The sequence below is a fragment of the Rhodospirillum sp. A1_3_36 genome (genome assembly GCF_047263945.1).
Taxonomy (GTDB): domain Bacteria; phylum Pseudomonadota; class Alphaproteobacteria; order Rhodospirillales; family Rhodospirillaceae; genus Rhodospirillum.
Genome location: NZ_JBLAVB010000008.1, coordinates 1 through 56,202 on the forward strand (window position 1 = coordinate 1; position 56,202 = coordinate 56,202).

Annotated in this window: 49 protein-coding genes, 1 tRNA gene, 1 other RNA gene, 4 pseudogenes and 1 riboswitch (1 of these 56 only partly in view); of the genes and pseudogenes, 17 read left to right on the forward strand and 38 right to left on the reverse strand. The window is 60.9% G+C overall.

Annotated elements, in window-relative coordinates; all coding sequences use genetic code 11:
- Positions 1 to 236 (forward strand): annotated as a pseudogene (locus ACLIRY_RS16485) (1-deoxy-D-xylulose-5-phosphate synthase); the annotation flags it as partial.
- 18 nt (positions 237 to 254) lie between these two features.
- Here the strand turns inward: ACLIRY_RS16485 and ACLIRY_RS16490 are convergent.
- From ACLIRY_RS16490 to ACLIRY_RS16520, 7 genes are all read right to left on the reverse strand, one after another.
- Positions 255 to 815 (reverse strand): sugar O-acetyltransferase, encoded by a 561-nt coding sequence (locus ACLIRY_RS16490; protein WP_413206516.1) that lies wholly within the window; start codon positions 813 to 815, stop codon positions 255 to 257.
- Positions 816 to 984: 169 nt separating this feature from the next.
- Complete coding sequence (gene ahcY, locus ACLIRY_RS16495; protein ID WP_413206517.1) at positions 985 to 2,388, reverse strand: adenosylhomocysteinase; 1,404 nt, start codon at positions 2,386 to 2,388, stop codon at positions 985 to 987.
- Positions 2,389 to 2,524: 136 nt separating this feature from the next.
- Positions 2,525 to 4,333, reverse strand: coding sequence for a phosphoenolpyruvate--protein phosphotransferase (gene ptsP / locus ACLIRY_RS16500; RefSeq protein ID WP_413206518.1), 1,809 nt, complete (start codon positions 4,331 to 4,333; stop codon positions 2,525 to 2,527).
- Positions 4,323 to 4,616: an HPr family phosphocarrier protein gene (locus tag ACLIRY_RS16505; protein ID WP_413206519.1), complete on the reverse strand. Its 294-nt coding sequence runs from the start codon at positions 4,614 to 4,616 to the stop codon at positions 4,323 to 4,325. The genes ptsP and ACLIRY_RS16505 overlap by 11 nt, the downstream gene beginning before the upstream one ends.
- Positions 4,617 to 4,826: 210 nt before the next feature.
- Positions 4,827 to 5,231 (reverse strand): PTS sugar transporter subunit IIA, encoded by a 405-nt coding sequence (locus ACLIRY_RS16510; protein ID WP_413206520.1) that lies wholly within the window; start codon positions 5,229 to 5,231, stop codon positions 4,827 to 4,829.
- 238 nt (positions 5,232 to 5,469) lie between these two features.
- Positions 5,470 to 6,390: an RNase adapter RapZ gene (gene rapZ / locus ACLIRY_RS16515; RefSeq protein ID WP_413206521.1), complete on the reverse strand. Its 921-nt coding sequence runs from the start codon at positions 6,388 to 6,390 to the stop codon at positions 5,470 to 5,472.
- Between the two features lie 16 nt (positions 6,391 to 6,406).
- On the reverse strand, positions 6,407 to 7,048 hold the full coding sequence (locus tag ACLIRY_RS16520; RefSeq protein ID WP_413206522.1) for an HPr kinase/phosphorylase: 642 nt from the start codon (positions 7,046 to 7,048) through the stop codon (positions 6,407 to 6,409).
- A 112-nt stretch (positions 7,049 to 7,160) separates the two neighbouring features.
- Between ACLIRY_RS16520 and ACLIRY_RS16525 the strand changes: the two genes are divergently transcribed.
- From ACLIRY_RS16525 to ACLIRY_RS16545, 5 genes are all read left to right on the forward strand, one after another.
- Entirely contained in the window at positions 7,161 to 8,630 is a 1,470-nt protein-coding gene (locus tag ACLIRY_RS16525) for a hypothetical protein (protein ID WP_413206523.1), read from the forward strand.
- Between the two features lie 81 nt (positions 8,631 to 8,711).
- Positions 8,712 to 9,143, forward strand: a complete 432-nt coding sequence (locus ACLIRY_RS16530; RefSeq protein ID WP_413206524.1) for a hypothetical protein — start codon at positions 8,712 to 8,714, stop codon at positions 9,141 to 9,143.
- 489 nt (positions 9,144 to 9,632) lie between these two features.
- The gene (locus tag ACLIRY_RS16535) at positions 9,633 to 10,736 is read left to right on the forward strand and encodes an ABC transporter substrate-binding protein (protein WP_413206525.1); all 1,104 of its coding nucleotides are present in this window, start codon (positions 9,633 to 9,635) and stop codon (positions 10,734 to 10,736) included.
- A gap of 65 nt (positions 10,737 to 10,801) precedes the next feature.
- Positions 10,802 to 11,794: a FecCD family ABC transporter permease gene (locus tag ACLIRY_RS16540; RefSeq protein WP_413206526.1), complete on the forward strand. Its 993-nt coding sequence runs from the start codon at positions 10,802 to 10,804 to the stop codon at positions 11,792 to 11,794.
- Positions 11,791 to 12,618: an ABC transporter ATP-binding protein gene (locus ACLIRY_RS16545; RefSeq protein WP_413206527.1), complete on the forward strand. Its 828-nt coding sequence runs from the start codon at positions 11,791 to 11,793 to the stop codon at positions 12,616 to 12,618. Before ACLIRY_RS16540 ends, ACLIRY_RS16545 begins: the two co-directional genes overlap by 4 nt.
- Before the next feature lie 65 nt (positions 12,619 to 12,683).
- Here ACLIRY_RS16545 and arfB read toward each other — a convergent pair whose 3' ends face one another.
- From arfB to ACLIRY_RS16570, 5 genes are read right to left on the reverse strand one after another with little or no spacing between them, the layout of a single operon-like run.
- Entirely contained in the window at positions 12,684 to 13,106 is a 423-nt protein-coding gene (gene arfB, locus ACLIRY_RS16550; protein ID WP_413206528.1) for an alternative ribosome rescue aminoacyl-tRNA hydrolase ArfB, read from the reverse strand.
- Positions 13,103 to 15,118, reverse strand: coding sequence for a SpoIIE family protein phosphatase (locus tag ACLIRY_RS16555; RefSeq protein ID WP_413206529.1), 2,016 nt, complete (start codon positions 15,116 to 15,118; stop codon positions 13,103 to 13,105). The genes arfB and ACLIRY_RS16555 overlap by 4 nt, the downstream gene beginning before the upstream one ends.
- Positions 15,115 to 15,459, reverse strand: a complete 345-nt coding sequence (locus ACLIRY_RS16560; protein ID WP_413206530.1) for a slr1659 superfamily regulator — start codon at positions 15,457 to 15,459, stop codon at positions 15,115 to 15,117. The genes ACLIRY_RS16555 and ACLIRY_RS16560 overlap by 4 nt, the downstream gene beginning before the upstream one ends.
- A 29-nt stretch (positions 15,460 to 15,488) precedes the next feature.
- Positions 15,489 to 16,058, reverse strand: coding sequence for a slr1658 superfamily regulator (locus tag ACLIRY_RS16565; RefSeq protein ID WP_413206531.1), 570 nt, complete (start codon positions 16,056 to 16,058; stop codon positions 15,489 to 15,491).
- 53 nt (positions 16,059 to 16,111) lie between these two features.
- Positions 16,112 to 16,963 (reverse strand): GGDEF domain-containing protein, encoded by an 852-nt coding sequence (locus ACLIRY_RS16570; protein WP_413206532.1) that lies wholly within the window; start codon positions 16,961 to 16,963, stop codon positions 16,112 to 16,114.
- A gap of 138 nt (positions 16,964 to 17,101) precedes the next feature.
- Here ACLIRY_RS16570 and ACLIRY_RS16575 point away from each other — a divergent pair, with 138 nt between their 5' ends.
- The gene (locus ACLIRY_RS16575; protein ID WP_413206533.1) at positions 17,102 to 17,317 is read left to right on the forward strand and encodes a SlyX family protein; all 216 of its coding nucleotides are present in this window, start codon (positions 17,102 to 17,104) and stop codon (positions 17,315 to 17,317) included.
- On the opposite strand, the pseudogene rlmN reads toward ACLIRY_RS16575, so the two are convergent.
- Positions 17,311 to 18,601: pseudogene (rlmN, locus tag ACLIRY_RS16580) on the reverse strand (23S rRNA (adenine(2503)-C(2))-methyltransferase RlmN). The gene ACLIRY_RS16575 and the pseudogene rlmN sit on opposite strands and share 7 nt — an antisense overlap.
- Positions 18,602 to 18,766: 165 nt before the next feature.
- Between rlmN and ACLIRY_RS16585 the strand changes: the two are divergent.
- A complete protein-coding gene (locus ACLIRY_RS16585; RefSeq protein WP_413206534.1) occupies positions 18,767 to 19,570 on the forward strand; it encodes an OmpA family protein in 804 nt (267 codons plus the stop codon).
- A gap of 350 nt (positions 19,571 to 19,920) precedes the next feature.
- On the opposite strand, the gene ACLIRY_RS16590 is transcribed toward ACLIRY_RS16585, so the two are convergent.
- Positions 19,921 to 19,997 (reverse strand) — tRNA-Arg (locus ACLIRY_RS16590).
- Between the two features lie 687 nt (positions 19,998 to 20,684).
- On the opposite strand from ACLIRY_RS16590, the gene ACLIRY_RS16595 reads away from it, so the two are divergent.
- A complete protein-coding gene (locus tag ACLIRY_RS16595; RefSeq protein WP_413206535.1) occupies positions 20,685 to 21,545 on the forward strand; it encodes a hypothetical protein in 861 nt (286 codons plus the stop codon).
- A 472-nt stretch (positions 21,546 to 22,017) separates the two neighbouring features.
- On the opposite strand, the gene ACLIRY_RS16600 is transcribed toward ACLIRY_RS16595, so the two are convergent.
- Positions 22,018 to 23,610: a gamma-glutamyltransferase family protein gene (locus tag ACLIRY_RS16600; RefSeq protein ID WP_413206536.1), complete on the reverse strand. Its 1,593-nt coding sequence runs from the start codon at positions 23,608 to 23,610 to the stop codon at positions 22,018 to 22,020.
- 446 nt (positions 23,611 to 24,056) lie between these two features.
- On the opposite strand from ACLIRY_RS16600, the gene gpt reads away from it, so the two are divergent.
- On the forward strand, positions 24,057 to 24,602 hold the full coding sequence (gene gpt / locus ACLIRY_RS16605; protein ID WP_413206537.1) for a xanthine phosphoribosyltransferase: 546 nt from the start codon (positions 24,057 to 24,059) through the stop codon (positions 24,600 to 24,602).
- A 47-nt stretch (positions 24,603 to 24,649) separates the two neighbouring features.
- Here gpt and panC read toward each other — a convergent pair whose 3' ends face one another.
- From panC to ccoG, 7 genes and pseudogenes are all read right to left on the reverse strand, one after another.
- A complete protein-coding gene (gene panC / locus ACLIRY_RS16610) occupies positions 24,650 to 25,534 on the reverse strand; it encodes a pantoate--beta-alanine ligase (RefSeq protein ID WP_413206538.1) in 885 nt (294 codons plus the stop codon).
- A 176-nt stretch (positions 25,535 to 25,710) separates the two neighbouring features.
- Positions 25,711 to 26,535: pseudogene (gene panB / locus ACLIRY_RS16615) on the reverse strand (3-methyl-2-oxobutanoate hydroxymethyltransferase); the annotation flags it as partial.
- 318 nt (positions 26,536 to 26,853) lie between these two features.
- The gene (locus tag ACLIRY_RS16620; RefSeq protein ID WP_413206539.1) at positions 26,854 to 27,627 is read right to left on the reverse strand and encodes a cyclic nucleotide-binding domain-containing protein; all 774 of its coding nucleotides are present in this window, start codon (positions 27,625 to 27,627) and stop codon (positions 26,854 to 26,856) included.
- A gap of 168 nt (positions 27,628 to 27,795) precedes the next feature.
- Positions 27,796 to 28,008, reverse strand: coding sequence for a cbb3-type cytochrome oxidase assembly protein CcoS (gene ccoS / locus ACLIRY_RS16625; RefSeq protein WP_413206540.1), 213 nt, complete (start codon positions 28,006 to 28,008; stop codon positions 27,796 to 27,798).
- 250 nt (positions 28,009 to 28,258) lie between these two features.
- Positions 28,259 to 30,658: a heavy metal translocating P-type ATPase gene (locus ACLIRY_RS16630; protein WP_413206541.1), complete on the reverse strand. Its 2,400-nt coding sequence runs from the start codon at positions 30,656 to 30,658 to the stop codon at positions 28,259 to 28,261.
- Positions 30,659 to 30,680: 22 nt separating this feature from the next.
- Positions 30,681 to 31,190 carry a FixH family protein gene (locus ACLIRY_RS16635; RefSeq protein ID WP_413206542.1) on the reverse strand — a complete coding sequence of 170 codons (510 nt, stop codon included), beginning with the start codon at positions 31,188 to 31,190 and terminating at the stop codon, positions 30,681 to 30,683.
- Positions 31,191 to 31,387: 197 nt separating this feature from the next.
- Complete coding sequence (ccoG, locus tag ACLIRY_RS16640; protein WP_413206543.1) at positions 31,388 to 32,905, reverse strand: cytochrome c oxidase accessory protein CcoG; 1,518 nt, start codon at positions 32,903 to 32,905, stop codon at positions 31,388 to 31,390.
- 524 nt (positions 32,906 to 33,429) lie between these two features.
- Here ccoG and ACLIRY_RS16645 point away from each other — a divergent pair.
- Together ACLIRY_RS16645 and ACLIRY_RS16650 are read left to right on the forward strand one after the other, a co-directional pair.
- Entirely contained in the window at positions 33,430 to 34,101 is a 672-nt protein-coding gene (locus ACLIRY_RS16645; RefSeq protein ID WP_413206544.1) for a dienelactone hydrolase family protein, read from the forward strand.
- A gap of 6 nt (positions 34,102 to 34,107) precedes the next feature.
- Positions 34,108 to 35,187, forward strand: a complete 1,080-nt coding sequence (locus tag ACLIRY_RS16650; RefSeq protein WP_413206545.1) for a hypothetical protein — start codon at positions 34,108 to 34,110, stop codon at positions 35,185 to 35,187.
- Between the two features lie 123 nt (positions 35,188 to 35,310).
- On the opposite strand, the gene ACLIRY_RS16655 is transcribed toward ACLIRY_RS16650, so the two are convergent.
- The 5 genes from ACLIRY_RS16655 to ACLIRY_RS16675 form a co-directional block, all read right to left on the reverse strand.
- The gene (locus ACLIRY_RS16655) at positions 35,311 to 36,522 is read right to left on the reverse strand and encodes an ArnT family glycosyltransferase (protein WP_413206546.1); all 1,212 of its coding nucleotides are present in this window, start codon (positions 36,520 to 36,522) and stop codon (positions 35,311 to 35,313) included.
- Positions 36,523 to 36,727: 205 nt separating this feature from the next.
- Complete coding sequence (locus tag ACLIRY_RS16660) at positions 36,728 to 37,600, reverse strand: 3-hydroxybutyryl-CoA dehydrogenase (RefSeq protein ID WP_413206547.1); 873 nt, start codon at positions 37,598 to 37,600, stop codon at positions 36,728 to 36,730.
- A 113-nt stretch (positions 37,601 to 37,713) separates the two neighbouring features.
- Positions 37,714 to 38,661 (reverse strand): electron transfer flavoprotein subunit alpha/FixB family protein, encoded by a 948-nt coding sequence (locus ACLIRY_RS16665; protein ID WP_413206548.1) that lies wholly within the window; start codon positions 38,659 to 38,661, stop codon positions 37,714 to 37,716.
- A gap of 2 nt (positions 38,662 to 38,663) precedes the next feature.
- Entirely contained in the window at positions 38,664 to 39,413 is a 750-nt protein-coding gene (locus ACLIRY_RS16670; protein ID WP_413206549.1) for an electron transfer flavoprotein subunit beta/FixA family protein, read from the reverse strand.
- A 290-nt stretch (positions 39,414 to 39,703) separates the two neighbouring features.
- The gene (locus tag ACLIRY_RS16675; RefSeq protein ID WP_413206550.1) at positions 39,704 to 40,321 is read right to left on the reverse strand and encodes a cob(I)yrinic acid a,c-diamide adenosyltransferase; all 618 of its coding nucleotides are present in this window, start codon (positions 40,319 to 40,321) and stop codon (positions 39,704 to 39,706) included.
- 311 nt (positions 40,322 to 40,632) lie between these two features.
- Here ACLIRY_RS16675 and lptG point away from each other — a divergent pair, with 311 nt between their 5' ends.
- The 4 genes and pseudogenes from lptG (at position 40,633) to ACLIRY_RS16695 (ending at position 45,172) form a co-directional block, all read left to right on the forward strand.
- A complete protein-coding gene (lptG, locus tag ACLIRY_RS16680) occupies positions 40,633 to 41,736 on the forward strand; it encodes an LPS export ABC transporter permease LptG (protein ID WP_413206701.1) in 1,104 nt (367 codons plus the stop codon).
- Between the two features lie 5 nt (positions 41,737 to 41,741).
- Complete coding sequence (locus ACLIRY_RS16685) at positions 41,742 to 43,265, forward strand: glycosyltransferase family 39 protein (protein ID WP_413206551.1); 1,524 nt, start codon at positions 41,742 to 41,744, stop codon at positions 43,263 to 43,265.
- Between the two features lie 50 nt (positions 43,266 to 43,315).
- Positions 43,316 to 44,014, forward strand: a complete 699-nt coding sequence (locus ACLIRY_RS16690; RefSeq protein ID WP_413206552.1) for a phosphatase PAP2 family protein — start codon at positions 43,316 to 43,318, stop codon at positions 44,012 to 44,014.
- Positions 44,015 to 44,427: 413 nt separating this feature from the next.
- Positions 44,428 to 45,172: pseudogene (locus ACLIRY_RS16695) on the forward strand (IS5 family transposase).
- Positions 45,173 to 45,341: 169 nt separating this feature from the next.
- On the opposite strand, the gene ACLIRY_RS16700 reads toward ACLIRY_RS16695, so the two are convergent.
- The 5 genes from ACLIRY_RS16700 to ffs all read right to left on the reverse strand — a co-directional run bounded on the left by ACLIRY_RS16700 (position 45,342) and on the right by ffs (position 49,401).
- On the reverse strand, positions 45,342 to 45,926 hold the full coding sequence (locus tag ACLIRY_RS16700) for a hypothetical protein (RefSeq protein ID WP_413206553.1): 585 nt from the start codon (positions 45,924 to 45,926) through the stop codon (positions 45,342 to 45,344).
- 167 nt (positions 45,927 to 46,093) lie between these two features.
- A complete protein-coding gene (gene recR, locus ACLIRY_RS16705; protein ID WP_413206554.1) occupies positions 46,094 to 46,687 on the reverse strand; it encodes a recombination mediator RecR in 594 nt (197 codons plus the stop codon).
- Positions 46,688 to 46,798: 111 nt separating this feature from the next.
- On the reverse strand, positions 46,799 to 47,122 hold the full coding sequence (locus ACLIRY_RS16710; protein ID WP_413206555.1) for a YbaB/EbfC family nucleoid-associated protein: 324 nt from the start codon (positions 47,120 to 47,122) through the stop codon (positions 46,799 to 46,801).
- Positions 47,119 to 49,185, reverse strand: coding sequence for a DNA polymerase III subunit gamma/tau (locus ACLIRY_RS16715; RefSeq protein WP_413206556.1), 2,067 nt, complete (start codon positions 49,183 to 49,185; stop codon positions 47,119 to 47,121). Before ACLIRY_RS16715 ends, ACLIRY_RS16710 begins: the two co-directional genes overlap by 4 nt.
- Before the next feature lie 117 nt (positions 49,186 to 49,302).
- Positions 49,303 to 49,401: signal recognition particle sRNA small type (gene ffs / locus ACLIRY_RS16720), an RNA gene on the reverse strand.
- 236 nt (positions 49,402 to 49,637) lie between these two features.
- Here ffs and ACLIRY_RS16725 point away from each other — a divergent pair.
- The gene (locus ACLIRY_RS16725) at positions 49,638 to 50,072 is read left to right on the forward strand and encodes a SufE family protein (protein ID WP_413206557.1); all 435 of its coding nucleotides are present in this window, start codon (positions 49,638 to 49,640) and stop codon (positions 50,070 to 50,072) included.
- A 51-nt stretch (positions 50,073 to 50,123) separates the two neighbouring features.
- Here the strand turns inward: ACLIRY_RS16725 and ACLIRY_RS16730 are convergent, their stop codons facing one another.
- The 6 genes from ACLIRY_RS16730 to ACLIRY_RS16755 form a co-directional block, all read right to left on the reverse strand.
- Positions 50,124 to 51,050 carry a homoserine O-succinyltransferase gene (locus ACLIRY_RS16730; RefSeq protein WP_413206558.1) on the reverse strand — a complete coding sequence of 309 codons (927 nt, stop codon included), beginning with the start codon at positions 51,048 to 51,050 and terminating at the stop codon, positions 50,124 to 50,126.
- 58 nt (positions 51,051 to 51,108) lie between these two features.
- A riboswitch (SAM-I-IV-variant riboswitch) is annotated at positions 51,109 to 51,216 on the reverse strand.
- Between the two features lie 68 nt (positions 51,217 to 51,284).
- Positions 51,285 to 51,941, reverse strand: a complete 657-nt coding sequence (locus ACLIRY_RS16735; RefSeq protein WP_413206559.1) for a Crp/Fnr family transcriptional regulator — start codon at positions 51,939 to 51,941, stop codon at positions 51,285 to 51,287.
- A 25-nt stretch (positions 51,942 to 51,966) separates the two neighbouring features.
- A complete protein-coding gene (locus ACLIRY_RS16740) occupies positions 51,967 to 52,920 on the reverse strand; it encodes an acetyl-CoA carboxylase carboxyltransferase subunit alpha (RefSeq protein WP_413206560.1) in 954 nt (317 codons plus the stop codon).
- A 121-nt stretch (positions 52,921 to 53,041) separates the two neighbouring features.
- Complete coding sequence (locus ACLIRY_RS16745; RefSeq protein WP_413206561.1) at positions 53,042 to 53,923, reverse strand: AraC family transcriptional regulator; 882 nt, start codon at positions 53,921 to 53,923, stop codon at positions 53,042 to 53,044.
- 219 nt (positions 53,924 to 54,142) lie between these two features.
- Positions 54,143 to 55,564 carry a sensor histidine kinase gene (locus ACLIRY_RS16750; protein ID WP_413206562.1) on the reverse strand — a complete coding sequence of 474 codons (1,422 nt, stop codon included), beginning with the start codon at positions 55,562 to 55,564 and terminating at the stop codon, positions 54,143 to 54,145.
- Between the two features lie 2 nt (positions 55,565 to 55,566).
- Positions 55,567 to 56,202 carry the 3' end of a dihydrolipoyl dehydrogenase family protein gene (locus ACLIRY_RS16755; protein WP_413206563.1) on the reverse strand. 816 nt of this gene lie beyond the right edge of the window, so only the last 636 of its 1,452 coding nucleotides appear in the window; the start codon falls outside the window, past its right edge; it ends in the stop codon at positions 55,567 to 55,569.

Below are 56,202 nucleotides of genomic sequence, written 5' to 3' on the forward strand. Positions count from 1 at the left end.
ACGGGGGGTTTGGCGCCCATGTGACCACCTTCCTGGCCAACGCGGGTCTGCTGGACGATGGCTTGAAGGTGCGGGCGGTACATGTGCCCGACCAGTTCTACGAACACAACAAACCCGATGTGCAATGCGCCGAGGCAGGGATCGACGCCCGGGGCATCGCCGAGCGCGTGCTTGGGGCGCTGCATATGGACAGCTTGGAGACGGAAGCCAGGGACGGCGCGGGCGGGATGGCCTGACGGGAGGAGAGGCCTTTTCTATTCCTTCGGGCGGATCCGCGCGGGATTGCCCAGGGCGGTGCTGTTCGCAGGGACATCGCGGGTGACGACGGCTCCCGCGCCGATCAAGGCGTTGTCGCCAATGGTGACGCCGGGCAGAATGATGGCGCCGCCACCGATCCACACATTTTCGCCTATGGTGATGGGGCGACCGAATTCCAGCCCGGTCGCCCGGTGCGCCGGGTCGCGGGGGTGGTCGGCCGTCAGGATCTGGACTCCCGGGCCGATTTGCGAGCCCGCGCCTATGGTCACCGCAACCACGTCCAGGATGACGCAGTTGAAATTCATGAAAACGCCCTTGCCGAGCCGGATGTTGTAGCCGTAGTCGCACAAGAAGGGCGGTCGGATCATGACGCCGTCGCCCACAGCTCCCAGGGCTTCGACCAAGAGGGTGCGACGGTCTTCCGGTGTCATGGCGTGGGCGGCGTTATAGCGGTCCATCCATTGGGAAATGCGCCAATTGTCGGCGACCAGTTCGGGTGCGTTGGCCCGATATAGCTCTCCGGCCAGCATTTTTTCTTTTTCGGTTCTCTTATCCATAAATCTTGCCTTGGAAAAATAGGGGGAGGCTATGGTCGGGGATCGAAGGGTTTGGAGCAAGCTGTCTTCATGACCGGAAAGATCGGAACCTCCATCCAGTAAAAAAAGGGCGCCCAAAGGCGCCCTTTCGACCCACAGATGTGGATTTCCGTCTGGTTTAGAAACCGACTTAGTAGCGATAGGCTTCCGGCTTGAAGGGGCCAGCCACGTCGACACCGATGTAGGAGGCCTGCTTGCTGGACAGCTGGGAGAGCTGGACGCCCAGCTTTTCCAGGTGCAGGGCGGCAACCTTCTCGTCCAGGTGCTTGGGCAGGACGTAGACCTTGTTTTCGTACTTGCCGTCGTCGTTGTTGGCGAACAGTTCGATCTGAGCCAGGGTCTGGTTGGTGAAGGACGCGCTCATCACGAAGCTGGGGTGACCGGTGCCGCAACCCAGGTTCACCAGACGACCTTCGGCCAGCAGGATGATGCGATGCCCATCGGGGAACGTGATCTCGTCGACCTGCGGCTTGATGTTGTTCCAGGTCAGGTTCTTCAGGCTGGCAACCTGAATTTCGTTATCGAAGTGACCGATGTTGCAGACGATGGCCCGGTCCTTCATGGCCCGCATGTGATCGATGGTGATCACATCCAGGTTGCCCGTGGTCGTGCAGAAAATGTCGCCACGGGGGGCGGCGTTTTCCATGGTCACAACCTCGAAGCCTTCCATGGCGGCCTGCAGGGCGCAGATCGGATCGATCTCGGTCACCAGAACGCGGCACCCGGCGCTGCGCAGGGATTCGGCAGAGCCCTTGCCCACGTCACCGAAACCGGCGACCACGGCGACCTTGCCGGCCATCATGACGTCGGTGGCGCGGCGGATGCCGTCGACCAGGGACTCACGGCAGCCGTACTTGTTGTCAAACTTCGACTTGGTGACCGAATCGTTCACGTTGATGGCGGGGAAGGGCAGGGTGCCAGCCTTCTCCAGCTCATACAGACGGTGCACGCCGGTGGTGGTTTCCTCGGTCACGCCCTTGATGTTGGCCAGAACTTTGGAGTACCAGCCGGGCTGCTCGCCGATGCGCTTCTTGATGGCGGCGAACAGGATCTCTTCTTCCTCGCTCCCGGGGTTGTCGAGAAGGGTGATGTCCTTCTCGGCGCGGGCGCCCAGGTGGATCAGCAGAGTGGCGTCGCCACCATCATCCAGGATCATGTTCGGGGTGCCGCCGTCGGACCACTCGAAGATCTTGTGGGTGTAGTCCCAGTAGTCGGTCAGCGACTCGCCTTTGATGGCGAAGACCGGGATTCCGGCGGCGGCGATGGCGGCCGCGGCGTGGTCCTGGGTGGAGTAGATGTTACAGGACGCCCAGCGGATGTCAGCACCCAGAGACTTCAGTGTCTCGATCAGGACGCCCGTCTGGATGGTCATGTGCAGGGAGCCGGCGATGCGCGCGCCCTTCAGGGGCTGGCTGGCCGCGAATTCCTCGCGGGTTGCCATCAGGCCCGGCATTTCGCTTTCGGCGATGTCCAGTTCCTTGCGACCGTAACCGGCCAGAGAAATGTCGGCGACCTTATAGTCGGTGAAGCTCATCTATGCTCTCCGCTTGCGTTGTAGTCCTGGATCCGCTCCTCCCGATGGCTCAGGGCGCGGGGTTGGAGCACGCCAAGGCGCACCTCCCCGGGGCGGCTTGAGGAGAATATAAAGATATATTTATATCCTTATCAAGTTATTTGTTTGGGCTGATTCCGCCGTCGATGAGCAGACTGTCTGCGGCTTCTGCGATGCGTCTGGCGTCATTCAACTCCATGATTCCATTTGCCTTTCTGGCTGTTTCCGCGAGTGAGAGGCGGCGGATGTTGCGTTTCACCAGGGGAATATGGGTGGCTGACATGGAGAGTTCGGTAACGCCCAGACCCATCAGGACGGCGGCCAACTTGGGGTCTCCGGCCATTTCTCCGCAGACCGACAGGGGGATGCGCGCCCGATTCGCGGCTTCTACGGTGAACTGGATCAGGCGGAGAACCGCAGGGTGAAGGGGATTGTACAGATGGGCGACTTCCCGGTCGGACCGATCGATGGCCAGGGTGTATTGGGTCAGATCATTGGTTCCAATGGCGAAGAAGTCGCAGGCCCAAGCCAGGGAATCGGCTGACAGGGCTGCGCCGGGGACTTCGATCATCACTCCGAGGGGGGGCAGGGTGGCGGGCAAGGTCACATCCTTGCGTCGCTTCAGCTTCCGGACCACTTGATCGAGGAGGTCCCGGGCCTGCTCCAATTCCTCAAGCGAGGCGATCATGGGGAGCAGGATCCGTGCCGGTCCATGGGCGGAGGCGCGTAAAATGGCTGCGAATTGGGTTTCAAGCAATTCGGGCCGGGCAAGGGACAGACGAATGGCTCTCAGGCCGAGGGCGGGATTGGGGCCGTCGCGCAACCCCAGGGAATCGGCCAATTTATCGCCCCCCAGGTCGAGGGTTCGAATGGTCACCGGCAGCCCCTTCATGCCGTCGATGATGGACTTGAGGAAGTGATACTGTTCGTCTTCATCCGGGACCTCGGCCCGATTCATGTACATGAATTCGCTGCGCAGCAGACCAATGCCTTCGGCGCCCGATTCCCGGGCCATCTCCAACTCGCTGGGCAGTTCCACATTGGCCATGAGGCGAACCCGCACCCCGTCCTTGGTCTCTGCGGGCAGGTCCCGCAGACGGCCCAGGCCCCGGCGAGACCGCAAGAAGTCGGCTCTGCGCTTGCGGAAATCGGCCAGGGTGTCCGGGTCGGGATCGATTACAACCTCGCCGGTCCCGCCGTCCAGGCAAACCGTATCCCCGGGGCGGACCTGACCGATCAATCCCTCGACGGCCACCACGGCGGGCAGCCCCAGCGAACGGGCCATGATCGCCGTATGGGAATCGGCTCCCCCGGTGGACAGCGCCATGCCGGCCACGGCTTTGGGGTTCAACAGGGCTGTATCCGCCGGGCTCAGGTCTCCGGCGATGATGACGGCATCCTTGGGCAGTAAGGAAAAGGGCCGGTAGGACGACTTGGTGAGGACACGGATCAGGCGCCAGCCGATGTCCCGGACGTCGGATGCGCGGGAGGCGAGGTAAGGATCGGCCATGGCGGCGAAGGTCTCGGCCATGGCGTCCATTTCTTCCTTCACGGCCGCTTCGGCGTTGATGCGCCGCTCGGCGATCCGGTTTTCCGCTCCCTTTAGAAAGCGCGACCCGCTGAGCATCTGCTGGTAGGCGTCGAGAAGGTACCCCAGTTCCTCTCCTGCGGCACCGGGAAGGGCCTGGGCCTTGCCCCTTAGATTCCTCAGCTGGCGGCTGCCCCGGTCGGCGGCTTCGGCCAGACGGAGTTTCTCCCGGTCGATGCGCCCAGGGGGGATCCGGTATTCGGGGACGGAAACGGATCCGGCTTCGTGCCGATAGGCGATACCCACGCAGACGCCGGGGCCGACAGCCAGGCCAGAGAGACGCACAGCCCGGGTGTTCTCCGCTGTGTGGCGCGGTGCGCCGGTGCTTTTAGTCTTCATGGAAGCCATCGGCGATCAAGGCGCAGAGGGTATCAAGGGCCTCCTGGGCCTGGGGACCTTCCGCAGCCAGAGCGATCGTGGTGCCGGGGCTGGCGGCCAGCATCATCAGGCCCATGATGGAGCGGCCAGAGACCTCCTGTCCTCGATTGGAGACAGTGATTTCGGCGTCGAATGCTTCTGCGGTTTTGACGAATTTTGCCGCTGCCCGGGCGTGGAGACCGCGGCGGTTGACGATGGTGGCCTCGCGCGCCATCGCGGCGGCGGAACTGGACTCACTGGGCATGGTCGGGTGATTACTCCGTGGACATTTCCCCTTGATCACGTTTTCGGCACGTGATCGATTTTATTGTTCTGAGAGCGGAGGAAGGGGGACTCCATTGCCCGTTTTTCCTTTGCTCCACTCCATGCCGCACCCTTTTTTTGAGACGAACGGGCGTCGGTTCAATACATATGGGTATGCATAGGCGCAGTGTCGCGGGGTCGGATGCCGAGATCAGGGATCCTGGGTCAGAAGGCGAGAGGCGACATTGATGTATTTGCGGCCAGCTTCCTGGGCGCTGCTGGCTGCGTCCTGCATGGATTGGGTATCCCGCACGGTGGCCAAGCGAATCAGCATGGGCAGGTTGACACCTGCGATGACCTCGATCTTGGCCTTTTCCATCACGGAAATGGCGAGGTTCGATGGTGTTCCGCCGAACATATCCGTGAGCAGGATGGTGCCGTTCCCGGTGTCGACCTGTTCGACGCATTTCAGAATGTCTTGACGGCGCTGTTCCATGTCGTCGTCGGGGCCGATGCAGACAGCCGCGATGTTTTCCTGCTTGCCCATCACATGCTCGGTGGCGGCGATCAACTCTTCCGCCAAGCGTCCATGGGTCACCAATACCATGCCGATCATCGAACTTTGCCCATTGCTGATGGGTTCTCGCCTCCGCCCAAATGGGAGACCGCCCGTTTCTATTGTCTGGTCGTCAACGGACATCGAAAGATGTCCGGGATAAACAACGGACATCACAAGATGTCCGGGATAGTCAATCGACATCGAAAGATGTCCGGGATAGTCAATCGACATCGAAAGATGTCCGGGGTCGCGGAAAAACCGGTGTTGGTATCCCTTGCGGCCAACCTGCTTCCGATCAAAGGTGTATGTCGCGATGGCGGATCCGGGCACGATATCCCCGTTCATCCAACCATGCCGCCAAACGCTCTGCTGTGTAAACCGACCTGTGCTTTCCGCCGGTACATCCGACGGCGATGGTTAGATAACTTTTCCCTTCCTTTTCATAGCGAGGCAGAAGCAGGTCCAGCAGGTCTGTGACCCGGGACAGGAAGGGTTCGTAATCGGGATCGGCGCTGACGAAAGCGGCCACAGCGGGGTCCCGGCCCGTCAGGGACCTGAGGTCGGGGTCGTAGTAGGGGTTGTTCAGGAAGCGGGCATCGAAGACCAGATCGGCTTCGCGCGGCAGTCCGTTGCGGAAACCGAAAGAGGTGACGAACAGGGTCATCTCTCCTCCTGTCTCCAGCGAGAATTCAGCTTCCAGAATGTTTTTGAGTTGTCCCGGTGCCAGGGTCGTTGTGTCGATCCGGCGACTGGCCTGGTCCTTCAGGGGGGTGAGAAGGCGACGTTCCATGGCAATGCCATCTGCGACGGGCCGCTCCTGGGCCATGGGGTGGCGGCGCCGGGTTTCGGTAAAGCGTCGTTCCAGGACATCGTTATCGGCGTCGATAAACACCAGATGGGGGTCGAATCCGTCATCCTCTTTCAACCGGTCCAGGGCGCTTAAGACGGAAACCGTGTCAAATCCCCGGGTGCGGGTGTCGATTCCCAGGGCGAGGGGCGAGGGTTCCTCTCGTCCGGTCGCAATCAGGGCATCAAGGAGGTACAGGGGCAGGTTGTCGACCGCTTCATAGCCCAGGTCTTCCAGCGCACGCAGGGCACTTGCCCGGCCTGCGCCGGACATGCCCGTGACCATCAAGACCCGACGCTGTCCCGCCTGAGGGGGAGCAGACTTGGCCTGTGGCTGGATCTGGGGGTCGGACTTGGGCTCGGTGACCATGGGGGCTGTCCTATCCCTAAGGGGCGTCGCGGGACGGGTCGGAGGGCGGGTTGGAGCCGTCAGGAGCTCGCCCGGGGCGATGAACCCGCGTACTATCCCCTCGCGCGACGGCAAGGGCAAGGTCAACCTTGTGCGGCGCGGTAAGTTCCCAGGGATCCAGGCGGGTTCGGGGCAGGGCCACGCCTGATAGGGACAGGGTTTCCGGTTCGGGCAGGCGCTCCAAGGGGCCACCGGGGAGCAGATCGACCACCAGCGCCAGGGGGGTGGGGCCGGTGGTTCGGGGGGCGGGCAGGATGCCCAGGCCGCGGACCTCCAGCAACCCCGCGAGGAGGATTGGAGCCTCGGCGATCAGGGCGCCGTCTTGACAGGTCAGAATGGTCCGGTCATCGGCCACCAGAGAGAAGCCCCGATCCATGATCAATCGCAGGGCCAGATCAGACTTTCCGGCGCCGGACGGACCGCGCAGCAGAACCGCAACCCCATCGCGGGCAACGGTGGTGCCATGGTGGGTTGGTGGCAGGGGGGCTGTCGATTGAGTCCAGCTCATGGACCGATTGTGCGATGCGGGCCGGTCCGGGTCAATGACAGGGGAGGGCAGGACACCGAAATGGTAGATTTCGTCGGGTCTGTCTCGTCTTGCCAAGGGGATTGGGTGCATGCTTTCCCCTCCCTTATTTACCGTGCAAGGCGTTCCCCGCCTTGACTTCGCAGGGGAGGGCTCGGACGATGCGGCTCCATATCAGATTTTTTTGGCGCCAGGAAAGCGGGATATGAATAAAAAGGGTTTGATCGCCATCGTGGTGGTGGGCGTGCTGGGTGTCTTGGGCGTCGTGGGCTACGGGATCGTCCAGACCAAGGGCGAGGCGAAGGTCCGAAGCATGCTTGCAGGTTTCCAGAAGTCCCTGCCGCCGAACACGACCCTGGAATACGACAGCCTGTCTATCAACCCTGCTGGGCTGTCCTTGACCATGGGCGGGGTGCGGGTGAACAATCCCGTCGAGCACTTGGCCGGAACGGTAAAGGACATCGTTCTATCCAACCCAGGCTTTGGTGGCGCTACTGTCAAGACCATCGACGTGGAGGTCAATGGGGCTGAAGTGTCCGTGGTGCGGCCCGAGGCCTCCATGACCGCCAAGGTCGACCATCTGGCGGTGGAGGACGTGGATATCCGTGAATCCATCGCCCTTGGGAAGTTGTTCAAGGGAGTGAAGTCAGCCGCAGACCTGGAACCCGAGGTCATGGCCCGGGTGAACGTTGGCCCCAGTCAGGTTCGGAACCTGGATGTAACTGTGTCTTCGGAAGACACCCACCTGACGGTCGGGGCCATCGACATGGATGGTGTGAAGCAGGGTGTTCTCGGCCGCCTGACCTATAAGGATTACGTGATCGAGCGGGAGGGCGCGCGCCTTTCCATGGATGGGCTTGCCGTTGAGGGCATCGATTTGATCCGCTTGGCTCATTGGGCCAAGGACACTGAGGCCCGAATGAAGCGCCAGGAAACCCCTCTTCTGGATACCCTTGGCCTGCGTTTGCTGGATGTGACAGGCTTTCGGGCCGAGGGGGAGGGGCACAGGCTGATTTTGGATCACATGGCGATCACCGACTTGGAAAGTGCTCGGGGTCTGCCCACCCGGATTTCCCTGAATGTGGAAGGGTTGCGGGTCCCCGCCGGAGAACTGAACGAGGAGACCCGGGCCTTTCTGTCCGAGAATGGGCAGTCTGATCTGGTTGTGAACCTGAAGTACGGACATTTCCTCGATCAGGAAAAGAAGACCTTTGTGTTCGGACCGGCAACCCTGGACCTGGGTTTGCTCGGCCAATATGGGGGGGCGCTTGGTTTGGCGGGCATGGATGTGGAGATGCTGGCCAATGCCCAGGAACGGCCAGAGCGTCTGCTTGAGTCCGCCCGGCTGGAGAGTTTCACTGTGAAGGCCGTGGCCGGACCGGGGACGGCGGCTTACGTCGACCGCGTGTTGGCCAAAGAAGGGATGGATCGGGCGGCATTGTCCACTCTGGTCGAACAGCGGGTGGGTGCGGATCTGCGGGAAACCATGGGGACGGAGTTCGGGGATCGGGTGGTAAATGCCGTCGCGGGGTTCATCAAAAAACCAGGGACCTTCACCCTGTCGGTCAAGGCCGAGAATGATCCCATGAACATGAACGAGCTGGGCATGACCCTCGCTCTTATGCCCAAGCGTTTGCTTCAAGCCTATAACGTTCAAGTGGACTACACGAAGTAACGCCTCGCGCCTGTCTTGACGGTCAGATCAAAGGGGACTAGCTTTTTTCTTCCTGGACAAGGGCATAAATCGGGGGAGTGGATGACGCGGAAACAGGGATATGGGAGGCTATGGCTTCGCCTGATCTGTGTCCTGTCCCTGCTGATGGTCGGGTTTGGTCATCGGCCCTTTCCCTTGGGCGTCAGCGGCGTTTCAACTGAGGTCGGGGCCGAAGCCGGGGGAGGTGGGCAGCCGGTGGGGTTGGCCGCCTTTGCCCTTCCGGATGGATCCCTGCCCTTTATCTGTTCGGTTCCGGTCCCAGACTCCGAAGAGGACCCCAGTCTGAGCTATCAGGGATGTGATGCCTGTCGGATTGTTGCCTCCTTCTGCCTGCCCACACCCATCATTTTATCGGAACCCATTGTTCTCCCGTTCGTGGTGGAACGGCCGCGTGCCGGACACAGACGGGTTGCTCTGGTTCCCGTGGCCCATGACGCCACGCCCCGCGCACCGCCCACTGTGAGAACCGTCTGAAACGGTCGGCATCGGAGGGGGTGATCTCCGCCGGGCCTCTTTTTCCAGAATTCCACTCAAATCGGTCCATTGGCGATCCCGTGAACCGCCCCTCTGCTGTCCCCTGTGGACAGGCTTGAGGCAGCGTTTTTACGGTGCGTTGAAAATGGACTCGTCTCCCTTCGCGGCTTGCGTTCCCGTTTAGAGCGTTCCGAGATCAAGGTGTGCCACTTCGCGGCCACGGGACAGGACAGTGTCTCGTCTTTTTTGGGCGATTGCCCAAATCCCTCTTTTTAGCCCGGGGTCTGGGGCCTTTCGGCCCCAGTGGGGGACGGGGCAAAGCCCCGTGACGGGAAGACACCCCCTGTCCATGTACCGTGCTTTGCGGCCCAACTTGGTCTCAATGCTCTAACCATATGAGTCTCGATCAAATGATCCACCTTAGCGTATTCCGAGATCAAGTTGGGTCGCTGCGTGACTCCGGGGAGGCTTTCTAAATGAGCTATTCCAATGATTTTCAAAAGCTTGGCCGCTTTGGCCCTGTCCCTCTGCGTCGCGGCCCCTGCTTGGGCCCAGATAGATATCGTCGATCTTCGGGATCGGCATGTGACCCTGGAGCACCCTGCGAAGCGGATTCTTCTGGGGTTCTATTTCGAGGATTACATGGCCGTCACCGGTCCCGGTGCGATGGATCGGGTCGTTGCCCTGTCCACCCCGGTCTGGCAAGGCTGGCGGCCCATGCAGTACGCGGCCTACGTGAAAGCGATTCCGTCCATCGCTGATCTGGTTGATGTGGGGGACACGGAATCCGGGACCTTTTCCATCGAGAAGGCGATCGCGGCCAAACCAGACCTCGCCCTTCTCGCCGCTTGGCAATACGACAGCCTGGGGGCGACCGCATCGGCCCTTGAGGAGGCAGGAATCCCCATCGTCGTCGTGGACTACAACGCCCAGACCTTGGAGCGACATTTGCGGTCGACCCGGGTGATCGGCCAGGTCATGGGGGCAGAAGACCGGGCTGAGACGCTCGCCAAGCTTTATGAGACAGCCATCACGGACACCCTGGCACGGGTGGCGACGGCGGGACCCTCTGGCAAATCCGTCTACGTCGAATTGGCCAAGAAGGGGCCGTCCGAGGTGGGCAATAGTTACGGCAAGGGGATGTGGGGCGGCATCATTGACATGGTTGGAGGCGAGAATATCGCCAAGGATCAGGTCGAGAATTGGGGACCCTTGGCGCCGGAATACGTCCTGGCCCGGCGTCCGGATGTCATCCTGCTTGCCGGATCCGAATGGACCGGCGCGCCAGAAGCCGTCTCAGTGGGCTTTGGGGCCGATCCCGCCGTGGTCAATGAACGCATGGGGGCTTATCTGACGCGACCCGGCTGGGATCAACTTCCCGCAGTCAAGACCGATGATGTCTATGCGGTCTACCATGGCGGAACCCGGACTCTGTCGGATTACGTCTACGTTCAATACATCGCCAAGATCCTTTACCCGGATGTCTTCAAGGATATCGATCCGATGGGGGAGCTGGCGCAGTTCTATCACCAGTGGCTGCCGATTGAGGCCGAAGGCGTGTTCGCGACGCGATACAGGCCCGACCAACCATGATCTCGGGCCAAACTCTGTCCTCCGGACTTCGCGACGGATACCGTCGCGAAGGTTTCCGGCGCGTCATGATTTTGGGGCTCGCCAGCGCTGCGCTGGTGGTTCTGGTGGTTCTCGATCTTTCGTTGGGCCCCTCGGGATTGACCCTGTCAGAGGTTGGGCGGGCCTTGGTCGCCGGCCCCCATGGGGAGGACCGGATGGCGGCGACCATCCTTTGGAAACTGCGCATGCCGCAGACCGCTATGGGGGTGGCTGTCGGATGTTCTCTTGGTCTCGCAGGTCTGCAAATGCAGACCATCCTGGACAATTCCCTGGCCAGTCCCTTCACCTTGGGGTTTTCCGCTGCAGCGGGTTTCGGGGCGGCCCTGGCGATCATGTTCGGGGCGTTTTTCCCCATCCCCGGTGTGGTTGTCGTTCCGGTTTTGGCCTTTACCATGACCCTGTTGGCCTGTGTCCTGGTCCACCTCGTCGCCCGGACCCGGGGCGGGACATCGGAGGTTCTGGTTTTGGCTGGAATCGCGATCCTGTTCTTCTTTCAGTCCCTGCAATCCCTCCTGCAATATCTGGCCTCGCCGGAGGTCCTGCAGCAAATTGTCTTTTGGCTCTTCGGCAGCCTTCTCAAGGCGAATTGGTCCTCGGTCGCGGTCACAACCGGAATTTTCCTGGTCTGCCTGCCCTTCGTCGTCCGGGACGTCTGGTCCCTGACGACCCTGCGCTTGGGGGAGGCGAATGCGGCAAGCCTTGGCTTGCCGGTCGCGGCCCTGCGATACCGGGCATTTACTCTCGTCGCTCTTTTGACGGCGGGGGCGGTGAGTTTCGTCGGAACCATTGGCTTCGTCGGCCTGATTGCCCCCCATCTCGCCCGGTCCCTGGCGGGAGAGGATCACCGGTTTTCCTTACCACTTGCGGCGATCATGGGCGCAGTTTGCCTGATCGGAGCTTCGGTTTTCGGCAAGCTTATTTCCCCCGGTGCGGTCATCCCCGTTGGAATCATCACTGCGGTTGCAGGCATTCCCATGCTTTTGGTGGTTATCATGCGAAAGGGAGGCACCAGCCCATGACCCTTGTTCTTCAAGATGTCGCTGTCCAGAGGGGAGGGCGGGACATCCTGTCCGACGTGTCAGCCCGGATCGATGCAGGGCGCGTGGTCGGTGTCGTGGGGCCCAACGGGGCGGGGAAATCCACGCTTCTATCGGCGATTGCGGGATTTCTGCCCTTTCGGGGACGGGTTACCTGGGAGGGGCGTCCCCTGGATCCCAGCCTTGTGGGATTCATGCCCCAGGTCAGCCATGTTCGGGCATCAATCTCCGTTCTTGAGGCGGTTTTGTTGGGGCGTCACGCCCAATTGGGGTGGCGGGTGCGGAGAGCGGATATCGATCGGGCGGAGCGGGCTTTGGAGGCCTTTGGGCTCGTTCCCCTCGCGTCCCGGGCGATGAACACGTTGTCTGGAGGTCAGCAGCAACTGGTGCTTCTGGCCCAGCGGTTGGCACGGGATCCCCGGCTCCTGGTGTTGGACGAGGCAACGAGCGCCCTGGATCTGCGACATCAAATGGTGGTTATGTCCCATGTCCGATGGTTTGCCCAGGCAAGGGGGGCAGTGGTGATCATCGCGATCCATGATCTGAACCTCGCCCTTCGTCATGCCGATGACGTGCTTTTGGTTGGTCCGGGTGGGGCCGTTTCCCACGGCGATCCGGGGCGGATCATGACCTTGGAGAACTTGCGACAGGTCTATGGCATTGAGGCGGATATCCTGATCGGACCCGGTGACCGCCCGGTGATCGTGCCCTCAGCCCTGGTTGGGGGGGAAAGGAGGTCTGAGCCTTGCCCAGAACCGCAAAGGGTCGCGGACCCTTTGACCCCTTTGGTTGAGGGCGCGTCTTGAGTCAAGTTGGCCCATTTTCACGCTATTTATATAGATTCTAGAGTGCTTTCGAGATGTGGAATGTATTATTCCAGTCCCGGTTTTCCCTGACGCATTTTCTTGACGACACCTCGTTTCGTCTTGGAGTCCATGCGCCGCTTTTGGCTGTTCTTGGTGGGTTTGGTGGGGCGGCGTGGCTTGTCCCGATGGGCGGCGAGGCGCAACAGCTCGACCAGCCGCTCCACAGCCTCGCGGCGGTTGGTTTCCTGGGCACGGTGGGCTTGGGCGGTGATGATGATCACCCCATCGCTGGTCATGCGCGAGCCCGCGACCTCGGGCAAGCGCCGCTTTACATAGCCTGACAGGTTCGGAGAGTTGAGCGCATCAAAGCGCAGTTGGACGGCAGAGGAGACCTTGTTGACGTTTTGTCCACCGGGGCCGGACGCACGGATGAACCGCTCCTCCAGCTCGGATTCGTCAATAGACATGGAACCTGTGATGGGAATCATCGCTGCTTCAGCACAATAAGGGTCAGATCATCGAGCACCTTGCAGGCCCCGATGTGGGCGCGGACATCGGCGATGATTGCGTCCTTCACATCCGAGGCCGCTTTCCGGTGGTGGATTTGGCACAGCTGTTTCAGACGCTCCAGGCTATAGAGTTGGTCCCGATCGTTGACCGCTTCGGTGATGCCGTCGGTGTAGAGGATCACCATGTCACCGGGCGACAGGTCCAGGGTGTCCTCCGCCAAGTATTGGGCCAGATCATCCACCAGACCCAGCGGCATGCCCAACATCAGGGTATCCACTTCCTCAAGCCCGCCATCGGAGCGGACGATGATCAGGGTTTCATGTTGGCCGGTGAATCGCATGACCCCACCGGGGCGCCCGTCGGCGCGGGGCCTGTGGTCGATCAGGGCAAAGGTCAGGTTTTTGCCACTCTCCATCCGTTCAATATTGCCAAACAGTGAGCGGTTCAGGGTATCCAGGAGGGCAGGCATGGGCCCTTCTTCCCCTTCGGCTCCGAGCACGTTCAGGGTGCGGACGGCGGATTGGGTCAGGAGCATGACCACACCGCTTTCCAGGCCATGGCCCGTGACATCGCCGATGGCGATGCGAACGCCGCCGTTGTGTTCCAGGATATCGAAATAGTCCCCCCCCACTTCGTCTGCGGTTTCCATGAAGGTGGCGATATCCAGAGTTTTGATGCGGTCCAGCTCCTCGGGTCGAGGCAGCAGCATGTGCTGTATCCGACGGGACACATCCAGCTCCGCTCCCAAGCGCAGGTTTTCCGTGCTCAAGCGGCTATTCAGGGCGCGAATTTCCGAATGAGCTTTGTCCAGTTCCGTGAGCGCTCTCTGCGCTTCCGCCGTCTCCCTAGCCAGGATTTCTCGCTTTTCCCCTTCCAATTCGCGCATGCGCACAGCATTGCGTTTGAAGACGTCCAGGGTGCGAGCCATGGCGCCAATTTCGTCTCCGGCGTCCCGACCTTCTACCTCCCGGTCCCAATTGCCGTTGGCCATGTCCTGCATAATGGCGTTCAGGGACAGCAGGGGGCTGCGGATGCTTTGAACAATCAGGGCGTTGGCGACAAAGCCCAGGAGCAGAATGATGGCACCGACCGTGACGATGAAGGCGACGGTCATCCAGGTGCGGCTTTCCAGCTCCTGACGCAGCATCCGCTCCCGTTCCTGGGCAAGCCCCCGCAGGGCTTCGGTCGTGTCATAGATCCGTTGAAGGCTGATGAAGGCCAGGAAGCGAGACTGGCCGGCCCAGGAAGCGGCGAGTTCCCGTTGTAATTCCAAGGATGTGCGGATGACGCCAAGGCGCTCGTCCACCAGAAGCAAGGCTTGGCGTGTCTCCTCCACTCCCGTGGCGAAGGCCGCTTTGTTTACCTGGTTCCGGAAGTTCTTCAAGGAATCCAGAGCGTCTTGGGCCGTGGCCATGCGTTGGTAGACGAAGAAATCGTCCATCTGGGCAACGATGGCTTTCAGGGGGGGGCGGAGGTCAAGGCCATTGGATTGTTCTGCGGCGACGAAGGCCAGCAGACCCATCGCTTGACCGGCTTGTTCTTGGATTGATGCCTGGGTATCAGAAAGGTGGGTGGTGACCCTGCGCAGTTCATGGAACTTGTCCATGGCGTCATTCAGGGCCTCGGTCAGCGCTGAGAGGGCCAGGGCGCCAGCCTCATCCTTCAGAATGACATCCCGCAGGGCGATGGTGATCTGTCCCCGCTGGAATTCCACTTCGTCGGCAATGGCTGCGCCTCGGGAATCGGCAAAGGCTCCCAAGGCCGTCTGAAACCGGGAAGAAACCTGGGAGAGGGTTGCAATCCCCTCGTCCCGGCGGGCCAGTTCCTCGGTGGATTGACGGTAGGCACTGACGAGGTCGGCGATACGCCAGCCCGATAGGGCAATGACCACCATGGCCAGACCGTAGAAGAGGACGGCCAGGAAAAGACGCCGCCCCAGGGGCATGCGCCGCAGGGGGCGGGCCAAGCGGGATACCGGTCTTTGGCTCACTGGAAGTCCAGGGCGAGGGTCGGCATCAACCGGCGCAGGTTGACCAGGGACTTTCCCTGCCAAGCGACGGCCTTGGAGCCGACAATGGACAAGACGTGATCGTCCCGGTCCCTGGCCTCAATGACGAATTTCGACAGCATGGCGATACCCGAGCTGTTCAGGAAGTCCAGTTTCCGCAGGTCCAAGGTCAGGGTCGGATAGTGATCCAATCCGTCGCGAAGGATCTGGGCGAGGGGTTCGTACTCGGTCAAACCGTTCAGGCGCAAGGTGCCCGATAGGGTCACGCGCCCTTGCTCGTCGTCCCGCTCCACTTTGTAGGTCGCACCGTCTATCACAATCATCGTCACGTATATCCTGGCAAAAAACGGGGTTAGACGGGAATCTGTACCCATGTGGTGGCCAGGGTGTCCCCAGTGGCTGGATCTGTTTCAAAGCTCCAGCACAACCTCCCCTCATAATCGTTGATCATTGTCACGAGTCCAAGCCCCGATCCCCCCTCCTCTCCCGGGCCGTTTTCCAGGATACGCATATAGATGTCCATGGGGTCTCCTTTGCTCAATTCCTGGGCAAAGGCGGCGTAGCGGGCCTGGGCGTCGGCGCTGATGGGATTGCTGGCTTGGAAGGTGATGCGGGCGGCTTCCAGATTCAGGGTGATGGTGATGGGGTGGTCGCTCTTCGAGTCGGTATACTTCATCGCGTTTTCGAGGAGCTCGTTGGCAATGTAGCTGACAGCTCCTTTCGCCTGGGACTGGCGGGCGAGGGTGTCGCTGTCGTCTTCGGGCGAGGGGAAAAAGGTCGTGACGTAGTCCCCCAGAAAGTCGGCCGACAATCCATTGTTCCTCCAACGTTGGCGCAGAGGCAGCAGACTGGGGGAAAAGCTCAGGACCAAGCTTTCCAGGACCTGGTCGACCTCATCAATGGTGCCGATACGATCGCTCATGGGATCCTCTTCGCTGGTGGCGGGCCGTTGGGAGGCGGCTTCAACGCTGGTTTTCAACTCACAACGGTGTTGCGGGATTGGGATTTGGCTTCGTACAGCCGCTTGTCGGCCCGTTCGATCAGATCCGTCGGTCGCAGTCCCGTCGCCGGACTCATCTCGGCGACGCCGATACTGACGGTCACCCGGCCCAGGGAGGCCATACGATGGGGGATATTGGTATCGTACAACGTCTGGCGTAGCTCCTCGGCCAAGTCCATGGCACCCTCCAACGTGGTTTCGGGGAGAAGGAGGACGAATTCCTCGCCACCAATACGGGCGGGTAGGTCGGCGGGACGACGGCTGAACTGGCGCAGGATCTTGCCAAAGGTTCGCAGAACCGCGTCTCCAGCCCCATGGCCATAGTGGTCGTTATAGGCCTTGAAATGGTCCAAATCGCACATGATCAGGGAGACCATCACCCCCCCCCTTTGGCACCGCGCCCATTCCTGGCCCAGCATGCCGTCGAACATCCGCCGATTGGCGATCCCGGTCAGGGGGTCTTTGCGCGCCAAGGCTTCCACTTCCGTATAGCGTTCCAGCCACTGGGTGTCGATCTCGTCGCTATGCTCGGTGATGGTCTGGACCAGGACTTCCAGATCGTCCTTTTGCCGACTGACGGCATCCAGAACCTCTGCCAGGCGCCGTTCGGCGAAAAGGCGCTCGGACATCTCCGCTCGGAGGCGGTCATTGGCGCTGCTTAGTTCATTCTCGATCAAGTCCCCATGCTCAATGGCAAGGGACAGGGCGATCTCCAAGTCGCAGTACTGTTGCTGAATGCCAGCCAGGGCCGCGCGTAGCCTGTCCCGCTCCAATAGGAGATCCTGGTATTCGGGTACTTGGGGTGTATGGCGGGCCTGTTTGGTCATGGGGACATCATTCCAGCCAAAAGTGGCAAAAATTCTAGTGGAATCGGTTTCCATCAGCAATAAGACTATCTGTGACAGAGTCTACGTTGGATTTGTTAAGATTCCCCCCCCTCTCCTTCATTTCCATTGAGGTTCCATATGGAAAGCGAACTGGACCGTCGTTTGACCGACCTGGAAATCCGTCTGACCCATCACGAGCGGTTGGCCGAGGATCTGTCGGACGTGGTAGCCAGCCAAGACAAACTCATTGAGCATCTCACTCTCCAGGTGCGCCATCTGGCCAAGCGTCTGCGTGAGGTGGATCCTGGTCCAGACCGGTCGCCCAGCGACGACCGGCCACCCCCCCACTATTGAGCTGGATCTGTCGCGCTGTGAACCGGTTCCATTGGGGCTGTCGTGTGCTCGTCCGGGATGCCCTGGGCGAGGCGGGCTTTCATCAGGCTTTTGCGCTCCCGTTCGGATTCGCTGCGCAACTGGCCACAGGCGGCCAGGATGTCCCGTCCCCGGGGCATGCGGATCGGGGCGGAGTATCCGCCATCGTTCAGCAGCGTCGAGAATTTCTCGATGTGGCTGACCGGGGGGCATTCATAATCTGACCCGGGCCAGGGATTGAAGGGAATCAGGTTGAACTTGCAGGGGATCCCCTCGACCAGCTTGAGGAGTGCACGGGCATCGGCTTCGGAATCGTTCAGGCCCTTGAGCATGACGTATTCAAAGGTGATCCGTCGGGCGTTGTTCAGGCCCGGATAGGACCGGCAGGCATCCATCAACTCAGCGAGCGGATACTTTTTGTTGATGGGCATGATCTCGTTCCGGACCTCGTCCGTTGCGGCATGCAGGCTGATCGCCAATTTGACGCCCAATTCCTCGCCACAGCGCCGAATCATGGGCACAACGCCAGAGGTCGAGAGGGTGATGCGTCGTTTCGACAGGGCAAGACCTTCCCCATCCATGATGATTTTTAGGGCCTTGGCCACATTGTCGTAATTATAAAAGGGTTCTCCCATGCCCATCATGACGATGTTGGAGAGGATTCGGGTCTCGTCCACGGGAGAGGGCCATTCCCCATAGGCATCCCGGGCGGCCATGAATTGGCCGACGATTTCCGCCGATGTCAGGTTGCGGACCAGCAATTGTGTGCCCGTATGGCAGAATTTGCAGGTTAAGGTGCAGCCCACCTGTGAGGAGACGCAAAGTGCTCCCCGATCATCCTCGGGAATATAAACTGTCTCGGCTTCATTGCCATCTGGGAACCGAAGCAGCCATTTGCGCGTTCCGTCCGTGGATCGCTGCTCTCGCGTGACGTCTGGCCGACCGACGACACAGGTGTCGGCCAGCTTGGCACGAAGGGGCGCGCCCAGACTCGTCATTTTGGAAAAGTCAGTCTCTCCGCGATGATACACCCAGTGCCACAGCTGTTTCGCGCGGAAGGGCTTCTCTCCCAGAGAGGCGAGAAGATCGGTGAGTTCTTCACGCGACATACCAACGATGTTCACGTGGGGCTCATTTCGCGGTATAACGCGGTGCGGCTTTATATCTGTCATGTCGCGTGATATATGTCCGTTCGCTTCGCCGGGAAAGGGTTTTTCCGGTCCTGTCTTCATGGCGTTCCGCTTGCGCTCCGTGGTAAAGGTCCATTGGGATAGTTAGATGGAAACGATGGTTGGGATCATCCATTTTTATTCCAGGGTCTCATATGTCACGGGAAACGATCATATTTGTTAATCTGGGTCACGGGGTGCCACGTTACGTCATGACGGGGTTTGTCCGCCGTAATCGAGGTGATGGAGGAGAATTATCGCTATGCTCAAAAATGTCCTGATGAGTGTCGCTGCGGCCGGTCTGCTGTCCGCTTGCGCCGATGTTTGGAACTATGAGGAAGTCGGTTCCATGAACAACATGGGAACTGCCTTCGACGCTGCCCTGCAGGAAGACTATGTTGCCCTGGCCGCCCACGAACGTGGGTATGGCGATTGGGACAGCACCGCCTACTACACTCAGAAGGCCAAGGCTGCTGCTATGGGTGAGACCCCGGCTCCGACCGCCATCGAGGAGCGGGATCTGGGTGCGTACACCGACGAGCTGACCGGCGCCCGCGCCGATCTGATGGCTGTTCTGGAAGCTGGCGCTCCGGCCGCTAATCCGGACATGGCTGCCATGGCTCAAAGCAGCTTCGATTGCTGGGCCGAGGAAGCCGAAGAAGACCGCCAGCCGACCCACATCGCGGAGTGCAAGCAGAACTTCGAAATCGCGATGAACGCCCTGGTGGTTGAGGAAGTCTCCTTCCAGGTTTATTTCGGTCTGGACAGCTCCCGCCTGAGCGCCGAAGCCGAAGCTACCCTGAACGAAGCGTCCCAGCTCTTTATGACCGGTGCTCCGGCCCGCGTCGTGGTGATCGGTTATACGGATACCTCCGGTCCGGCTGACTACAACATCCTGCTGTCCCAGCGTCGCGCTGAGTCCGTCGCCCGGGCCCTGGCCCAACGTGGTATCGCGTCCGAGGTCATGACCCTGGAGGCCTATGGTGAAGAGCGTCTGGCCGTTCCCACCGCCGATGGTGTGGTCGAGAAGTTGAACCGTCGCGTGGAAATCATCTTCAAGGGCTAAGGCCTGAGAGCAAGGTGTACGGATCCTTGGATCTGAGACCTTCGACAGGAAGCGGCGCGTCCCCCAGGGCGCGCCGTTTTCTGTTGGGGGGGCTTTTGCCGCCCCTATGGTGTTGTGGGGGCTTGGCGGCTATCCCCAGGGCCATCGGGGCCAAATGGGGGCTTCGGTGGGCTGTGGGCCTGTAGGAGGCTCTTCCGGGGGGTGATGCCAAGGTGCGGTGAGTTTGGCGCATTGGCCCCAGAGTATTCCGGGATCAAGTTTGGTCGCAAAACGACCCAACTTGATCCCGGAATACTCTGGCAAACGAAACAGGGGCCGAAGCATTGCTTCGACCCCTGATCTTGGGAAACTGGTGCGCCCGAAGAGATTCGAACTCCTAGCCTTCTGATTCGTAGTCAGATGCTCTATCCAGTTGAGCTACGGGCGCATATTTGTTCCCAGTCCTAACCTACTGTAATTGCGACCCTGTCACCTGAGCCGCTGTTTTTCCCGATCCGCCGGAGCGTCTGTCTCGTCGGGAGGCCGGATATGTATCCGAACAGAATGGGGCGTGCAAGAAAATTCGGTCGCAAGCTGGATATTTTTTTCTGTGGCACCCTGTCGGGAGAAAAACCTTGGAAAGGCAAGCCAAACACACGGGGTTCAGGTCAAAACCCGCTTGTGAGCCCATAGGCCTTTGAGTACACTGCGGCAATCCAAATCCAAGCTGATCTAGTGAGTTTCCGGATAATAAGAAAAGTGCATGAATTCCAGGCGACCTGTGGATTTCTTGGTTCATCCAGGAAAGAACTAGGCCGGGCTTCGGCGGATGGAAGCGGAATCGGGTGATGGACGCGTTCTTGCCCTGGGGAAAAGGTTTTTGTCGATGGCGCTCATGAATTTGAAAAGTTTGACTGTTTTAGCGGCTGTGACCGCTCTCGCTGCCTGTGACTCGGCGACGAATACCCTTTTCCCATCTCTTGGAGGGTCTTCATCTTACCAAGGGTCGGGATTCTATTCGGGAGGGGATGGTCCGCCGCAGCTCGGAAATACATACTTTGAACCCGATGGGGTCTCGCCAGGCTCGCCGACCGGGACCTTCGTGGGACAGAAGGTTCAGGCATATCGAGCTGAGTTGAGTCAACTGCAGGAAAATATTCGGGCAGAAAACACTCAGCTTCAGGCTTTGCGGACCAAGACCATCCAGGACAGCAACGCCTACCACGAGAACGTGGCGAGCATGCGGGCGCGTTTGCAGGTGGGAACGACGCCGAGTAACCCGGTTCTGATGAACCGCTGGGAGGCGGCTCAGGGGCAGTTGGCGTCGATTAATCAGGATGTTGTCCTGATGGATCAACTGGCCCAGATGATTACCGTCAATCAAGCGACCTCCAACTATTTGCTGGACGGGATCCGCGGATCCTTCGCTATTCCGGGCGCCGTTGACGAGGATCATCGTCAGTTGCGAATCCTGGAAGACGAGACCCAGCAGACGGCAGTGCTCGTTGATCGCCTGCTGAATGAGTTGACCAGCGACATTCGCCGTCAGACCGCTTATGTGCTGGCGGAGAAGGGGAACTTGGGCACTATGGCTGTTGCCATCAAGAATGGTCAGCTCTTTGGTTCCAACACGGCACCGGGTGGGTATAGTTCGTCCTCTTCTCTCGGTTCCGGTGGCGGGTATGGTCAGATGGCGAGCAGACAGCCGATGGCAGGCACCATGGGCATGGGTGCGCCTTTGGTGGTGATCCGTTTTGATCGCCCCAATGTTGCCTTCGAGCAGCCCCTCGCCAATGCTGTCCGCTCCACTCTGTTGCAGAATCCGGATGCCGTTTTCGATGTGGTGGTTGCTTCAGGTGGCGCCACGAGCGCTGCCTCTCGTGGCGCCGAACGGGTCGTGTCGATTCTTAATCGGGCCGGAGTGGGCGGGGATCGTATTTCCGTTAACGCTGCCAATTCCGGTGGTTCCGATGAGGTTCGGGTCTTCGCGCGATAGGGGGCGTATCGTTCGATCCTTGGACAAGGGATGATGTGTCATACCAAGGTGCGGCGAGTTTCACTCCCCCGAACCTTGGAACGGTCCAGTGCCCACCGTGCCTTATGGCGCGCAAAAGCCCACCGTGCCTTATGGCGCGCGAAAGCCCGCCTAGCGTTTGAATGCAAGAAAAACGGCATAGGGGGGCAGTCCGTGTCGCTTGGTATAAGGTTGAAGTGAAAAGCGCCGCTCAGTGATGGGTGGCGCTTTGTTTTGATGGATGCGCAAAACCGCGAGACGACGGTCACAGGACACGACACTGTCTTGTCCTTTTTGGGCGATTGCCCAAGCCCATTTGGGGGCTAATGCCCCCAAACCCCCCCTTTTTTTAGCCTGGGGTCTGGGGCCTTTCGGCCCCAGTGGGGGACGGGGCAAAGCCCCGTGACGGGAAAACACCCTCTGTCGTGTCCCGTGGACGACGGCGGATGTATTGCTACCAAGCGGCCACGGTTCCATCAGACCGGGGGTCGGAGGCCCCTTCCATGGTGCCATCCGTATGGAGGACCAGGGCCCCGGCGTGGCCCATGATTTCGTCGAAGGGAGCGACCATGGTCAAAGCGTGTCCCTTCGCACGCAGGGCATCCAGGATGGTACTGTCGAAGCGATCTTCCACCTTTAGATCGTCCGCCGGGCCACTCCAGCTTCTCCCCAGGGCCCAGCGGGGGGCGGTGATGGCCGCTTGGAGGTCCTGACCAAACAGGGCGTGACGGGCAAAGATGGTCGCCATGGTTTGAGGCTGGCCGTCCCCCCCCATCGTGCCAAAGGCCATGACACGGCCATCCCGGAGCTTGGCCAGCGCTGGGTTGAGGGTGTGAAACGGCTTCCGTCCAGGGGTTAGCGGATTGATGGATTGAGGATTGAGCGAGAAGGCAAAGCCACGGTTATGCCAAAGGACACCCGTATTTTTCAGGACGACACCCGATCCGAAGGCTTGATAGACGCTTTGTATGAAGCTGACAGTCCGGCCTTCGCTGTCGACTGCAGCCATCCAAATGGTGTCACCATCCGTGGACAGGGGCGGCCAAGGACCGGCGTGATTGGGATTGGTCTGGGCCGATAAGCCATCAAGGACTTGACCCGACAGGTAGGTTGCAGCGTGGACCCCCATGAAGCGGGGGTCGCAAATCTTATCGTCTCGGACCCGATAGGCGATTTTTGATGCTTCGACCATGGCGTGGATAAACTCCGCGCCTTCTGCGGACTTTATACCTGCGCGTTGGAACAAGCCTAAAAGCATCAAGGTGGTTAACCCCTGGGTCGGTGGGGGCGTGCCGTGGACGACGGCATTGTCGAGTGCCAGGGCCAGGGGGCGTCGGCGGACCGACCGGTGACGGGCCAAGTCTTCTGCGGTGACGGGGCAACCTGCGTCCTTTAAATCGGTGGCCACGACCTGACCCACAGAGCCCCGATAGAAGCTGTCGAGCCCTTCCCGCGCAAGGATTTCCAAGGTATCGGCCAGGGCTGGATTGCGTTGGACGGCTCCAGCTTTGGGGACGCGACCATCCGGGGAAAGGAACTGGGCGGAAAATCCTGGTTGGTCCTTCACCGCGCCTAGGACGCGACGGAGGGCCCGTTCCTGGGAATGGGAGACGGAGAACCCGTCCCGGGCCAAGGTGATAGCCTCAGTCACCAGGCGGGATAGGGGAAGGGTTCCCCCCCAACGCAGGGACAGATCCAAGGCGGACTGCCAACCGGACAGGGTGCCAGCTACCGTGCAGGCGGCTAAGGGGCCTTGGGCTGGGACCTTGGTTTGTCCCTTTTCCTTATAGGCCTCGATTGTCGCCAATGCGCCTGCAGCGCCGCTGGCGTCGATGGAAACGGGAGGGCGACCCGGTTCATGGATGATCCAGAAGCCGTCGCCGCCGATCCCATTCATGTGGGGGTAGACAACGGCGCAGGTGCTTGCTGCGGCGATCATCGCCTCGATGGCATTTCCCCCTTCGCGCAAAATGGCGAGTCCCGCCTGTGCGGCGAGGTGATGGGGTGCGGTCACCATGCCGCGTCTGGCCAACCTGGACGTCAGCATTGCTAGTTCTTCCTTGAAAGAAAACAAAACAAAGAGGGCTTATAATCCCCGAGGGCTGGGGATGCGTCCAGATCAAACCGTATGAAATGTGAAACAGGGACTGATACCAAGGTGCGGTGAGTTTGACACACCGCACCTTGGAAGCGGCCAAGTGGCCGCCGCGCCTTATGGCGCGTAAAAGCCCGCCTGGCGTTTGAACGCAAGAAAAGCGGCCAGGGTTTCAACACGCGCCGCTTGGTATGAGTGGATAATGGGCCCTGAATTCAATCTTCTGTATGACGTGGTACCATGGGAGCGAGAGGGGGGCAGTTTTCCGACCAACCGGTCGTCTGGGGGTGTCTTCTGCCGGGGTGCTCCTTGCCATTGCTCCCGTAGCATGGACCGGAGTACAACCTTCCCCTCGTTTCGTTCCATCCGATTTGACACATTCCAAGGAAGCCCTCTCCATGGACAATACCGATTTCCATGATCCCTATGAATTCCCCATCAGTTGGGATGTTTTTCACCTGAATACGGTGAAACTGGCTGAAAAGCTGATGGCCAAGGGACCCTTCAAGGGCATCGTTGCGATCACGCGCGGGGGATTGATCCCGGCATCGATCATTGCCCGCGAATTGAATATTCGCGTCATCGAAAGCGTGGGGATGAAATCCTACACGGATGGCCGTCAACGGGGATCTCTGCGGATCCTCAAGGAAATGAACAGGGATCTTGTGGGCGATGGCGAGGGATGGCTGGTCGTCGATGATTTGGTGGACAGCGGAGTCACCGCCAAGGCGGTCAAGGAGTTGATCCCGAAAGCCCATATGGCGACGGTCTACGCCAAGCCCGAAGGCCAACAGCAGACCGACACCTTCGTTGTGCCTGTGCGCCAGGATGTTTGGCTGATTTTTCCCTGGGATGCCCGGGTGGTGCGGGTCGATCCCCTGATTATGCTGCAGGACAATCTCGAGAAGGTCGAACGGTCGACTCATAAGGAAGGAGAGGTCTGATCGTGTGTCCGCCTTCCCCGGAAGAGACGGAGAAGGCGGACATTCGATTACAGGCCGATATTGTCGATCAGCCGGACCTTGCCGAGCATGGCGGCGATGAACAGGCGGGCATCGCCGTCCGGTGCCTCGTCGAGGGGAGCCAGGGTCTTGGAATCGCGGAGTTCCAGATAGTCAACGCTGGAGAAGCCGTCCTTGAGCAGCTCTCCTATCCCCCATTCCAGACAGTCACTGACCTCCGCACCGCCTAGGATGTCGGCCGCCACCCGCCGCAGGGTGCGGTTCAGGGCCGGGGCGATGGCCCGCTGCTCGGTGGTGAGATAGGCGTTGCGCGAGGACATGGCCAAGCCGTCATCCTCCCGGACGACGGGTGCACCCAGGATCTCTACGGGGATATCCAGATCTCGGGCCAAGCGCTTAAGCACCTGAAGCTGCTGGTAGTCCTTCTCGCCGAATACGGCCACATCGGGCAGGCAGCGCATCAGTAGCTTGGTCACCACCGTAGCGACTCCCTGGAAATGGCCCGGGCGGCGGTCGCCGCAGAGACCACGGGAGACGCCCTCCACGGTGACCATGGTGGAAAAGCCATGGGGATACATGGTCTCCACGGTGGGGGTGTAGAGGAGGCTTGCCCCGGCGGCAGCGAGTTTGGCGGCATCGGAGGCTTCCTCTCGCGGGTAGGCAGCGAAGTCCTCATCGGGTCCGAATTGGGTCGGATTGACGAAAATGCTTGCCACAACGCGGTCGGTCTTCTGCAGGGCAAGGCGTACCAGGGAGAGGTGACCGTCGTGCAGGGCGCCCATTGTGGGAACCAAGCCGACTCGGAGGCCCTCGGCGCGCCAGCCGGTAATGGTCGCGCGCAGATCGGCGGTTTCCCGCGCTATGGGAAGGGACTCGCCACCGGAGAGGGGGGAGGCCTGGGACGTCTGTGTCATGATAAGGATGTCTCGCTTGCCCAGGGGGAGCGGCGCAATGATGGGGGGAGTCTCCAGCGCCTGCTTCACGGTCTTGTTTCTGGGGACTATCGAATGGAGTTGGTCGGAAGCGGGGGAGCGGGAAGGCGGGTGGATTCGCCTATGGGGTCCTCCTCCTTTCCGCCCCCGGTAGCAGCAACCGGGCTGAGGCCGAAGCAATGTTCCGGCGCAGGGAAGCGGCGGGCTCGGACGTCCTCGGCATAGGTTTGAACGGCCTTGTCAACATCCTCCGCCAGATTGGCGAAGCGTTTGACAAATTTGGGTTTGAATTCGGTGAACAGTCCCAGGACATCCTCTGTCACCAGAACCTGTCCATCGCATTGGGGGGAGGCACCAATGCCGATGGTGGGGACGGCGATTGCCTGGGTCAGGTGGGCCGCGACGCTTTCGAAGGTGCCTTCGACGACCAGGGCGAACGCTCCGGCCTGTGCGATGGCCTGTCCATCGGCGATAACGGTCGCTGCCTCGCCTTCTGTCCGACCTTGGGCACGGAAACCGCCCATGGAATGCACCATCTGGGGCTTCAGGCCGACGTGGCCCATCACGGGGACGCCCCGTTGGGTCAGGAATGCGACGGTTTCGGCCATTTCCACACCGCCTTCCAGTTTCACAGCGGCGGCGCCGGTCTCCGACAGGATGCGGGCGGCGTTGCGGAAGGCCTGTTGAGGGCTTTCCTGGTAAGACCCAAAGGGCATATCCACCACCACGACGGCTTTGCTCGAGCCGCGGACGACGGCTTGGCCATGGGCGATCATCATCTCCAGAGTCACCGCATGGGTGGTGGGCAAACCATAGACCACCATGCCCAGAGAATCCCCAACCAGCAGCAGGTCCACATGGGGATCGAGCATGTTGGCCATGGGCGCGGTATAGGCGGTGAGGCAAACCACCGGATCGGCGGCCTTGCGTTGCATGATGTCGCGGACGGTGAGACGCCGGCCGACAGGCTGGGTGACGCTCATCGTGCTCCCCTCCCTTCGGTCAAATCCAAATTTCCAGAGCGACGATTGGAAAACGGGATAGGGATTTCCAACCGAAAAACGCTCCAACGGAGTCAGTCTCAATCACACCAGGAGTCAAATCCTGAGTTTGATTTCGGCAAACCGACCTTGGGCTGTCTTGTAGCTCGCCGCAGTCTAAAGGAAAAGCGAGATTCAGGCGAACCCATGAGCAATTTCGCGAGGGGCGACAGATCCTTTCGCGACCAGTCAGCAGGGATTGGGGCGTCTTGATCCGGCCGGTCTGGTTCTCGCGAGGGCTGTGTGCGCCGGAGCGGTTCTTTAAAAGCCGCCGTCGGCGATTTGGCGCAGGGCGGCAGGATCCCTTAGGGCCACGGTGCTGGGATTGGGCAGTTCCAGCAGACCGGAGACCTTGAACTTGGTCAGGGTCCGGCTCACGGTCTCGATGGTTAATCCCAGATAGTCGGCCACGTCGGATCGTCCCATGGGGATCAGCACGGGACTGGCTGAATCGCCCCGTTCCACCGCCCTTTGGGACAGGGATAAAAGGAAGGAGGCAAGCTTTTCCGGAGCACTTTTCCGTCCCAGAAGCAGGGTGTGCTCGTGGAAATGGGCCAGCTTGATCATCGATCGACGCAGCACTTCCCGCGCCAGGGTGGGGGCGTTCGGGTAGAGCTGTTCCATCTTTGCGACGGGGAAGCGGCAAAGGCTGGTCATGGTGATCGCTTCCGCCGTATAGCCGTGCAAGCCGTTGGGGGAAAATCCAAACAGGTCTCCCCGGAAGAAGAAGCCGGTGATTTGGCGGCGTCCATCGGCCATTAACTTGTAGATTTTTACCGCACCGGAGAGGGGGGAGTACAAATAATTGGCGGGATCCCCCTCGTTGAACAGGGTCTCTTGGGGGGTGGCGCGGATGCAGCCTTGGATCGCCATGAGACCGCGAAACTCGCTTGCTGGCAGGCCGTGACAGAAAGCCAAATCTCCCAGGTTACATTGTAGACAGGCGTCGTTGCTGTCCCGTCCGCAATTCTCCCGGAAACGGCTGTCTTGGATGGCTCTGTCACCATCAACACCTAGGGCGATACGACCTGCCATGGATACCTTCGTACTTCCAATTCCCTGGGGGGATATCCCTATGATTCGGAGCGTTTTCCCCGCTTAACGCGATCGGTTCCGCTTGCATTGGGATAAAAGACATTCCTGTCTTTCCATTGATCCACATCAAAAACGGACTCTAAGGGGTGTGACCGAGGGACGCCAGTCCTAATTGGATTCGTCGTCTTTGGGGTGGTTGTCCTTGTGGGTATTTTCTGTCGGAGCGGGAGGAGGCGGGATGTCGTCATCTTCGAAAAGAATACGATGGGCGGCTCCATCCAGATCCTCAAACTGCCCGCTTTTCAAAGCCCAAAGGAAGGCGCCAAGGCCGATGCCGCCCATGCCGAGTGCGATGGGAATCAGGTAAAGCAAGATGTCCATAGGTAGGCCTCTTCCTTGTATGGGGCTTCTGCATAGATCAAACCGTCCTAGAGCATGTTGCGTGAAATGTGATTCACGCAACATGCTCTAAACCTCTGACATTGAAGCAAATCGTCGTCTCAATCTGTTCCGGATTGCTCGGGATTTGCTCTAAATCGGAATCGATTTAAGGCGGGTAATGAGATCTAGATTCAACAGGGTGAACATCGAGTGGACCGGAAAACCGGTGCCTCCTTTTCCGCTCGATGCTCTAATCGCGGTTGTTTGCCCGGGTCAGGCGCAAGGCGTTGAGGATCACGACTACGGAGGACCCGCTCATCGCCACCGCCGCGATCAGGGGCGTGACCAGTCCGGCCACAGCCAGGGGAATCGTCACAAGGTTATAGGCAAAGGACAGTCCGAAATTCATGCGAACAAGGCCATCAGCCTGGTGGGCGACGTCCATCGCTTCCAGAATGGGAGCCAGACGCGTGCCTTGGAAGATGACATCAGCAGCCGTTTGAGTCACATCCACCGCACTGGAGGGCGACAGCGAGACCAGGGCCGCAGCCAGAGCCGGGGCGTCGTTCAGGCCGTCACCAACCATGGCCACGCGTTTGCCATCTTGGGCCAGGGCAGTCAGGCGGGCGACCTTGTCCCCGGGGCTTTGGCCTGCGCTCCAATGGTCGATCCCGACGAGGTGAGCCACCTCCGACACCGCTTCGGAGCGATCGCCAGAGAGAAGTTCCACGGACAGGCCTCGGGCCTTCAGCCTGGCGATGACCTCCCGGGCGTCGGATCGGGGGGCATCAATGAAGGCGAAGCGGGTGGTTGGGTGTCCCGGACGGGAAAACCAGATTTCCGGCCCCGTCGTCTGGTGCTCGTCTGAGATCGGGTCGACATCATCGGGGAGTCCACAGAACGCACGGCTCCCTAGGCGCTCCTCTCCCCCTTCGATGGGGCGGGACAGGCCCTGTCCGGGATGTTCACTGACCACGGAGGCCGTGTCCCTAGCGCCTCCCGCCGCCCGGACGAGGGCGCGGGCGAGGGGGTGGTGACTGTTTGCCGCCAGAGTCGCGGCGGCTGTCAGATCCTCCGTCGACCAGGAAACATTGTCTCGGATCAATTCGGGGCGACCTTCGGTCAGGGTGCCGGTTTTGTCGAAGACCAAATGGTCGACGGTGGTCAAGCGCTCCAGGGCCGTGGGGGATTTGACCAGGATTCCCTTGCGCAGCAGGCGGCCTGTGGCGACCACCTGAACGACGGGGACGGCCAGTGCGAGGGCGCAGGGACAGGTGACAATCAACACCGCCGAGGCGATCAGCAGGGCTTGCTGCCAGGGCGCATCCATCAAGAACACCCAGCCCAGGAAGGTGGAGAGGGCCATCAGGTGAACCACGGGCACATAGGCTCGGGCGACTCGGTCGGCCAGGGCCACATAGCGGGCGCGTCCCTGTTCGGCGACCTCCATCATGCGGACGATTTCTGCGAGCAGGGTGCCTTCCCCCACTGCCCCGGCGGTGACCCGCAGGGGAGCCGTCAGGTTGACGGTGCCTGCGAAGACCGGGGAGCCGGGTTCCACCGACTCGGGAAGGGTTTCGCCGGTGAGCAGGCTGGTGTCCAGATCCGAGCGGCCTTCGGCCACCGTTCCGTCTACGCCGATCCGCTCTCCTGCAGCGACAAGGATGGTTGCGCCGGCCTCAACCCGGGCCGGGGGCATGTGCTCGACCGTTCCGTCGTCCCGGGCGACGGCCACGGATCCGGCGCCCAAAGTTAAAAGATGTTCCGCTGCGGATCGGGCTCGGCCCCGGGCGCGCAGGTCCAGGTAGCGGCCCACCAGCAGGAAGAACAACAGCATGACGGCTGCGTCGAAATAGGCATGCTGGCCCTGGTTGGCTGTCTCCCACAGACTCATGCCCGCAGCCAGGGCGACGGCCAGGGTGATGGGCACATCCATATTGCCCCGGCCCGCGCGCAGGGCCGTTATGGCCGAGCGGGCAAAGGGGCGGATGGCATAGAGGATCGCCGGAATGGCGATCAGGGCCGAAATCCAATGGAAAAGCGTCCGGGTCGCCGTGTCCATGTCTCCGCCGAACCAGATGGAGACGGAAAACAGCATGACATTGCCCGAAGCGAACCCGGCAACAGCCATGGCCCGTAAGAGGGCCTTTTCCTCCCGTTGGGTGGCCTGATCCAAGAGGGCCGGATCATAGGGTACAAGGCGGTACCCCACCTTGAGGACCGGTTCGAGAATGGTATTCGCTCCGCCGTCCGGACCGGTGCAGGGATGGGGCTTGAAGCGCAGGGTCAGGCGCCGGGTGGTCATGTTGAGGCGAGCCTGGGTCACGCCAGGTTGGCGTTTTAACAGGCTTTCGATCAGCCAGACGCAGGCCGCGCAATGGAGCCCTTCCACCATGAGGTGGAGAACCGCCTCCTCTCCCCGTCCTTCTTTGGCCGGTTCCATGCGCACATGGGCGGAAAAGTCGGCGCCCTCAACCTCCTCGGGTTTCAAGGCCCGGGTCTCCGGGTCCAGGCACCGGCGCTGGTAATATTGGGACAGGCCCGTGCCCTGAATCAAGGCATGGGCGCCCTGGCAGCCGACGCAACAGAAGTCGGGAGCGGCAGGGCCGTCCGTTGGCACGGGAAGGCCGCAATGCAGGCAGTCGGTCATGGCCTTGCCAGACGGAGAGGGCTCACGGCGTCAGGATGAAGCGGTCACGCATGCGATAGGCGGCGTCCCGCTCCTCCAGCTTGGCTACAACGCGAACTTCCCATTGTCCCTGGAAGGGCAGGGTGACCGGGGAGGTCCAGTAGCCGTCCGTATTGGCGTGGAGGGTCATGGTCTGGTCGTAACCCGACTGTGTCGGGCGCCGGATCTGGGCGGTGACGCTCATGCCCCGCAGCACCGGCTGACCGGCCTCGTCCAGGAATTGGGCGTTGATTTTGGCGGGCCAGGCGCCGTCGGATCCACCGGGTAGGCCGTCCAGGGTGATCGCACCACTCCAGCCCAGAGCCTCTTGAGCCCGGGCGGCGGCGATCTCCTTGTTATAGGCGACCCCGTCATCATAGGCGGTGGTCGAGACCAAGCCGTTAAAGGTGCTGGTGGCGAAATACAAAAGGGTCAGGTTGACCCCCAGGACGATGCCGAACGCCCCAACGAAAATATAGGGGTACCACCACCCCTTCTGTCGAACCTTGGCCATCCGCTTTCTGCCTCATGTGATGGGGGCCCCTCTGAACGGGAGCCTGAAAATAAGGGCGGGGCCATCTTTACCGTGGCCCTCGCCCGCTTATGCGATGCCTTGCGGTCTTCCTGTTGACGGCCAATTGTGTCAAAGGCAAGACGGCGAGGTGTTCCGAAGATTAGAGTGTCTTTGATGCCAATTTGATCTCGGAGACTCTAGTGGGGACCGGCGAACAGGGTGTCGTAGTCGATCGACTCCCCGGTTTCCTTGTTGATGAGCACGAACTCCAGATCCGATGTTGCGCCATCCAGGGATGCCCGGGGGGCCGAGACGTAAATCCGGAAGGTGCCGACCCGGTCGCCCTGCACGGGCAAGTCGACTTCCTTCACTTTCCCGTTGGTGACACCGAGGACTTCCATGGTTGCCCCTTTGACACCCCGAGTGGTCAGGACGAAGTCGTTGTTCACCCGCTCCATGTTCAGGATCTTGAACGTATAGCCGTTGCGGATCGACCCATCGGACATGGGAACGAACAGCGGGCTGCGCTCATGCAGGACGTTGACTTCCAGGCGGGACCGGGTGGCCAGGCTGGTTGCCATCAAAGCGCAGACCAGCACCAGGACCACGGTGTACAGGATGGTCCGGGGACGGATCAATTTGGTGGGCTCGGGCTTGCCTTCTGCCCGGGCGTTCTGGTTGGCCACGGAGTCATAGGTGATCAGGTCCGTGGGCAGGTTGAACCGCTTCATGACCGAGGCGCAGGCATCCACACAGAGACCGCAGCCGATACAGCCGATCTGTGTTCCTTCGCGAATATCCACGCCGGTAGGGCAAACCTGGACGCAAAGGCCGCAGTCAACACAATGGCCGCGCTGGGAAAAGTCGGCATCCTTTGAATACTTGCCCCGGGGCTCTCCCCGCCACCGTTCATAGGTCACGATGAGGGAGTGCTCATCCATCATGGCCGACTGGAAGCGGGCATAGGGGCACATGTAGATGCAAACCTGTTCCCTGGCAAAGCCCGCCATGACATAGCATCCGCCGCCGACCACGGCGATGGCGCCATAGGTGGCCGCGCCAGCTTTCAGGGTGAAGATCTCCGCCAGGGCTGTCCAGGGGACCGGTTGGAAGTACAGGGAGAAGCCAATGCCCACTGCCAGGGAAATAGCCAGCCAGATGATGTTCTTAAGGGCCTTCTTCGCCAGCTTCTCTCCGTTGGTCTTGCTATGGTCCAACTTGATGCGGCTGTTGCGTTCGCCTTCTACTTTCCGCTCGACCCACACAAACAGGTCGGTGAAAACGGTCTGGAAGCAGGCGAAGCCACACCAGACCCGTCCGGCCAGGGCGGTGGCGTAGAACAGAGTAATGGCGGCGATGATCAAAAGGCCGGTCAGATAATAGACTTCCTGCGGCCAGATCTCGATGAAGAAGAAATAAGCCTTGCGACCGGGCAGGTCGATGAAAATGGCTTGGTCTGGCGCGTCACCCGACCGGGTCCAGCGGATCCAAGGACCAACCCAGAACACGGTCAGCAGGATGCCCATCATCCACCACTTGATGTTCCGGAAGACGCCGGAGATCGAGCGGGGATAAATCTTCTGGTAGAGTTCGTACATGGAGTTGGATTTCGCCACGGGCTTTACCCCCTTGGCAACGCGGTCCTCGTCCTTTTTGGCCTCGTCCATCTTGGTCTTGCCTTCGCCGGGATCGACCGCTTCGTTCACCACAGACATCGTCCAGAAAGCCCCTATATCGAGTGCGGATTGGTGTGTGCAGGCGCATCGCCAGAGCCGCCGATGAGGAGGAAACTTCGGCAGTATGTCCGAAGTTATTGGGCCGGTTGTCTCTCCTGCCCGCTCTTCCCGGTCCTTTTGGCATGCGCCGCAGAAAAGCGTCGCCGCTCAAGACTCGCCCCCTCCGTTTTCCTTGGCTGATTCCCTGTTTTGGAATCTCCCCCCCTTGGAACGGACGCAACGGCCTGATCTTCGGACGCCTCAAAAGCGTCTTAGGGCGGAAAGCCCCACACCGGCAATGATAATTGTCATGGGCGATATAGTCCATAAGGGCCTCCCCCCACAAGGGTGAATGGCAGGGGGGCGGTATTGAGAAGGAAGGGGGGGTACCTCCTGCGGAAAGGGGGTGGCCTTTCAGGTGTAGGCTTTTGCCTGGAGAGCTAAGCCTCTGGTGAGCTTGTTTTTCCTGGTCTATGGCTCGATAATTCCTAGAATCAATAGGCGTGAAGGGGAAAATAGATCCTATGGGCGAAACAACCATACTCACCGCTGCCGATGGCCATCGGTTTGCCGCCTATGTTGCCGAACCACAGGGGCAGGCCAAGGGGGGGCTTGTGGTCGTCCAGGAAATATTTGGACTGAATCCCCATATCCGTGACGTCTGTGATCGGTGGGCCGCTGACGGTTTCTTGACCTGTGCGCCAGCCTTGTTCGACCGGGTGGAACGGGGCGTGGAATTGGACTATGACGAAAAGGGAATGGCCCAGGGGAGGGCGATTCGCACTGAATTGGGTTGGGAGCTCCCCCTTCTGGACCTGACCGCAGCGCATCAGGCGGTGGAGCGGGCCGGGAAATGCGGGGTTATCGGATTCTGTTGGGGAGGCTCCCTCGCATGGTTGGCGGCTTGTCGCTTGGGCTTTTCTGCGGCGAGTTGTTACTATGGCGGCCAGATCGGTGATTTTATCGAGGAAACGCCCGGATGCCCCGTGGAGATGCATTTTGGCCGACTCGATCCCCTGATTTCGACCGAGGTTGTGGCCAAGATCCGCGCTGCGGAGCCACCGGACACGGTTATTTATGACTATGAGGCCGGGCACGGCTTCGTCTGCGATCGCCGGGACAACGACTTCAAGCCGGAGAGTGCCGCCTTGGCCAAGGAGAGAACTCTGGCCTTTCTGACCCAAGCCCTGGCCTAAGCCCCCATGGCTGAAGAACGGAATACACCACCGGGTCGGCGACCCCGGCGCGATGGCCGCAGAAATCCCAGTGATGGGTTGTCTGGTGGTCCACAGGGCGTCGATGACGGGGTGGATGGGGATTCGCTTCCTTTGGTATCCGACTCCGACTCCGATTCCTCTTTGGGAAGGGGGACAGCTTGGATTGAAGCCGAGGAACGGCATGCGGCCGCCTCCATCGGGGAGGATGGGTTGGAGAGCTTGTCCGATCCTTCTGTTGACGGTCTCGGTGACCGGCCCGTGGGGGGAGGGCGCCCTGGGTGGGGCGTCGGTGTCGAGACCACCCGGCATTCTGCCAGAAGAGTTCTGCCGAAGGACGATGTGGAAACCCTATTCAAAGGGGGGCGCTCGTCCGGCTCGGTAAAAACCCCCTTTAAGGAAGAAGACGACAATAAGGAAGTGAAGGGGTGTCTGATCGTGCTTCTGCTGGCTGCTGTGGCGGCGGGGGGGTGGTTTTTGTTCGACCAATTCGGGGGGGCAGGTGAGAAGACGAGCCCGGTGAAGCGAACGGCACCCCCTATCACGCAGGTCGAGGCCATCAAGGAAAAGACCGTGGTGGATACGCCTCGGCCGTCCGCTCCAGCCGCTCTGGCGCGCAAACTCGTCGCTCCTTCGGATGAACCTGAGGGGGGCACCAAGGGGGAGTCCGATCAGCAAAACCTGGCCGCGGTGCTGGGAATGCCCGGAGCGGAAGGAGAAGCTTTGGACAGTATGATCCTAAGCCAGGAGGGGGTGGATGTGAATTCCGTCTGTTATAACGGGCAACCGGCCCGTCGTGTGCCCAGTCTTTATGGTTTGCCCGGTGGCTTTGCCATCACCTACGCGCTCACCCCGACCGGGGGACCCCGATTGGAGTTCATGCCCCCTACGGTGGACCTGTCAAAGGATGTATTGTACTACGCGGCTTTTGGTGATCCCCAGGTCAAGGGGTTTGAAGGGAACCGGTCCCGCACCGTGCCCAACCGACCTGCGGCCATACAGCGGGTGATCTTGGCTTGGGTTGCAGGTATCGCCAATGGTCCTTGTGATAGCGGCACCTTGCCTTAGAGCATGTTGCGTGAATCACATTTCACGCAACATGCTCTAAACCTCTGAAATTGAAGCAAATCGTCACGCCTACGGCGTGCGTTCCGCCCGTCGCAATCTGTTCCAGATTGCTCGGGATTTGCTCTAATACCCTCCCAAGCGCAGGACCAGAGCGCAGAGTACGCCTGTCATGGCGGCATTGAGGTAGAGGCCCCGCCAGACGAGGGCCAGGGCATAGACACCGGCCAGGGCTCCCGTGGCAGCGGCGATAATGGCCACCATACCTGGGTTTTGGGCCAGTTGGGAAATGGCCAGGGCGGCGATCACCGCCCAAAGACCGACCACAGTCAGAGAGACCGGTTTGGGAAACAGATCGTAGGTGCCGTCCCGGACGGCGAAAAGGGCGGCGGCTGTCGCCAGACAAAGGGGGGCACTCCAGGCGAAAACGCCGGTTTCCGTAGCAGGCAGGATGGGGGTCAGGACGAGGCCTGCGATCAGCCATTGGCCAAGGGCGGCATTGGCCGGGTCGGCCCGCTCCGCCCAGAGACGCCGAACGGCTGGATAGGCGAAAATCCAGCAGGGCCAAGCCAGAGCGGGCAGGGCAACCAGCGCCAAAGACAGAGGTTCTCCGGGCCAAAGGGCCTGCCCCAGGGTACCATCGGGTAGGGTGGCGAGCCAGGGGGCAACCAGGGCTGCCAGGAAGATCACGCCGGGGAAGGGGCGCAGGGGCACCAGCCAGCCCGCTCCGGTTCGGGCGACGCCCTTGGGGCGGAAGGCCAAGAGACCTGCCATGACCAGGGCAATAAGCGGCCAAGCCAGACCCTGGGTGAGCAGGGCCAATCCCAAGAGGATCCAGAAACCGTGACACTGCCACAGGGCCAATGGGGGGCCCCCATGGGCCTGGTGGAAGGCGCGGACCAGGACATGGATCAGGGCCAGGCCAACGGCGAGTCCCGGGGCCGTGGCGCCCGCCTGGAGTCCCACCTCCCCCAAAGCCAAGGTCGCGGCAAAAAGGATCGCAGCCACCAGGGCGAGGGGGCGGTTCAGCAGGACCCGACCGGTTTGATGGAGGATCAAGACCGCGAGGAGGGCGCAGAGGGCCGAAGGCAGTCTATGGGGCCAGAGGGAGTCGGAGAGGAGGGAGCCTGTGGCATGCATCGACAGCAGACCCAGCCAATGGGCGGCGGGGCTGGACACAGGCTCCATCTGGTGCAGGGCCAGGGCCTGGGTTACGGCCACGAAAGCCTCTTCTCCGCTGCCGTTGGGCAAGGGGGAAATCAAACCATGGGCCAGGAAAAGGGCCGTCAACAAGGCGAGCAGGAGATGGGGGCGCCAACCGGTGAGCAAACGATACATGGACTGGAGAACTCCGGGGAAAGGGATGCCGGGCGGCATTGAACCCGCGTTCCCTAGATAGGGCCATGACATCCGTCATGCATCCCCTCCTATGGTCCCCTCCTAAGGCCTCTTCCCCCAGGAGTGCCGTTGAAAACGCGGAACCCCGCGCCGGTTTGGGGGCGCGGGGTTCGGAGACTGCGGTATCCGGCGTGATGGGACCGAATTAGCGGGTGGGAATGGGCGTCTCGCCGCTGTAGTCGTAAAACCCCTTGCCGGTCTTGCGACCGAGCCACCCGGCTTCGACATACTTCACCAGCAGGGGGCAGGGGCGGTACTTGGTGTCCGCCAGGCCCTCGTGCAAGACATGCATGACCGCAAGGCAGACGTCCAGGCCGATGAAGTCGGCCAACTCCAGGGGACCCATGGGGTGGTTGGCGCCCAGTTTCATGGCGGTGTCGATGGCGTCGACCGAGCCTACGCCTTCGTACAGGGTGTAGACCGCTTCGTTGATCATCGGCAGGAGAATGCGGTTGACGATGAAGGCGGGGAAATCCTCGGCGGAGACCGGGGTCTTGCCCAGCTTCAGGGTCAGCTCACGGATTTGGGCGAAGGTTTCCTCGCCGGTGGCGATGCCGCGAATCAGCTCGACCAGCTTCATCACCGGAACCGGGTTCATGAAGTGCATGCCCATGAACCGCTCCGGACGGTCCGTGGAGGCCCCCAGGCGGGTGATGGAAATGGAGGAAGTATTGGAGGCTACGATACATTCGGGCTTCAGCTCAGGGCAGAGTTCGGCGAGGATCTTGCGCTTGACCGATTCGCTCTCCGTGGCGGCTTCCACCACCAGATCGCTGTCGGCGAAGGCCTTCATGTTCGTGGCGGTGACGATGCGCTCCATGGTGGCGTTCACATCGTCTTCGGAGATCTTGCCCTTGGAGGCCTGACGGTCCAGGTTGTTGCGAATGGTGACCTTGGCCTTTTCCAGGGCTTGGGCATTCACGTCCATCAACACAACCGAATAGCCTGAAAGCGCGCTGACATGCGCGATACCGTTGCCCATCTGTCCGGCGCCAATAACGCCAATCTTCTCGACCATGCTTCAGCCTTTCGCTTTTGGAGCGGTTCGGCTCCAAGGGGAATCCCTGGAACCTGGATCAGGTCCTTGGATGGTTGACCCGCCGCCCGGAGGTGGCGGGTCCTGACCTTTTCTTACTTATCCAGTTCCGCAGTCAGCTCGGGAACGGCCTGGAACAGGTCGGCGACCAAACCGTAGTCGGCCACCTGGAAGATTGGGGCTTCCTCGTCCTTGTTGATGGCCACGATGACTTTGGAGTCCTTCATGCCCGCCAGATGCTGGATGGCGCCAGAGATGCCGACGGCCAAGTACAGTTCGGGGGCGACGATCTTGCCGGTCTGGCCGACCTGATAGTCGTTGGGCACATAGCCGGCATCCACCGCAGCGCGGGACGCACCGACAGCGGCCCCGAGCTTATCGGCCAGCGCCTCGATCAGGGCAAAGTTCTCGCCTGATCCCATGCCACGGCCACCGGAGACGATGACCCGGGCGCTGGTCAGCTCCGGACGTTCGGACTTGGAGAGCTCCTGGCTGACGAAGGAGGTCAGAGCCGGATCGGTGGCTGCGGCCACGTCTTCAATCGTGGCGCTCCCCCCCTCGGCAGCGACGGGGTCGAAGGCCGTGGCACGCACGGTGATCACCTTGATGGCGTCGGCGCTTTGAACCGTGGCCATGGCATTGCCGGCGTAGATGGGTCGGACAAAGGTGTCGGCGGAGACAACGCCGGTGACCTCGGAGATCTGGGCCACGTCCAATAGGGCAGCAATGCGCGGTAGCAGGTTCTTGCCAAAGGTTGTAGCCGGAGCCAGAACGTGGGAGGCGTCCTTGGCCAGCGCGACGATCAGCGGCGTCAGGCTTTCCGCAACCGCGTGCTCGTAGTAGCCAGCCTCGGCCTTGAGCACCTTGGCAACACCGGCCGCTTTGGCGGCTTCCTCGGCCGCGGGACCGCAGTCCTTGCCCGCCACGAGAACAGTGATATCGCTTCCCGTGGATTGGGCAATGGCCTGGGCCGCTGCGATGGCGTTCAAGGTGGAGGGGCGGATGTGAGCGTTATCGTGCTCGGCGATGACGAGAAGTGTCATGATCAGATTACCTTCGCCTCGTTCCTAAGCTTGTCAACCAGCGTGGCCACGTCCGGAACCATCACGCCTGCGGAGCGGGAGGCGGGCTCTTCCACCTTCAAGGTGGTCAGGCGCGGCGCGGGATCGACCCCGAGGTCGTCCGGCGACAGAGTCTCGATGGGCTTCTTCTTTGCCTTCATGATGTTTGGAAGGCTGGCATAGCGTGGGGTGTTCAGCCGCAGGTCGGCGGTCAGCACTGCGGGCAGCTTCAGGGACAGGGTTTCCAAGCCGCCATCGATTTCACGGGTGATGGTGGCCGCCCCCTCGCTCAATTCCAGCTTGGACAGGAAGGCACCCTGGGACCAGCCAAGAAGGGCCGAGAGCATCTGACCGGTCTGGTTGGCGTCGTCGTCAATGGCCTGTTTGCCGAGGATCACCAGATCGGGGCTTTCCTTGTCCACCAGGGCCTTCAACATTTTGGCCACGGCCAGGGGCTGGAGCTCAGCGTCGGTTTGGACCAGAACGCCCCGGTCGGCGCCCATGGCGAGCGCGGTCCGGATGGTCTCTTGGCACTGTTGCACGCCCAGGGAGACGACGACCACCTCGGTGGCGGTTCCCGCTTCCTTCAAGCGCACGGCCTCCTCGACGGCGATTTCGTCGAAGGGGTTCATGGACATCTTCACATTGGCCAGTTCGACCCCCGTGTTGTCCGCTTTCACCCGGATCTTAACGTTGTAGTCGACGACCCGCTTCACCGCGACCAGTACTTTCATGGATTTCCCGTCATTCAGAGTGTGGGTTTTTGTTGTTGGACTCGCCCCGCCATGGGGCCAGTCCTCGAATAGGTTCGGCGCCAGAAGATCCGCATTGGATCATCTATCACTCTTTCATCCGCCCAGAAAGGGTCCCCGCGATGGTTCGGTGGCGGAGATTCATTCCGGCGGTTGTGAGTTCGCACTCGGGTATCACACCCGAGTGCGGTGCAAACATACGGAGCCGTTCGGAAGAAGTCAACGACACCCAGAAAACCGGAGCGCCAGGGTCTGGCATCTTTGAAACGATGTTACTCTTTACTCCTGTTGGCCCCAGGAACCCAAAGGATATCGGCCTGTCCCAGGTCGTTCACGTGGCGGGCCAGGACGAACAAATGGTCGGACAGGCGATTGGCATAGTGCAGGGCCTGATCGTTGACTTGCTCCCCTTCCTCTGCCAGTTGGAACATCAGGCGCTCGGCCCGGCGGGCCACGGTGCGGGCATGGTGCAAATGGGCTGCGGCGGGGCGTCCTCCAGGCAGGATGAAACTGCTCAAGGGGTCAAGATCAGCATTCATGGCGTCAATTTCCCGCTCCAGACGGGTCACGTGGCCTTCCGTGATGCGCAGGGCTCCCTCGTTGGCTGCGGTATGGGCCCCGGTTTCCTGGGGTACGCACAGGTCGGCGCCCAGGTCGAACAGATCGTTTTGCAGCCGCCCGATAATCAGTTCGGTCAGCTCGCCTGCCTCGGTGGTCGGAATGCGGCTATCGGTCGCGTGAAGTCTGGCAACCCCAAGGATGGCATTGACTTCATCGACCGTACCGTAGGCTTCGACCCGTGTTGTGAACTTGGAGACACGGGCTCCGTTGCCCAGGGATGTCTTGCCAGCGTCGCCTCCTCGGGTATAAATCCGGGTCAGCTTTACCATGGTGGTGGGTCCTTGTTCGCCGTCGTGTTAAAGCAAGGGATCGGTGTCCGCAGGGACGAAGATGGTTTTATCGCCAGTCCTGTCCGGGGCTCTTTTCCGGGTGGGCATTTCGGGGCACCATGGCGGCCCTCTGATTCGAGGACCTCAAGGTGGCACCGATGAAGGAAGGCACTATAGGAAATAGGGTCCCCCTTTGACGAGGGAAAGTGCTTTGGGTCAAACGTTCGCGTGGTGGGTCCATACCCGGGATGTCGCCACCGCACCTAACCCGTGGGTCGACGATGGGGTCCACGAGCCATGATCGGGAAGTGATGCGCCTTTATTCCACTCTTCTTTCATATATTGCCCGGAGCTACCTAAAGGCTCTATTGGGGGCGACTTTGATCGTGTCGTCCCTGTTGTTCCTGTTCGATATTATTGAGATTACCCGGCGCACAGGCTCGCAATCCATCGGTATCGATCTGGTGGCAGAGATGGCTTTCTATCGTCTACCCATGGCTCTGCAAGCGTCCCTTCCCTTTGTGTTCATGGGCGGTGCGGTACTTGTCTTCTGGAAATTCGCCCGTTCGAGCGAGTTGGTGGTCTTTCGGTCCATCGGCATGTCCGTTTGGAAGTTTTTGTCGCCGATCATTCTTGTGGTCGTGGTTCTGGGGGTCATGAACGTGACTCTGTTCAACCCTCTGGCCGCCAGCATGTATGCTAAATTCGAACAGATGGAAGCGACTCTTGAGACCTCCGTGAACTCTACGCCCCTGGCCTTCGATGACGGAGGGTTGTGGTTGCGGGAGAATCGAGAGGACGGGCAAGTGGTCATGCATGCTAGAGAGGTGCGTCAGATCGACCATGCTTTGCGCATGAAGGATGTGACCATCCTTCGGCTCGGTCTGGACGGACGGTTTCGGGAGCGTGTCGATGCCAGTTCTGCGGGTTTGGAAAAGGGGCGTCTGTTGTTGTCCGACGCCATGGTTACCCAGCCCGGTCGGCAGGGAGAGCATTTTGACACCCTGGTGGAACCAAGCAACCTGACCTTGCCCAAAATCAGGGACAGCTTCTTGCCGCCGGAAACCGTATCTTTTTGGGACCTGCCCGATTTCATCCGTTTTTTTGATGCGGCGGGATTTTCCTCCCATGCTCATCGACTGCAATGGCATGCCCTGTTGGCCTCCCCCCTTCTGCTGGTGGCTATGGTGCTTATGGGGGCGGTTTTTTCTCTGAAACCGAGCCAACGGTCGGTGAACTGGCTGTTCCGCATCGTTGGCGCTGTCGCCGCTGGGTTCGCCGTTTTCTTTTTCTCCAAGATCACCTTCACCCTGGGGTTGGCGGAAACACTGCCGGTCAGCATGGCTGCCTGGTCGCCAACTTTGGTGACCACATTTGTCGCCCTGACCATTTTGTTCCATCTGGAAGACGGTTAGTCACCATGCGCGTCGCATTCTTGCACCCAGACCGGAAAGAGGACAGTTCCGGATCTTCATTCCTTTATCAGGGCTGGGCAGCTCTGGGTTTTGTGCTTTTGGTGGCCGCTGTACGGCTGGCCTTTTTAGGCAGTGATTTGGTCACCCTCCAACCGGGGGAGGCGGCCCTTTGGCTGGCCGGGCGGACCGCAGGGGTCGCTGCCCTGGGGGCCCAGCCACTGATTCCCTTGTTCCTTGGGGTGGTGACCAGCATTTTCGGGGATACGGAATTTGCCTTACGGGCCCCGGGAGTCCTGGCCGGGGCGGCAGCCGCGATGGTCGTCTGGCGGTTGGCCATGCAGTTATATGAGCCTCGGGTGGCTTTCTGGTCGGTGGTGCTGTTCACCACCCTACCGGTTGTGTCCCATGGAGCTGCTGTGGCCGCCACAGCAGCCTATTTGCCTCTTTTCTGGGCTCTGGCCCTTTATGCCTTGTTGCGGGGTCTCAAGACCGACCGCTTATCCTGGTGGCTGACCCTTGGATTGCTGTTGGGATTGGGTTTGCTCACGGATTGGGCGATGGCTCTTCTGGTCCCCTGTTTTGTCATTTACGCTTTAATTTCGACGGAATATCACGCCCTTTGGCGTCGCCGTGGGCTTTGGGTGGCCTTGATTCTGGGGGGGATCCTGGCCGCTCCCGGCTATTGGTTCGCCATGGAATCAGGGGGGGCGTCCGTTGTTCCCACCCCCGAGCTTGGAGGGGCCTATCTGGTGGCCCAATTGGCCCTTTTTGGTCCTTTGCCGATGATTGTTCTGCTCTGGGTGGCCTTCCATTCAGGGAGTCAGGGAGGGGCAGGGTCCTCCCAGGATGGGCGCCGGGCAGCTGACGAGCGCCACCGGATGGGCTATCGCACCCGTCTTTTCCTGTGCTTTTCCCTCCCGGTTCTCGTCTTTCAGACCTTTGCTGCGGCATCGGGCCTGGTCGTTCCGTCCGTGGCTGCGGTCCCGGCCTATGTGGGCGGTGCGATTCTCGTTGCGGCATGGATGACCGCGACGCGCCTACGCCACCTTCTTCTCCGATTGGCGGTTCTTCTGAATATTTTGGGGGCCTTGGCCTATTTCAATATGGATGCCGGGCTGCGGGCAACCGGCTTGCGGCCTCCGGAGTGGTTGGATCCTTTCTCCGATTCCCGGGGATTGGATTCCGTCGGCCTATGGGGCGCCAAGCTGGCCGCTCTTTACCCAGGTGCCCATCTGGCCTTCGACGACGCCGACCTGCGCGCCATTTTGTCCTTTTATATTCACCCCCATCCGGAAAGGACACTATTGGTGCCCGGCGGGGCTAAGGCTCTGGCCACCCGTCCCGACGTACCCCCGGGGGATTATCTGGTGATCACCAGGGATTCCGACCAGGATTGGGTGATGGAATTGCCCCCAGGTTCTCGGACTGCGGGGTTCATTGCTCTGGAAGTTCTGTCGGGGCGGTGGCTGACCGTGAACGCCTTGCATTTGTCCATTGCCGGGCAGGGCGCCGCCGCTGAAAAGCCTTAAACTTCTTTACAGTCGGAGGCCGTTTAAATCGTGTTCTCGGAGAGAAGATTGTGTTGCCCCTGTTGGAGTATTTTGAGCGAATCCTGACGGATATCAGGGCCAATCCTTGTCGGTATATGCTCGCCGTTGTGTTGCTTTTTGTCGCCTTTCCAGGGATCGACCTGTGGTTCTCGGGGCTGTTCTATGATCCCGTGACTGGTTTTCCCGATTCCAAGGGGGAGGGCTGGGAATTCATGCTTAAGGGTGTCCCCTGGCTGGTCTACGGCGCAGTGATCTTCCTGACTATTTTGTGGGTGGCGGGACGGGTTCTGAAGATATCCTTTCCCGGCATTGATGGGGCTCGGATCGCCTATCTGTACACCACCCTTTTGCTTGGACCTGCTCTGTTGGTGAATGGTGTCTTCAAGGCCCATTGGGGGCGCGCTCGACCCATTCAGATTGAACAATTCGGTGGAGATGCCTTGTTTTCCCCTGCCTGGGTTATCTCAGACCAATGCAGTTCGAACTGTTCGTTCTCCTCGGGTCATGCCTCTTTGGGGTTCTGGACTACGGCACTTGCCCTTCTGGTTCCGCCGCCCCATCGGTCCTGGGCGATGGCCGCCGCCATGACTTTCGCTGTGTTGGTGGGGATGTCGCGCATCGTGGTGGGGGGGCATTTCCTGTCTGATACGGTCTTTTCCGGTATCTTCGTGATGACCATCAACTTGGTGCTTTATCGGTGGATGTTGGGTCAGAAGGCGGTGATCTGACGGTTGTCGTCAAATTGTGTACAAGACAGGGCGTGTTTTCCCGTCACGGAGCTTTGCCCCATCCCCCCCCACCGGGGCCGAAAGGCCCCAGGCCCCATGTCTTTGTTGATAAAAGAAAAATGGGGGTTTGGGCAATCGCCCAAAAATACGAAACACTGTCGCGTATTATCGGTCGAAGGTTTTCTCTAGGACCTGTTGACGTTCAAATTTGGGATTCCCACTCGGTCTAGAATTTGATTCAAAGCTTGGTTTGAAGAAGGAATCAAGCTTTGGACCGCGATATTTTGAGTGATCGGCAATGGGAAGCCATCGCCCCCTACTGTCTTGGTAATACCAAGGTGCGGTGAGCTTGACTCACCGCACCTTGGAAGCGGCCAAGTGGCCGCCGCGCCTTATGGCGCGTAAAAGCCCGCCTGGCGTTTGAACGCAAGAAAAGAAAAGCGGCGTGGGTTTCAACCGGCGCCGCTTGGTATAAGACCAGCGATCCAGGCCAGACCGGAGGAGATGGCCGGTTGTTCTTGGAAGGCGTGCTGTGGATTGCCCGGACGGGTTCGCCCTGGCGGGATCTTCCGGCGGAATTCGGGAAATGGAATTCGGTCTTCAAACGCTTCCGCCGTTGGGCCAAGGCTGGAGCTTTTGAACGCATCTTCAATGCCTTATCTACAGATGCGGATTTCGAGTACGCCATGGTTGATGGCACCATTGTCCGCGTTCACCGTCACGGCCAAGGCGCGAAAGGGGGACTCAAAGTCAGGCAATCGGCAAAAGCCGGGGCGGCCTGACCACCAAGATCTGGTCGATGGGCTGAGACAATTGGTTCGCTTCCAATTGATGCCGGGGCAGCGGGGGGAAACCACCGGGGTAGCCGGCCTGATCGATGGCCTGAGTTTCGACGCCTTCCTTGGCGACAAAGCCTATGATGCCGACAGGCTGCGCGATCTCTTGACGCAACGCGGCATCGAAGCGGTCATTCCGGCCAAAGCCAACCGTATGACCCCAATCCCCCACGATGCCGAAAAATACAAATGGCGCCATCTCATTGAAAATTTCTTCTAAAAGCTCAAGGAATTCAAGCGCATCGCCATGCGTGCCTGCAAGACCGATCAAAGCTTCGCCGCTATGATTCATCTGGCAGCAACTGTCATTCGAACCAGATGAACGTCAACAGGCCCTGGGGATCGCATTCCGATCAGCAAAACATATTCACTTCAACGACATAGATAGATGGGTGTTATGAAATAGCACAGTACACGTCGGTGACTCGTCTTTTTTCGGTGATTGCTCAAGCCCATTTGTGGGCCAATGCCCCCCTTTTTTCTTTTACAAATCATCGTCTGATAGGCTGGTTGGGAAGATTGGTTTCCATACCCTGAGGCCCGGGGAACGCCCGAAACAGCGCCCGCGCAAGGGCACCCATAGACCCGATCAGGTCCCGGTTCCGATCAACCATGACCGCTCGCCCCTGGTAGACCGTGCGCCCATTGTCCCGGATGGTCACCGTCAGCCGCTTCTCCACTTCCGAGGGCTCCACCGCCATCCCTTGACCGCCTGGGCGAGGAACCATCGAGGTCTCCAGCGTCACCTTCCAGGGGGCGGCATATCCCTTATCCGCATTCAGCCAAGAGTTCCCCTCCCTCGCCAGCAGCGCCCCCACGATATTCGCCGCCGTTTGAAACACCGGATCAGCCGTCTGTCCCCGCGTCAGAGCGTTAATCACAAAGGCCGTCGGTGGCGGGTTGGTCGGCAAGTTATGGACACGTTCGACACTTACGGCGGAAGCGCCCGAGCTGCCCATACCGCCTTCGCAAGCGCTTAGGAGCGGCACCACAAGCAGCCCAGCCGCCAGAAGAAGGAGACGGGTCCAACCACCGACCCGGGCGGTGGACACCCTGGCATGGGTTAGAATTGTCATATTGCGTATTGGGATCACCTTGGCCTCCGCGCTCGTAGGGTGTGCCCGCGCGTGATGGGGGCGATGTCTTTCTTAGGATGGGTCTTTCGCAGGATGGAAACCTGTTTTGGCGCAACATTTTACCTCACGCCGCATTGCAACACAATGGAGCCTTGAGAAAAAGCCAGTCAAACCGGACGGCGCGCCCGGAAAGCTGCCGTCAGCGTCCCATCGTCGAGGTAGTCCAGCTCCCCGCCAACGGGTACGCCCTGGGCCAGTCCCGAAAGGCCGATGCCCAGGGGTTCCAGCCGATCGGCGATCACATGGGCGGTGGTCTGCCCATCCACGGTGGCAGGCAGGGCCAGGATCACTTCGGTCACCGCCCCTGTCCTGGCGCGGATCTCCAGCCGATCCAGCCCCAGGTCATCCGGTCCAATGCCGTCCAGGGCCGAGAGCAATCCCCCTAGAACGTGGTACTGCCCTTGGAAGGCCCCCGCCCGCTCCAAGGCCCACAAGTCCGCCACATCCCGAACAACGCAGACCAATGCGGGATCCCGCCGGGGATCGGCGCAAATCGCGCAGGGGTCGCTGGTGTCGAGATTGCCGCAGGTCGCGCAAGGGCGCACCTTTTCGGCGACTTGGGCCAGTGCTTCCATCAAGGGCTCCATCACCCCTTCGCGCTTTTTCAGGAGATGCAAGGCCGTTCGGCGGGCCGACCGGGGTCCCAACCCCGGTAAACGGGACAACAACAGGATCAGGCGGTCGATTTCCCCACCGGACATGGTCTGTCTATCCGATTCAGAGCAGAAGCAGGAGCGGGAGAATAACGCAACGTGGAAGCGGAATGCGGGTACCCTCCGTTCCCCGTCTCCGCGTTAGCCCCCCCATCCGCGTTAGAAGGGCAGGTTCAGGCCGGGGGGCAATTTCAGCCCGCCGGTGACTTCCGCCATCTTTTCCTTGGAAGCCGCATCCACCTTGCCCTTGGCGTCATTGAAAGCGGCAACGATCAGATCTTCCAAAACCTCCACATCCGACGGATCGACCAGGGTTTTGTCGATTTTGATCCCCTTTACGTCGCCCTTGCCGTTCAAGGTAATCGTGCACATGCCCGCAGCTGATTGCCCCGTCACTTCCAGGTTCTTCAGATCTTCCTGAACCTCGGCCATGCGGGTCTGGATCTGCTGGGCCTGCTTCAGCATTTGCCCGATGTTCTTCATGTCTCGTCATCTCCGCTAAAGGGATCATCCATATCGTCCGGATCCAGTACGCCTGGATCCAGGGCGGGGTCCATGGCCGCGTCCAGGATCACCTCCTGGGCTTCGGCTTCCTCCAGGGCTGCCCGGACTTCGGGATTTTCCCGAACCGTACCCACCGTTGCCCCCGGAAAGGCCCCCAGGACCGCACGGATCAGGGGATGGGAATGGATATCCGCCTGGGTGGATTCATGCAAGGTCGGTTGGCCCGGTTTATCGGTCACCGTGACCATCCACCGTCGCCCGGTCCATTCAGCCAGCAGTTTCCCCACCTGCCCCGCCAATTTGGAAGGCGCTCCATCCTGGGGGTGAATCTCCAGCACCCCGCCCTTGGGGTCGTAGCGCACCAACTGGACATCCCGATAGAGATGGCCAGCCACCACGGCCTCCCGCTTCTCGCGGAACAGGCCGACCAGATCCTTGAACGTCGCCGGACTCCGGCCCCCTCCGCCCGCTCGCCCTTGGTCTCGGTTCGCACCGGAGGGGGGAGCTGTCCTGGGAGCGGGGGGGACATTAGGGGGGAGATTGGACCTGGATCCGGCGCCCGCGCTGGCATTCGCCATCGGGTCCGCCACCCGATCCGCCATCCGCGAGGGCTCCGTGACAGGCGGAGCCTCGGCCCAGGGTGGTGGGTCAGGGTCAGGCTTTGGGACCAACTGGGGCCGCGCCATGGTGGGAGACGCCGCGCCCGCAGCCGGGCCTCCCTGGCCCCCAGGCGTCCCCCCTTGCCCCCCCTGGTCGGGGGGCGGGGGCGCCGATTGCCCCACGGCCGTTGCCATGGCCGACCCTGGTCCCCCCTGAGACCCACCACCTGTGGGCGGACGGGGAGCAGGCGCACCTTTGCCCGTGAGGTGGCGCAGGGCGTCCTCAGGCGTCGGCAAATCGGCGGCATAGGCCACCCGGATCAGGGTCATTTCCACGGCCTGCAGGGGGACCGGCGCGTCCCGGGACTCCCCAAGCCCCTTCAACAGCATTTGCCACGCCCGGTTCAGAGCCGCCATGGACAGGCGATCGGCCATATCCTTGCCCCGTGTGCGCTCGGCTTCTGGCACGGCGGCATCCTCGGCCGAGGCAGGAACGACCTTTACCCGGGTCATCCAGTGGACCAGTTCCAACATGTCCTGCAGCACCACAAGGGGATCTGCGCCCAGGGCATATTGGCGGCTCAGCAGGGCCAGGGCCTCTGCCGTCCGCCCCACCAACAGGTTGTCGAGCAGGTCGAAGACCGCCGCCCGGTCGGCCAGACCCAGCATGTCCACCACCTGAGCCTCGGTGACCGTACCGCCACCATGGGCAATCGCCTGATCCAACAGCGAGAGGCCGTCTCGGACCGAGCCATCCGCCGCCCGGGAAATCAACGAAAGGGCGCCCTGGTCGACGCTGGCCCCTTCCTTTTCGGCGATGCGCGCAAAATGGCCGACCAATTCGGCCACGCCCACCCGCCGCAGGTCGAAGCGCTGACAGCGGGACAAGACCGTGATGGGAACCTTGCGGATCTCGGTGGTGGCAAAGATGAATTTCACATGCTCCGGCGGTTCCTCCAGGGTCTTCAACAGGGCGTTGAAGGCGGCGGTGGAGAGCATGTGCACTTCGTCGATGATATAAACCTTGGTCCGGGCCGAGGTGGGGCGGTAGCGCACACCTTCCAGGATTTCCCGGATATCGCCCACGCCCGTGCGGCTGGCGGCATCCATCTCCATGACGTCCACATGGCGGTCCTGGGCAATGGCCCGGCAATGGTCGCAGACGCCGCAGGGGGTGATGGTCACGCCCCCCGTTCCATCGGGGCCGACGCAATTCAAAGCCCGGGCGATCAAACGGGCTGTGGTCGTCTTGCCGACGCCGCGCACACCGGTCAGCATCCAAGCCTGGGCCAGACGCCCCGTATTGATGGCATTGGTGAAGGTTCGGACCAGAGCTTCCTGGCCGATCAAGGCGTCAAAGGAGGACGGACGATACTTCCGCGCCAAAACGCGATAGGGGCCGGTCTCCGGCGAAGGGGAGTCTGGGAGGTCGGTTTCGCTCATACCCTGCCCGGTTGCGGGAGCCAGTCCCCAGATGGATTATTATGGGGGAACCCGCTGGGAGCGGGCCGATCTCCCCCAGGCACGGCGACCGCGTCTTAGTGGGGGATCGGAGGAAATCGGTGGAAGACTGGACGCGACCCGGGGCGAAACTCGTTACGGCTGCTTCCTTCCGGACCTGACCGGGTTGGCGAGGACCTCGTCCACGCCAGCCTTCCGAGCGCAATATGGACCAGCCCCCCACCCGGATGCAAGGGGTGAGTTTTGATGGAAGAGCAATGGGGAAATCGATTTCGATTTCTGCCCATATGTTCTACGTTTTGGGCTTGATGACCTGATGTCGTCCAGATGGGAGGGACACATGGGAGAATGGGGGCCGAACCGTGAGAGCGGCCTGGCCCGTTATCGTCAACTGAATCCGGCCCGGGTGGGATGGGCCGATCACATGGGGATCCGTGACCTTGAGCCAAAGCCAACAATTGACCATCGACGAACTGGCCGAAAACTTCGAACTGTTCGACGATTGGGAAGACCGCTACCGCTACATCATCGACCTGGGCAAGAAACTGCCGGCCATGGACGATTCGGAAAAGAGCGAGAGCAACAAGATCCGCGGCTGCATGAGCCAAGTGTGGATCGTCCCCGAAGTCCACGAAGGATCGCCTAAGACCCTCAGCTTCCGCATTGATTCCGACGCCCATATCGTGCGCGGCCTGGCCGCCGTGATGCTGATCCTCTTTTCAGGCAAGACGCCAGAGGAAATCCTGGCCGTCGACGCCGACGCCAAGCTGAAGGAGCTGGACCTAGACAGCCACATCAGCCCCAACCGCCGCAATGGCGTCGCAAGCATGATCCAGACCATCCAGAACATGGCCAAGCTGCACGCCTGATCCGCGCCCCCCTGATCCTCAAACCCCTGATCCTCAAACCAGGGCATCCGATCAGGGCTTGAAGCTCTCGATACCGACCAAATTGGTGTCGTAGGGCGTCGTCTGGTACATGTCGTTGATCCAATTGCCAAAGAGCAAGTGACCGTGTCCCCGCCAATGGTTGACGGGGGCGCGCGTCGGATCATCGTCTGGAAAATACCCCTTGGGAATGGCGCCCCCCGCGAGCTTGTCCCGCTCATATTCGCGGGCAAGGGTGTCGGTGTCGTATTCCACGTGGTTGAACATATGCACGGCCCGCTTCTTCGGATCATCCAGCAGGCAGACCCCGGTCTCGTCACTTTCGGCGAGAACGGAGATCCCGGAGTCAGGGGGAATGTCCTCCTTCCGCACTTCGGTCCAGCGGGAGACCGGAATGGCGATGTCATCGGCAAATCCCCGCATATGGGGAGAGGAGGGACAGCGATTCCAATGGCGGAAGATGCCGAAGGCCTTCTGTGGCAATTCATATTTGGGCATGCCATGGAAATGGTAAACCGCCGCCTGGGCCGCCCAGCAGATGGTCAGAAGCCGGTGCACATTGGTCTGGGTCCAATCCAGAATCCGGCGCATCTCATCCCAGTACAGAACCTCTTCGAAGGCGAGACGTTCGACCGGCGCCCCGGTGATGATAAAGCCATCGAACCGTTCATTCTTCACCGCTTCCCAGGGCCTGTAGAAAGACGCCATATGATCGGGGGGCGTATGGCGGGACTCATGGTCCGTGATCCGCACCAGAGTCAGATCCACCTGAAGGGGCGTGGCACCAATCAAACGCGCCAATTGGGTCTCCGTCTGAATTTTGTTGGGCATCAGATTGAGCAAAGCCACGCGCATGGGCCGGATATCCTGCCGAATCGCATGGGTTTCGTCCATGACGTTAATGCCTTCCTCCTCCAGGATCAGGCGCGCAGGCAGTTCATCGGGAATCTTGATCGGCATGGTCGGATACGCTCCCAAAACTTTTTGACCTAAAACTTTTTGGAACGACGACCGTGGCTGAAATCCGCTTTTTTGCCGGAATGGCCACATCCTTCCCTCTGGAAGCGCCACCTTGCCCGGATCGGCAGGTTGGCGTTGGGCGTCGCCCCAACTCGTGATGTGCAGAATCTGCGTTACAGATGTACAGGCGCCCGCGCCGCTCCACAAGGGGGGGCGACAAAGAAGGACCAACAATCAGACGACCAGCCCCTCCAAGGTCACCCGGTCCAAAAGCACAACCCGCCCCCGCCCCAAGGTCACCAACCCCCGGCGTTCGAAATCCTTGAGCTGTCGACTGACCACTTCCCGCGCTGTCCCCAATTCCTTGGCCAAGTCCTGGTGGGTGCCCTCCCAGGTTCCCTCTCGATGATGGGACAACAGGAAGCGGGCCAGCCGGGCCTCAATCCGTCCGAAGGCCACCTCCTCAATCAGCATCAACAGGTCCGAGACCCGGGTGGCATAGGCGGAGAAAACAAAGTGGCGAAAATTCGGGCTGCCATCCATCAGGCGGGAGAACGCCCCTGCGGGAAGAACCAGAGCCTCCACGGCGGTTTCGGCCACCCCTTCAGCCCCATAGGCCTGACCGTTCATCAGACAGGCGGTGGTTAACACGCAGGTTTGGCCCCGCTCAACCCGGTACAGGACGATTTCCCGACCGGACTCGGCGGTTTTGCAGACCCGCACCGCCCCGTCGGTCACCATCAAGAAATGCTCGCAGGTCATCCCCTCGGTGAAGACGATCTTGCCTGCGGAAAGGCGCGCCATCGCCAGGGAGCGCGTCAGTTCCAGCCGATCCCGCTCCGGCAAAGCCATCAGGTCGGGAAAGGCCTCTAGCGAAGGGAGAGGCGCCATGCCGGACGGGTCCAATGCAGCGGGATCAAGACAGGCCTTGACGTCCCATGGCCAGGAACTTCTCCCGACGACGGGCGCGCAGGATGCCCCCTTCCAGGGTCAACAGATCGGTCAAGTGGCGCTCAATAGAATCACCCACCCTCTGGAAGGTCAGGCTCCGGTCCCGATGGGCACCGCCCATGGGCTCAGCGACAATCTCGTCGATGACCTTAAACTCCAGCAGGTCCTGTGCGGTTAGGCGCAGGGCCTCCGCAGCCTGCTGGGCCATGTCGCCACTACGCCACAGGATCCCGGCGCATCCCTCCGGTGAGATCACCGAATAGATGGAATGCTCCAACATCATCACCACATTCCCTGTGGCGATGGCAATGGCGCCGCCCGATCCCCCTTCGCCGATCACACAAGTGACCATGGGAACCTTCAGGTTCAGCCCCTTTTCGATGGTTCGGGCGATGGCCTCCGACTGCCCCCGTTCCTCAGCGCCAACGCCAGGATAGGCCCCTGCGGTATCCACCAGGGTTAAGACAGGCAAATGGAAGCGATCAGCCAATTCCATCAAACGCTGGGCCTTGCGATAGCCCTCGGGCCGGACCATGCCAAAATTGTGCTTCAGGCGCGTGTCGGTGTCATGGCCCTTCTCCTGGCCCACAACCACCACAGGCTCGCCCCGGAAGCGAGCCAGCCCCCCCACCAAGGCATGGTCCTCGGCGTAGAGGCGATCGCCGGCCAGGGGGGTAAAGTCAGTGAACAGGGCTTTGATGTAGTCCAGACAATGGGGCCGGTCCGGATGACGGGCGACCTGGGCCTTTTGCCAGGGCGTCAGCTTGGCATAAACGGCCTTAAGCTGCTTCTCCACCTTCTGTTGAAGACGGCCCACCTCCTCGGCGATGTTGATTTCATCGGCATCGCTCAGGTGGCGCAACTCCTCGATCTTGCCTTCCAATTCGGCGATCGGCTTCTCAAAGTCCAGAAAGTGCATGGCAATCCACGTCGTGTTCCAGACTGGCGCGCATGGCCCCGCGCCCCAGTCCCCAGGGAAAGGAAAGAGAAGCCCTTTCCCTATCACAGGACGCCGGTTGGGCGAAGGGTCATTCTCTCCCTTATTTGAGGGGTAGATGAACGCGTGTCAGCCATTTGGCGGGCGGGACCTCTCTGGGGTTGTTTAAATAGTCTTCGAAACAGGGATGGTCGGCGGGGTCCCGACCACTCCCGGGCAGCCAGTGGCCATAGAGCCAGGCATAGGCCCGCTCCAACTCCATATAAGGCCCTTCGTGGACCAGGGTGGCCGCCGTCATGGCCGGTAAGACCACGATCTCGCCCCCTTCCGGAGCAGGGGTACCCTCGGGAACGGTCAATCCCGCCTGGGAGCGCAGATCCTCCCTGGCCACCTGGGCCGGATCATCGTGATAGATCCCGATCATGCGCGACCCCGGCCCCAGCAGACCCAGGGAACCGGCCCAGGCGAACAACCGCTCGAACTGGCCTCCAATGGCGTTGTAATCTCCCCGATGGGGCAGGGTCGCCAGTCGGGTTTCAGAAATGTCCATCAAAGTGACATCGTAAGGGATCGTCTTCGGGCTCATGGCTCCAGATTCCGTCGCTTGAGTGAGAAGAAGGTCGGCGGGATCGAGCAAAGCCCGTCGGGCATCGCGGAAGGCCGCAGGAGAGTGTCCCGCATAGGCCGCAAAGGCCCGACCAAAAGCGGCCACGGAGCCGAACCCGGCCCGGCGTGCGACCTCCGGCATGGCCCGCCCATCCCGCGCCAGATCGACGGACGCCCGGTAAAGGCGTAGACGCTTCAGGGTGTCCTTGGGCGCTTCCCCCGTGGATCCGACATAGATCCGGTGGAAATGGTAGGGGGAGAAACAAGCCACCTCCGCCAGCGCCATCAGATCCAAGGGGTCGTCCAAATGGGCGGCCATATGGGCGATGACCCGACCGATCCGCCGGGCATGGTCATTGGTGGTGGTCTCTTTGGGCATGGGGCTTGTCCTCTCCGGTGGTCACTCCGCAAATCTTGCCGCAGGCGCGTTTGATCCGTCTTGCTAATACCAAGCGGCGCGGGTTGAAACCCACGCCGCTTTTCTTGCGTTCAAACGCCAGGCGGGCTTTTACGCGCCATAAGGCGCGGCGGCCACTTGGCCGCTTCCAAGATGCGGTGAGTCAAACTCACCGCATCTTGGTATAAGGAGAGAATACCGTCACGGAAGGTCCAGACGAAAAACAGTGCCCTCCGGTCCCGAGGAGACCAAGGCCAGGGAGCCCGATTGGGCGCGGGCCAATTCCCGGGCGATGGGCAGTCCGAGCCCCGTCCCCCCCGGCTTGGCCGATCCCGAAAAGGGCTGGAACAGGTTGTCCCTTGCCCGGTTGGGCAGACCGGGGCCATCGTCGCGGATTTCGAGAGTGGTTCTTTTCGCCCGCTCCTCCCTCCAGGCGTGCAGAACCACCTGGGAGGCTCCGGCCTCGGCGGCATTGCTCAACAGGTTGGTCAGGATCCGGAACAGGTGCCCTTCGTCGGCGCGCAGGGGGCAGTCCTCCTCCCCCTCCACCCGCCAGGTCACGTCGGGGAATTGATTCCGCGAGCGCGCCAAAGCCGGACCCACCGCCTCGGTCAGGGTCATGTCCCGAGGGTGCGCCTTGGGCGGCCCTTCCTTGGCGAACTTCAGGGTGCTCGAACACAGGGTAATCGCCCGCTCCACCGCCTGGGCGATCCCCTGGGTGATATGCTTCACCTCGGGATCGGCGGAGCTTTCCAGCCGGTCACTTTCCAACAAAGCTGTGGTCAGAATCCCTTTCAGATCATGGGAAACCTTGGCCACCGCCGTCCCCACGCCTGCCAACCGAGCCCGTTCGGTCAGGGCATCGCACAGCGCAATCTGCATGCCGCGCAGGGTTTCCTCGGCCATGCCCAGTTCATCCCGGCGCCCGCTGGGGCTGATTACCCGGGCCGGGTCGTCCGGCGCCTCGGAAAAGGCGGCCATATTGGCGGTCAGGCGTCGAATGGGCCGGACTGTCAACCAGGTGAGCGCCAGGAAGACCAGAGCGCCGGTGATCAGGGAAATCACCAGGGACAGCCAAAGGATCCGCCAGGAATAATCGAGCAGATCCATGCGCAGGGGGCCATCTCCCAAATAGACCTGGATCACCACTTCCGGATCCTTTGGGGACCAGCCGGTAACTTCGATCACTCGCTCCCCGCCGTACAGCAAGACATCAAAGGCATCCCATATCTGGTCCCAGGCGGAATATCGCCGCAGGTCATAGGAGGCATCCACACGGTGGGGCATGTCCGGCCCGAGCATGAGCACGGGCTGGTAGGGGCGCCGGGCTTTCATGGCAATGGCCCCTGCGTGGGACAGCAACATGGTTTGCAAGTCCGGATCGACCATCCCGTCGGGCGAGGCTTCCAGCCCCAGGAGAGCCAGATGGCTCTGCCCCAGGCGCTCTTCCAGGAATGTCACCCGGCGGAAGGAAATGGACGGCACGTAGATCAGCACCTCGGCCAGCATGACGAAAGCCGCCGTTAGTAACAGCAACCGCGCCGACAGCCCACCCGCCAGCGAGGGCAACCGTCGGGCGGCCGACAAAGAGCGGGACGGAGAAGGAGACGACGGATCGGTCATGGTCATCCAAAGCGAGAGAGGAAACGTACCAATTTACGCGTGCGCGATCCGAAAAGGGAGTCCGTGTAAAAGGATCCCGCAGCCCGTTTCCCCGCCTCTCCCAGGGTGGGGTAGGGCGCGATCATGGTGGCCAGTGAGCCGATTCTCAGCCCCGCGTGCAGGGCGAGCACCCAAGTCTGGATGAGCTCGCCCGCGCTTTTCCCGACAATGCCCACGCCCAGGATCTTGCCCTTTGGGGTGACAATCACCTTGACCAGACCGGCGGTCGCGCCCTCGGTTCGGGCCCGATCGTTCTCGGTCATCTCCCAGCGCAAAACCTTATGATCCAAGCCCTTGTCTTTGGCCTCCGCCTCGGTCAAGCCCACCTGGGCGACTTCCGGATCCAGGTAGGTCACCCGGGGACAGGCGGACAGGTTGGCCTTGGCGGGCAAACGAAACAGCGCGTTTTTGATCACGATCCCCGCGTGGTATCCGGCCACATGGGTGAATTGCAGGCCTCCCGCCACGTCACCGATGGCGAAGACCTTCCTGTTCGATGTCCGCAGACGCGCATCCACGGTGATCCCCTTGGGATCCCGATCGATCCCGGCGGCCTCCAGATCCAGTCCCTCGAGATTGGCGCGGCGCCCCAGGGCAAC

Bases quoted from the DNA above. Each gene is read 5' to 3' on its own strand.
- ACLIRY_RS16670 (WP_413206549.1), bottom strand. From the start codon at position 39,413: ATGAAAGTACTGGTCGCGGTGAAGCGGGTCGTCGACTACAACGTTAAG.
- ACLIRY_RS16510 (WP_413206520.1), bottom strand. From the start codon at position 5,231: ATGATCGGCATGGTATTGGTGACCCATGGACGCTTGGCGGAAGAGTTG.
- ACLIRY_RS16620 (WP_413206539.1), bottom strand. From the start codon at position 27,627: ATGGCAGGTCGTATCGCCCTAGGTGTTGATGGTGACAGAGCCATCCAA.
- ACLIRY_RS16535 (WP_413206525.1), top strand. From the start codon at position 9,633: ATGATTTTCAAAAGCTTGGCCGCTTTGGCCCTGTCCCTCTGCGTCGCG.
- ACLIRY_RS16560 (WP_413206530.1), bottom strand. From the start codon at position 15,459: ATGATTGTGATAGACGGTGCGACCTACAAAGTGGAGCGGGACGACGAG.
- ccoS (WP_413206540.1), bottom strand. From the start codon at position 28,008: ATGGACATCTTGCTTTACCTGATTCCCATCGCACTCGGCATGGGCGGC.
- ACLIRY_RS16665 (WP_413206548.1), bottom strand. From the start codon at position 38,661: ATGACACTTCTCGTCATCGCCGAGCACGATAACGCTCACATCCGCCCC.
- ACLIRY_RS16745 (WP_413206561.1), bottom strand. From the start codon at position 53,923: ATGCCCAAAGAGACCACCACCAATGACCATGCCCGGCGGATCGGTCGG.
- ACLIRY_RS16710 (WP_413206555.1), bottom strand. From the start codon at position 47,122: ATGAAGAACATCGGGCAAATGCTGAAGCAGGCCCAGCAGATCCAGACC.
- ACLIRY_RS16520 (WP_413206522.1), bottom strand. From the start codon at position 7,048: ATGCACCCAATCCCCTTGGCAAGACGAGACAGACCCGACGAAATCTAC.
- ACLIRY_RS16490 (WP_413206516.1), bottom strand. From the start codon at position 815: ATGGATAAGAGAACCGAAAAAGAAAAAATGCTGGCCGGAGAGCTATAT.
- ACLIRY_RS16505 (WP_413206519.1), bottom strand. From the start codon at position 4,616: ATGCCCAGTGAGTCCAGTTCCGCCGCCGCGATGGCGCGCGAGGCCACC.
- ACLIRY_RS16540 (WP_413206526.1), top strand. From the start codon at position 10,802: ATGATTTTGGGGCTCGCCAGCGCTGCGCTGGTGGTTCTGGTGGTTCTC.
- panC (WP_413206538.1), bottom strand. From the start codon at position 25,534: ATGACACAGACGTCCCAGGCCTCCCCCCTCTCCGGTGGCGAGTCCCTT.
- ccoG (WP_413206543.1), bottom strand. From the start codon at position 32,905: ATGTCTGTGGTGAACGAAGCGGTCGATCCCGGCGAAGGCAAGACCAAG.
- ACLIRY_RS16575 (WP_413206533.1), top strand. From the start codon at position 17,102: ATGGAAAGCGAACTGGACCGTCGTTTGACCGACCTGGAAATCCGTCTG.
- ACLIRY_RS16660 (WP_413206547.1), bottom strand. From the start codon at position 37,600: ATGGTCGAGAAGATTGGCGTTATTGGCGCCGGACAGATGGGCAACGGT.
- ACLIRY_RS16685 (WP_413206551.1), top strand. From the start codon at position 41,742: ATGCGCGTCGCATTCTTGCACCCAGACCGGAAAGAGGACAGTTCCGGA.
- recR (WP_413206554.1), bottom strand. From the start codon at position 46,687: ATGTCCGGTGGGGAAATCGACCGCCTGATCCTGTTGTTGTCCCGTTTA.
- ACLIRY_RS16740 (WP_413206560.1), bottom strand. From the start codon at position 52,920: ATGCACTTTCTGGACTTTGAGAAGCCGATCGCCGAATTGGAAGGCAAG.
- ACLIRY_RS16630 (WP_413206541.1), bottom strand. From the start codon at position 30,658: ATGACCGACTGCCTGCATTGCGGCCTTCCCGTGCCAACGGACGGCCCT.
- ACLIRY_RS16585 (WP_413206534.1), top strand. From the start codon at position 18,767: ATGCTCAAAAATGTCCTGATGAGTGTCGCTGCGGCCGGTCTGCTGTCC.
- ACLIRY_RS16735 (WP_413206559.1), bottom strand. From the start codon at position 51,941: ATGGCGCCTCTCCCTTCGCTAGAGGCCTTTCCCGACCTGATGGCTTTG.
- ptsP (WP_413206518.1), bottom strand. From the start codon at position 4,333: ATGAAGACTAAAAGCACCGGCGCACCGCGCCACACAGCGGAGAACACC.
- ahcY (WP_413206517.1), bottom strand. From the start codon at position 2,388: ATGAGCTTCACCGACTATAAGGTCGCCGACATTTCTCTGGCCGGTTAC.
- ACLIRY_RS16545 (WP_413206527.1), top strand. From the start codon at position 11,791: ATGACCCTTGTTCTTCAAGATGTCGCTGTCCAGAGGGGAGGGCGGGAC.
- ACLIRY_RS16750 (WP_413206562.1), bottom strand. From the start codon at position 55,564: ATGACCGATCCGTCGTCTCCTTCTCCGTCCCGCTCTTTGTCGGCCGCC.
- rapZ (WP_413206521.1), bottom strand. From the start codon at position 6,390: ATGGTCACCGAGCCCAAGTCCGACCCCCAGATCCAGCCACAGGCCAAG.
- ACLIRY_RS16700 (WP_413206553.1), bottom strand. From the start codon at position 45,926: ATGACAATTCTAACCCATGCCAGGGTGTCCACCGCCCGGGTCGGTGGT.
- arfB (WP_413206528.1), bottom strand. From the start codon at position 13,106: ATGATTCCCATCACAGGTTCCATGTCTATTGACGAATCCGAGCTGGAG.
- ACLIRY_RS16675 (WP_413206550.1), bottom strand. From the start codon at position 40,321: ATGGTAAAGCTGACCCGGATTTATACCCGAGGAGGCGACGCTGGCAAG.
- ACLIRY_RS16525 (WP_413206523.1), top strand. From the start codon at position 7,161: ATGAATAAAAAGGGTTTGATCGCCATCGTGGTGGTGGGCGTGCTGGGT.
- ACLIRY_RS16715 (WP_413206556.1), bottom strand. From the start codon at position 49,185: ATGAGCGAAACCGACCTCCCAGACTCCCCTTCGCCGGAGACCGGCCCC.
- ACLIRY_RS16565 (WP_413206531.1), bottom strand. From the start codon at position 16,058: ATGAGCGATCGTATCGGCACCATTGATGAGGTCGACCAGGTCCTGGAA.
- ACLIRY_RS16730 (WP_413206558.1), bottom strand. From the start codon at position 51,050: ATGCCGATCAAGATTCCCGATGAACTGCCTGCGCGCCTGATCCTGGAG.
- ACLIRY_RS16645 (WP_413206544.1), top strand. From the start codon at position 33,430: ATGGGCGAAACAACCATACTCACCGCTGCCGATGGCCATCGGTTTGCC.
- ACLIRY_RS16635 (WP_413206542.1), bottom strand. From the start codon at position 31,190: ATGGCCAAGGTTCGACAGAAGGGGTGGTGGTACCCCTATATTTTCGTT.
- ACLIRY_RS16650 (WP_413206545.1), top strand. From the start codon at position 34,108: ATGGCTGAAGAACGGAATACACCACCGGGTCGGCGACCCCGGCGCGAT.
- lptG (WP_413206701.1), top strand. From the start codon at position 40,633: ATGCGCCTTTATTCCACTCTTCTTTCATATATTGCCCGGAGCTACCTA.
- ACLIRY_RS16655 (WP_413206546.1), bottom strand. From the start codon at position 36,522: ATGTATCGTTTGCTCACCGGTTGGCGCCCCCATCTCCTGCTCGCCTTG.
- gpt (WP_413206537.1), top strand. From the start codon at position 24,057: ATGGACAATACCGATTTCCATGATCCCTATGAATTCCCCATCAGTTGG.
- ACLIRY_RS16530 (WP_413206524.1), top strand. From the start codon at position 8,712: ATGACGCGGAAACAGGGATATGGGAGGCTATGGCTTCGCCTGATCTGT.
- ACLIRY_RS16570 (WP_413206532.1), bottom strand. From the start codon at position 16,963: ATGACCAAACAGGCCCGCCATACACCCCAAGTACCCGAATACCAGGAT.
- ACLIRY_RS16600 (WP_413206536.1), bottom strand. From the start codon at position 23,610: ATGCTGACGTCCAGGTTGGCCAGACGCGGCATGGTGACCGCACCCCAT.